Source organism: Pseudomonas mucoides (assembly GCF_015461845.1).
GTDB lineage: Bacteria > Pseudomonadota > Gammaproteobacteria > Pseudomonadales > Pseudomonadaceae > Aquipseudomonas > Aquipseudomonas mucoides.
Genome location: NZ_JACOPW010000003.1, coordinates 1 through 57671, shown reverse-complemented (window position 1 = coordinate 57671; position 57671 = coordinate 1). Strand labels below are relative to the sequence as shown.

Sequence of the window (57671 nt, the reverse complement as noted above, 5' to 3'; positions counted from 1 at the left end):
ATGACCCGGTAATCGACGCTGTGATCGCGCCCGGCCAGTACTTCGTGATCGCAGAAAGCCTGCGCCCGGGTCAGGTCCGCGGGGTGGATGATGTTGCGCCAGAAGCCCGGAATCAGCCAGTGAGACAGGGGATAACCGAGGAGCTCTTCGGCATGGGGTGAGACGTAGCTGTAGGTGAAATCACTGATCCGTGCTTCCCAGGCGATGGCCGACAAACTCTCTACCAGCCCGCGATAGTGGTACTCGCTGCTGCGCAGTTCCTGTTCGAGGTCGACCCGGCGCGCAATTTCAGAGCTCAGTCGACGGTTGATCCGGATGACCACGGCCAGCATGACCGTCAGAAACAGCAGCCCCGGCAAGCCGTAGACCAGTAAATCCGACCAGAAGGTTCGATGATCCAGGACGTTGCCCACCCAATGTTCCTGGATGGCGCTGATTTCACTTGGGCTCATGTCCGCCAGCACTTTGTCCAGAATGCCGACCAACACCTTGTTGCCGGGAGGCACGGCCATTGCCAGTTGATAGCGGTAGGGGGTTTCGCCGCTGACATAAAGCCCTTCGAGTTTGAGCTGGCGAAGGCTCCAGACGCTGGACGCAAGATCGCCCACCACCGCGTCCACTTCATCGGTGGCCAATGCTTGCAACGCCGAGCTCACATTGGGCATCGGCACCAGATTCAGGTCGGGGTGGTGGGTGCGCAACAGCTCATGGGGCGCATAGTTTTCCACCACGGCGATCTTCAGCCCGTAAAGGTCTTCGAGTTTGTGTGGTTGTGCGCCGCCGACATGGGCCAGGATGACAATGGGGAAGTCGAGATAGGGGCGAGTAAACGACAGGTACGACTGGCGCTCCGGGGTCGACATGATGCCCGGTAAAATATCCAGTTTGCCTTGCTTGGCCTGTTCCAGCACAACTGTCCAGCTGACCGGTTCGATGGGCGTGAGATTGATGGCCAAGCGTTGGCGGATCACATTGATGTAGTCCGCCGCCAGGCCCTGATAGCGGCCCTGTTCATCGCGGAACTCAAATGGCGGCCACGACGCGTCCACGCCCAGGCGCAAATCCGGGTGTGCGGTCAGCCAGCTACGTTCGTCATCAGTCAGAGTCAGCGCGCCAGCCGTTGCGGTCCAGGTCATCAGCGACAGCAAAAAAAGCACGGTCGGCAGTCTGGGCATAACGGTCTCGTTATGGCTCGGGGGAATGCTTCGAGTGTAGACGGGCTAGGCGGCAGGGGGGAGGTGCGAGGGATTTAATCTGCATAAAGCAAAACCCCCGGCCTGGGCCGGGGGTTCTGTTATTACTCGTCGAGGAAGGAGCGCAAATGCTCGCTTCTCGTCGGGTGGCGCAGCTTGCGCAGTGCCTTGGCTTCGATCTGACGAATCCGTTCACGGGTCACGTCGAACTGTTTACCAACCTCCTCAAGGGTGTGGTCGGTATTCATGTCGATACCGAAGCGCATGCGCAGAACCTTGGCTTCACGGGCAGTGAGGCCGGACAGGACTTCGCGAGTCGCTTCTTTAAGGCTCTCAACGGTGGCGACATCGATTGGCGACTGCATGGTCGAGTCTTCGATGAAGTCACCCAGATGGGAGTCTTCGTCATCACCGATCGGGGTTTCCATGGAGATCGGCTCTTTAGCGATCTTCAATACCTTGCGGATCTTGTCCTCAGGCATTTCCATGCGTTCGCCCAGCTCTTCCGGGGTCGGTTCGCGACCCATTTCCTGCAACATCTGCCGGGAAATACGGTTGAGCTTGTTGATCGTCTCGATCATATGCACCGGAATACGGATGGTGCGGGCCTGGTCGGCGATCGAGCGAGTGATCGCCTGACGGATCCACCAGGTGGCATAAGTCGAGAATTTGTAGCCGCGGCGGTATTCGAACTTGTCTACCGCTTTCATCAAACCGATGTTGCCTTCCTGGATCAGATCGAGGAATTGCAGACCACGGTTGGTGTACTTCTTGGCGATGGAGATCACCAGACGCAAGTTCGCTTCAACCATCTCTTTCTTCGCGCGGCGGGCCTTGGCCTCACCGATCGACATGCGACGGTTGATGTCCTTGATCTCGGCGATCGTCAAACCGGTTTCGGTTTCCAGCGCGGTCAGCTTCTGCTGGCAACGAATGATGTCCGGCTGCAGGCGACCAATGGCTTCAGCGTATTTGCTTTTGCCTTTGGCCAGTGCATCGGTCCAGCTTTCGTCAACTTCATTGCCCGGGAACTGGCGCAGGAAGTCGGCACGCGGCATGCGGGCATCACGAACGCAAAGTTGCATGATCGCGCGCTCTTGCTGACGCAGGCGATCCAGGGCACTGCGAACACGCTCCACCAGGCCTTCGAATTGCTTCGGAACCAGTTTGATCGGCATGAACAGCTCAGCCAGGATCAACAGCTCGGCGATTGCCAGCTTATTGCCACGACCGTGCTTTTTCAGCGCCTTGCGGGTGATTTCCATCTGATCGGAGACAGCGCCAAAACGCTGGGCTGCGATGACCGGATCCGGACCGCTTTCGGCTTCTTCTTCGTCATCCGTTGCTTCGGCGTCATCGTCGTCGGTGTCGTCGTCCGCTTTCACGGCTTTCGGATCGATCGGCGGTGGCACTTCTGCAGCAGGCGGCGCAATGCCGTCGTCCGGGTCGATATAACCGCTCAGGACGTCGGACAGGCGGCCACCTTCGGTGGTGACGCGAGTGTACTCGGAGAGAATATGATCAACCGTGCCAGGGAAGTGCGCAATTGCGCCCATCACTTCACGGATGCCCTCTTCAATACGTTTGGCGATTTCGATTTCGCCTTCACGTGTGAGGAGCTCTACCGTACCCATTTCACGCATGTACATGCGCACTGGGTCGGTGGTGCGACCAATGTCGGTCTCGACCGCTGCCAACGCTGCTGCTGCCTCTTCGGCCGCGGCTTCGTCAGTATCGGCGTCGGCCAGCATAAGGGAATCCTTATCTGGCGCAACCTCGAATACGTTGATCCCCATGTCATTGATCATGCGGATGATGTCTTCCACCTGTTCCGGATCTGAAATATCCTCCGGCAGGTGGTCGTTGACCTCCGCGTAAGTCAGGTAACCCTGCTCACGACCAAGTGTGATCAACTCTTTGATACGAGACTGCTGTTGCGCTTTTCCGGACATAACACCCTATCCACTGAAGGTCTTGGCGGGCAAAAAACAAGCCGAGGATTATACCTGAGCTATGACCTCACGCGCCAGTTGAGGTCGGGTTTGATACAGCCATATTGCGTTTTAATAGGTCGCGCATCTGATTTGCGATCTGATTTGCTTCCTCCGGGGTCAATCCCGGCTGTCTGGCTTTCCTGATAAGTACTTCCAGGCTATCCGTGTGTTGAGCGGCCGATAACCTAGTAATGGTGTCTAAAAACTGTTGTTCAAGGTTATCGCCTGCAATCAGCCATTCCTTTTCTGCCAATGCTTTGAGTAATCGTCCCTGTTCGGTCCCGTGCCAGCGTGCCATTAGCTGAATTGAGTTTAGCTTAGGATTTTTTTGCACCGCCTCGATCAAGGCCACGAGCAGTTGTGCGTAGGTATTGCTCTCATTGGCAAAATGGTTGGCGGTTTCTACCCGGCCAGCCAGGTCCGGATGATGAATGAGGGTGCGCAGCGCGATCAGCGTGGGCGCTTCGACAGCAATCGGTGTGCGCGGGGTGCTCGGTTGGTCACGATCTGCGCGCTTGCCGTTCTTGTCCCACGGTTTCTTGTCCCATTTCTTGCCGCTGGCGCCGGGTTTCTTCGGCGTCCACTCCTGCTGCGGCACATACATATCTTGTGACTGCGGCTGATGGTAGTCGCTGTAGTCCGGCATGGCGTCGTAATCCATGCCCGGATCGTATGCCGGTGGCGCATCCTGAGGGGCACTTTGCACCAGTTGGCTCACCGCTTCGCCGCTGAGGCCGGTAATTTCGGTCAGGCGCTGACGCATCAGGATGCGCAGGTTCGCGCCCGGGACTTTGTCGATCAGCGGCGCGGCAAGGGTGGCCATGTGGGCTTTGCCCTCCAGCGAGCGTGGGTCCGACTCTTCGGTCAACTGCTGGAAGAAATAATCTGCCAAAGGCTGCGCGTGCTGGTTGATTCGCGCACGGAACGCATCCGTGCCTTCGGAGCGGACCAGCGTATCCGGGTCTTCGCCTTCCGGCAGGAACAGGAAACGTGCGCGCCGCCCGTCTTGCAGGCAGGGCAGTGTCGCTTCCAGTGCGCGCCAGGCAGCATTGCGGCCGGCCTGGTCGCCGTCAAAACAGAACAGCACGTTAGGCACGACGCGAAACAGTCGCTTCAAATGCTCTTCGCTGGTGGCGGTGCCCAGGGTCGCCACGGCATTGCGCAAGCCTTGCTGGGCGAGGGCGATGACGTCCATATAACCTTCGACGACGATGATTTCGTCGAGGTTGCGGTTGTTCTTGCGCGCTTCATAAAGGCCGTAGAGTTCCTGGCCTTTATGGAATACCGGGGTTTCCGGTGAGTTCAGGTATTTCGGCTTGTCGTCGCCCAGTACCCGGCCACCGAAAGCGATGATGCGCCCGCGGCTGTCACGAATCGGGAACATCACGCGATCGCGGAAGCGGTCATAGCGTTTGCCGGTTTCGGCGTTCTCGATCAGCAGGCCGGCGTCGACCATGGCTTTTTGTTGCAGGGTATCGCTGCTCAAGTGTTTGAACAGGTTGTCCCAGCCTGGCGGAGCAAAGCCGAGGCCGAAGTCGCGAGCGATCTCTCCCGTCAGTCCACGGCCCTTCAGGTAATCCACTGCAGCTTTGCGTGATGGATGGCTTTTCAGTGCCTGACGGTAAAAATCGGCAGCGGCAGTGAGCAGCGGATACAGCGGCGAATCGGTTGGTTGTCGCGGTTTGTGCGGCCGGCCACTTTCTTCGCGGGGGATTTCCATGCCGGCGGCTTTGGCCAGTTCCTCAACGGCCTGGACGAAATCCAGGTTGTCGTGGTCCATCATGAAGCCGAGGGCGTTTCCGCCAGCGCCGCAACCGAAGCAGTAATAGAACTGTTTGTCAGGGCTGACGCTGAAAGACGGGGTTTTCTCTTTGTGGAACGGGCAGCAAGCGGTGTAGTTCTTGCCGGCCTTTTTCATTTGCAGGCGCGAGCTGACCACATCGACGATGTCGGTGCGGTTCAGAAGGTCGTCAATGAAGCTCTGGGGAATTAGCCCGGCCATGGCGTTCTCGTCATCTGCGCTGAAAGGGACCTATAACGAAGGGCGGCCGAACGTGGGTCGTTGCTTGAGGCGCGCAAAAGATGCGGCTCGACCGGTGTCGTCTGCGTAATCGCTATCGGGGAGTGTATCTGCCGAAAATCCACTGACGTTAATACCAATCAGTAATCGACTGTTTGAAAGTGTTGCGCTGAGTCCGCTGCGGCCTGTCGATGGCCTCGGATAGCTCAATAAGCGGGCACGCAAGCAGGTGCCTTGGGCTGATCGTCGTGAGAGGAATCAGTGGGTGTGCTCGTCAGTAGCCTTGGAAGGCTCGTCAGAAAAGACGTGCACCGCTGGCAAAAGAGCCAGGTCTGACGCTGTGAAGCAGATTTGTCTCGGTCGCATCTGCGGCTTCGACGGTGAAGCATCAAGCGTTTTACGCAAATGCCATTAGCCCGGCTTGGAGCCGGGCTTGGCAGAAGCTTGCTACGATCGTCTGTGTATTAGTACAGACGAACGGCGCGGCGCTGTTCGCGCTGAACTTTCTTCGCGTGACGCTTAACAGCGGCTGCTGCTTTGCGCTTACGCTCAGAAGTTGGCTTCTCGTAAAATTCGCGGCTACGAACTTCAGCCAGTACACCGGCTTTTTCGCAGGAGCGCTTGAAACGACGCAGAGCTACGTCGAAGGGTTCGTTCTCTTTTACTTTGACGGCTGGCATCCAGAGCTACCTTCATTCATTACCGGGGTCAACATCCTCGCGGCAAAAGAGCACTTGAAGACGTCGGTTTTTAAGGGTTGCGGATGTTAACCCCTCATCGCTTGGAATGCAAAGCCTCTGATCGAAAACCGCTGGTCGGGGCATCACGTGGCGACTATTATGCGCGCCTTCGAATTCAGCCTAAATAAGGCGCAAACCCATGCTAGTACTGGGATTAGAAACCTCCTGCGACGAAACCGGTGTCGCATTATATGACAGTGAGCGCGGGCTGTTGGCCGACGCACTGTTCAGCCAGATCGACCTGCACCGCGCCTATGGCGGCGTGGTGCCGGAGCTGGCCTCGCGCGACCACGTCAAACGCATGCTGCCCTTGATTCGTCAGGTGTTGGCCGAAGCTGACTGCGTGCCGACCGAGATCGACGCCATCGCTTACACCGCGGGTCCTGGCCTGGTCGGTGCGTTGCTGGTGGGCGCGTCCTGTGCCCAGGCGCTGGCCTTTGCCTGGGGTATTCCGGCCTTGGGCGTGCATCACATGGAAGGCCACTTGCTGGCGCCGATGCTGGAGACGCAACCGCCAGAATTCCCGTTCGTCGCTTTGTTGGTGTCCGGTGGCCATACGCAGCTGGTTCAGGTCGACGGAATCGGCCAGTACACGCTGTTGGGCGAGACACTGGACGATGCCGCCGGTGAGGCTTTCGACAAGACCGCGAAGATGATGGGGCTCAATTACCCGGGCGGCCCGGAAATCGCGCGCCTTGCCGAGCAAGGCGTTGCGGGGCGGTTCACGTTTCCGCGTCCGATGTGCGATCGCCCGGGCCTGGCGTTCAGCTTCAGCGGCTTGAAAACCTTCGCGTTGAACACCTGGCAGCAAAGCGTCAGTGCCGGGGACGACAGTGAGCAAGCCCGTTGCGACATCTCTCTGGCGTTCCAGCAGGCCGTGGTGGAGACTTTGACCATCAAGTGCAAGCGAGCCCTTAAACAAGCGGGCATGAAGCGCCTGGTCATCGCAGGGGGCGTCAGCGCGAACAAGGCGCTGCGCACCTCGCTGGAAAAAATGCTCGGCGACATGAAGGGCGATGTGTTTTACGCCCGTCCGGAGTTCTGCACCGACAATGGCGCAATGATCGCGTTTGCCGGATGCCAGCGCTTGCAGGCCGGCCAGCATGAAAGCCTGGCCATTAGCGTTCAGGCTCGTTGGCCGATGGAGCAATTGTCGGCGCTGTGATGAGCCGCGCTCGAGTCCGGTATTTAAAAATGCCGTTCGCGCCCGGCAAACAGGTCGCGTAGATTGCCGCGATGACGCCAGACAATCAGCCCGGTGAGCACGCTCATGGGCAGCAAGGCCGCCGGTTCCTGCCAGGCAAGCAACGGCAGGGTCAGCGGTGTGGCAATCAGTGCAGCGAGTGAGCTGGTGCGGGTCAGGTAGAACGTCAGCAGCCAGGCGCAGACCGCCAGCAGTGCCGCAGGCGGGTAAAGCCCCAGCAGCATGCCGGCAGCGGTGGCGACACCTTTGCCGCCGCGAAAGCGGAAGTACACTGGAAACAGATGGCCGATGACGGCGCAGATGCCAATCCAGGCCTGTTCTTGCAGCGAAAGGCCCGCAAGGCCGGCGATCAGCACGGGCAGCAAGCCTTTGCAGAGGTCGCCAAGCAAGGTCAGGACGGCAAGTTTTTTGCCGGCCAGGCGCAACATGTTGGTGGCGCCGGCATTGCCCGAGCCACTCATTCGCGGATCGGGATTCCCGGTCAGGCGGCTGAGCAAAATGGCGAAGGACAGAGAGCCGAGCAGGTAGGCGAGGATCGCCAGTAACCAAAACATGCTAACTATTCCGGGCGAGGACGCCCTGATTCTAACGGCGCATTGCGCCCTTGTCGTGCAGCGGAGAAAAGTGCTTGGACAGAGTGTTTATCGAGGGCCTGGAAGTCGACACCGTAATTGGTGCCTACGACTGGGAGCGAGGCATCCGACAGTGCCTGCGTCTTGATCTGAGCTTCGCCTGGGACAATCGCCCAGCCGCCGCCGGTGATGACCTGACCCTGGCGCTCGATTACGCGAGCGTTTCGTCGCGCATCCAGGCGTTTGCCGAGCAGGCGCAGTATCAACTGGTCGAGACCTTCGCCGAGCGTCTGGTCGAAGTGCTGATGAGTGAATTCAAGATCACCTGGGTGCGTCTCAAGCTGACCAAGCCTGGCGCTGTCCCGGCTGCCAAGGGCGGTGTGGGCGTGGAGATCGAGCGCGGATGTCGCTGACTCAGGTGTACCTCGGGCTCGGTAGCAATATCGAGCGTGAAACCCATTTGCAGGCGGGGCTGGACGCCTTGGCGGCGTTTTTGGTGGATATCCGCTGCTCGGCTGTCTTCGAAAGCCAGCCAGTGGGCATCAAGAGCGGGCCGTTTTTCAATTTCGTGGTGTCGGCGTATACCGATCTGCCGCTGATGGAGCTGGACCGCCGATTGAAGTTCATCGAGGCGGACAATGGTCGTTATGCGCCGGACCGCAAGGGTTTGCCGCTGGACATCGACGTCCTGTTGTTTGGTGATCTGGTGGGCAATTTCGATGGATTGATCCTGCCGCGGGCAGAGATTCTGAAGAACGCTTTTGTGTTGTGGCCGTTATCGCTGATTGCGCCGGATCGTGTGCATCCGGGCGTAGGCAAAAGCTTTGCGACCTTGTGGAGTGAAGCGCACATTGATCAGGTGTTGGCGCCGGTGGCTTTTGAATGGCGCGGCGAGCCGTTGACCCCTTCGAATTTGTTGTGAGGCGGATAACGCCGTCGCGAGCAAGCTCGGCTCCTACAGGGGTCACCTAAATCCTGTGGGAGCAGGGCTTGCCCGCGATGCTTTCAGGTAGACGCCTCCTCCTTGTAGGCTTTCAACGCTTTAAGCCGTTCACGCTTGATCGCCTCACCCAGCTCCGGCCCCTTGAATCCTTTCTCCAGCAGCGGCTGAACCGCCACACTCCGAGCTGCCGTCGCCGCCCCGCGCAAATAATCCGCCTGTGGATAACTTCTCAGCTCCAGCCCTTTGCGCCCGCGCGCGTCCATCTCGCACGCGCTGATGAACTCTTCGAACCGCTGCGGCCGGCGGTAAACGTCAAGGCTTTGCAGCAACTCCAGCAAGGTCGAAGGTTTCAGCTCCAGGGCGCGATGGCCGTGGGTGTGATATTGGCCGACCAGTAATGCCAGTTCCTGACAGTCTTTCGGCGCCTTGAAGCGTTCGTTGACCGTTTTGATCAGCTTCAGGCCTGTGTGTTCATGAGCAATATGGCGTGGCCATTCTTCCTCGGGGGTCAGCCCTTTACCGAGGTCGTGCAGCAGGCAGGCCCAACGCACGGTCAGCGGTTGTTTGTGTAGTGCCGATTGCTCAAGCACGCTCAACGTGTGCACGCCGGTGTCGATTTCCGGGTGGTGAGCTTTGGGCTGTGGAACGCCAAACAGCGCGTCGACTTCAGGCATCAACACTTTCAATGCACCGCATTCGCGTAGCACTTCAATGAACACCTGCGGCTGATCTTCCATCAATGCCCGGGAGATTTCTTTCCAGCTGCGTTCCGCAGTCAGGGCTTCCAGTTCACCGGATTCGCTGAGTTCGCGCATCAACCCAAGTGTCTCGGGAGCAACCGTGAAACCCAGCGCCGCATAACGCGCGGCAAAGCGAGCAACACGCAGGACACGGAGTGGATCTTCGGCGAACGCGGGGGAAACGTGACGGAGCAGGCGCGCTTCAAGATCACGCTGGCCATGGTAAGGGTCGGTCAGGTTTTGCTGATCGTCTTCGGCCATCGCATTGATCGTCAGGTCCCGGCGAATCAGGTCTTCTTCGAGGGTGACTTCGGGGCTGGCGTGGAAGGTAAAGCCGCCATAACCGCGTCCGCTTTTACGTTCGGTGCGGGCGAGGGCGTATTCCTCGCCGCTTTTCGGATGAAGAAACACCGGAAAGTCCGCACCCACCGGCCGAAAGCCATTGGCGAGCATTTCTTCGGCCGTGGCGCCCACCACCACCCAATCGATATCGGTGACAGGTTTGCCGAGCAGGCGATCACGTACTGCGCCACCGACTTTATAAATCTGCATAAAAAACCTCCGTTAGCTCGACAGAATAACCGTTGCGTCGAACTTGCGGAGGTTCAAACAGGCTCAAAGATGAATGACGGCCAAGTCCAGTCGGCCGTAATCCCCTTCGCTGTGCTCGCTTCTGGGGGGTACATGGTGGGTTTTCATCACCTGATCCCCTTGCAGCGTTTCCAGGTGAATATCGAAGCCCCACAACCGGTGCAGGTGCTTGAGCACCTCCTCGGTGGATTCGCCCAGCGGCTTGCGGTCGTGTTGCTGGTGACGCAGGGTCAGGGAGCGATCTCCACGCCGGTCGATGCTGTAAATCTGCACGTTGGGCTCGCGATTGCCCAGGTTGTACTGCGCCGCCAGGGTTTCACGGATGATGCGGTAGCCTTCTTCATCGTGGATCGCGGGTACGAGCAGGTCATCCTTTTGGTCGTCATCGAGAATGCTGAACAACTTCAGGTCGCGGATCACTTTCGGTGACAGGTACTGCAGGATAAAACTCTCATCCTTGAAGCTGCTCATGGCGAACTTGATGGTCGACAGCCAGTCGGTGCCGGCAATTTCCGGGAACCAGTGGCGATCTTCGTCGGTGGGGTTCTCGCACATGCGCCGGATATCCCGGTACATGGCGAACCCCAGGGTGTAAGGGTTTATTCCGTTGTAGTAAGGGCTGTCAAAACCGGGTTGAAACACCACGCTGGTGTGGGATGTCAGGAACTCCATCATGAACCCGTCGGTGACCAGGCCTTCGTCGTACAGGTCGTTCATCAACGTGTAGTGCCAGAACGTGGCCCAGCCTTCGTTCATCACCTGGGTCTGACGCTGTGGATAAAAATATTGCGCGATCTTGCGCACGATCCGCACGATTTCCCGCTGCCACGGTTCCAGTAGCGGCGCGTGTTTTTCGATGAAGTACAGGATGTTTTCCTGAGGTTCAGCGGGGAAGCGTGCATTGTCCTTGTCGCTGTACTTGTCCGCGCCTTTGGGAATGGTGCGCCACAGGTCGTTGATCTGTTTCTGCAGATGCTCTTCCCGATCCTTTTGCCGACGCCGTTCTTCTTCCGCGGAAATCGGATAAGGGCGTTTGTAGCGGTCGACGCCGTAGTTCATCAACGCGTGGCAGGAGTCGAGCAAGTCCTCCACGGCGTCGATGCCGTGGCGTTCCTCGCACTGCATGATGTACTGCTTGGCGAACACCAGGTAATCGATGATCGAACTGGCGTCAGTCCAGGTGCGGAACAGGTAATTGCCTTTGAAAAAGCTGTTGTGCCCATAGCAGGCATGCGCCACGACCAATGCCTGCATACAGATGGTGTTTTCTTCCATCAGGTAAGCAATACACGGATCGGAGTTGATCACGATCTCGTAGGCCAGCCCCATCTGCCCACGGCTGTAGGATTTTTCGGTGCTGAGGAAGTGCTTGCCGTAGGACCAATGGTGATAGCCCAACGGCATCCCGACAGAAGCGTAGGCGTCCATCATCTGTTCAGCGGTGATCACTTCGATCTGGTTAGGGTAAGTATCGAGGGCATACCGAGCCGCCAGGCGACTGATTTCCTTGTCGTAGGCCTGGATCAGCTCGAACGTCCATTCGGAGCCGGTGGAAATGGGTTGGCGCTTCTGCTCTTTGGCGGTCATGTCACTAACCTGCGCTGGAAGAGTTCACGGAAGACCGGGTAGATATCCCCGGCCGAGACCAGTTGCTGCTGGGCAAAAGTGTCAGAGAAGGCTTCGGCGATGCGTTCGTACTCGAACCACAGGGCCTGATGTTCGCGCGGGGTGATCTCAACGTAAGTGTAGTACTGCACGAACGGCATGATCTGGTTGATCAGAATGTCGCGGCAGATCGGTGAATCGTCGTTCCAGTTATCGCCGTCGGACGCCTGGGCGGCGTAGATATTCCATTCATTGCTCGGATAGCGCTCGGCCATGATCTCCTGCATCAGCTTCAAGGCACTGGAGACGATGGTGCCGCCGGTTTCGCGTGAATAGAAGAACTCTTCTTCATCCACTTCCCGGGCGCTGGTGTGGTGGCGGATGAACACGACGTCGATCTTGTCGTAGTTACGCTTGAGAAACAGGTACAGCAGGATGAAAAAGCGCTTGGCGATGTCCTTCGTCGCCTGGGTCATGGAGCCGGACACGTCCATCAGGCAGAACATCACGGCCTTCGAGCTGGGGTTGGGCTGCTTGATCAACAGGTTGTACTTGAGGTCGAACGTATCAAGAAACGGCACGCGATGAATCCGTGCGCTGAGTTTTTCTATTTCGGCTTCTATTTTCTGGATATCGCCGAAATTGTCCGGTTCTTCCTGCTTGAGTCGCAGCAGTTCCTCTTTGGCTTCACGCAGCTTGGCGCGGCTGCTGCCGGACAGGGCAATGCGCCGTGCATGGGCCGAGCGCAAGGTGCGAATGATGTTGATGCGCGATGGGTTGCCTTCGTTGCTGATCCCTGCGCGTACCGTTTTGAAGGTGTCGGTACCGGTCAGGTTGCGTTTGACCAGGTTCGGCAGCTCGAGGTCCTCGAACATGAATTCGAGGAATTCCTCCTGGGTGATCTGGAAGACAAACTCGTCCATCCCTTCGCCCGAGTTGCCTGCCTTGCCGGGGCCTCTGCCACCGCCCCCTCCGGGCGGGCGGGCAATGTGCTCGCCGCTGGTGAATTCCTTGTTGCCGGGGTGCACGACGGTTTGCTTGCCGCCACGGCCATGGTGAAGCACCGGCTCGTCGATATCGCGGCCGGGAATGCTGATCTGTTCGCCGTGTTCCATATCGGTAATGGAGCGCCGGCTGACCGCCTCTTCGACAGCCTTTTTGATGTGATCACGGTAACGTCGCAGAAACCGCTGACGGTTCACCGTGCTCTTGTTCTTGCCATTGAGACGTCGGTCGATCACATAGCTCATAGGGCCCTCCGGGCGGCTTCAAGTTGTGAGCTACAAGCTGCAAGTAGAAGCTGCCCGGATATCAGGGCTTACGCGCTTTTTCTTGCCGCTTGTAGCTTATGGCTTGCCGCTGCGTCATTGCGATTTCCGGACCCGTAGGTACCATTCGGAAAGAAGCCGTACCTGTTTGTCGGTGTAGCCGCGCTCGACCATCCGTGTGACGAAGTCGTTGTGCTTCTGCTGGTCCTCTTTGCTGGCCTTGGCGTTGAAGCTGATGACCGGCAGCAGGTCCTCGGTGTTCGAGAACATTTTCTTCTCGATAACCACCCGCAGTTTTTCGTAACTGAGCCAGGTCGGGTTCTTGCCGTTGTTGTTGGCCCGGGCGCGCAGGACGAAGTTGACGATTTCGTTGCGGAAATCCTTCGGATTGCTGATGCCGGCCGGTTTTTCGATTTTCTCCAGTTCTTCGTTCAGGGCCACTCGGTTGAGGATTTCGCCGGTTTCCGGGTCGCGGTATTCCTGGTCCTGGATCCAGAAGTCGGCGTACAGCACGTAGCGATCGAAGATGTTCTGGCCGTATTCGCTGTACGATTCGAGGTAGGCGGTCTGGATCTCCTTGCCGATGAACTCGATGTAGCGCGGTGCCAGGTATTCCTTGAGGAAGCGCAGGTAGCGTTCGCGGGTTTCGGCCTGGAACTGTTCCTGTTCGATCTGTTGTTCCAGCACGTACAGCAAGTGCACCGGGTTGGCGGCGATTTCGTGCGGATCGAAGTTGAAGACCTTCGACAGGATCTTGAACGCGAATCGGGTCGAGAGACCGTTCATGCCTTCGTCGACACCGGCGTTGTCGCGGTATTCCTGGATCGACTTGGCCTTCGGATCAGTGTCCTTGAGGTTTTCACCGTCATACACGCGCATTTTCGAGTAGATGTTCGAGTTTTCCGGCTCCTTGAGGCGAGAGAGCACGGTGAACTGGGCGAGCATCTTCAAGGTATCGGGCGCGCAATGGGCCTTGGCCAGGGAACTGTTGAACAGCAGTTTGTCGTAGATCTTCACTTCGTCGCTGACCCGCAGGCAATACGGTACTTTGACGATGTAGATCCGGTCGATGAACGCTTCGTTGTTCTTGTTGTTGCGGAAGGTGTGCCATTCCGATTCGTTGGAGTGGGCCAGCAGGATCCCGGTAAACGGAATCGCGCCGAGGCCTTCGGTACTGTTGTAGTTGCCTTCCTGGGTAGCCGTCAGCAATGGGTGCAGCACCTTGATCGGCGCCTTGAACATTTCGACGAATTCCATCAGGCCCTGGTTGGCCCGGCACAGTGCGCCCGAGTAGCTATAAGCGTCGGCGTCGTTCTGTGGGTATTCCTCCAGTTTGCGGATATCGACCTTGCCCACCAGTGCCGAGATGTCCTGGTTGTTCTCGTCTCCCGGCTCGGTTTTGGCCACGGCGATCTGATTGAGAATCGACGGATAGAGTTTCACTACGCGGAACTGGCTGATATCGCCGCCGAACTCGGCCAGGCGCTTGGTGGCCCATGGCGACATGATGGTGTTGAGGTAGCGCCGCGGAATGCCGAAGTCTTCTTCGAGGATCGCGCCATCTTCAGTGGCGTTGAACAGACCGAGGGGCGACTCGAATACCGGTGAGCCCTTGATCGCGTAGAAGGGCACTTTCTCGATCAGTTGTTTCAGCTTCTCGGCCAGGGACGATTTACCGCCACCGACGGGGCCGAGCAGATAGAGGATTTGTTTCTTCTCTTCCAGGCCCTGAGCCGCATGGCGGAAATACGACACGATCTGGTCGATGCATTCTTCCATCCCGTGGAAGTCTTCAAAGGCCGGATAGCGGCGGATCACCTTGTTGGAAAAGATTCGCGACAGTCTCGAGTTGGTCGAGGTGTCGAGCAGCTCCGGTTCTCCGATGGCCAGCAATAGACGCTCGGCTGCGGAGGCGTAGGCGCTGCGGTCCTGTTTGCACAGCTCAAGATACTCTTGCAGCGAGAGTTCTTCCTGGCGTGTGGACTCGAAGCGTTGTTGGAAGTGGCTAAAGATACTCATGACGTCACCTCGCTCGATACGTGGAGCCGACGCCGGATCACTCAGTCGATGCTGGCAGCAACCGAACAGGCGGTCGCTGTTTACCCCCCAGAACTCTAACGGAGCTGACTACTCCGAAAGCTACTCCCGATGACCCGCGCGCCGGTGTACCGGCTCTCCCCTGTTTTGGATGGCCTGCGCTTAAGGATAGTTGCTAATTCGGGAGGTAAAGGCGAGATACGCAATTAGTTGTGGCACACCGTTCGTCTGCCACCGCGCGAGCCCACGGGGGGCGGGGGCTCGCAGGTTACAAAAAAATTATTCGGAGGTACCTTGCGCGGTTTCCGCAGGATACGTCGTACGCCACAGCTCAAAACCGCCGTCCATGCTGTAGACGTCGGAGAAGCCCTGGCTGATGAGGTAGGCGGCGGCACCCTGGCTGGAATTGCCGTGGTAGCAGACCACTACGGTCGGCGCGTCCAGGTCTGCACCCTGAATAAAGGCATGCAGGGAATGATTGTCCAGATGCTTCGAGCCGCTGATGTGCAGCGCGGCATAGGTTTGCGGATCGCGGACGTCGACCACCACTGCGCCTTGTTCGCGCAGGGCTTGTGCCTGTTCCGGGGGGATACGTTTGAATTCGCTCATGGCGGGCTCCTGTGGCTCGGCTGATAGCGCAGCCTAGCGCGGGGCGCTGGCTGGGGTTTGTTCGGTAAGGGGGGGAGTGACGGCGGGTTCACTGTGGCCCTGATCGTTGCATTGGCACTGCAGGCGTTCGAAGGTGTCGACGTTCATCAGGGTCATGGCTCCACCCCAGACACAACCGGTGTCGAGCGCGAAGATCCCCGGTTCGTCACAGTTGCCTTCGAGGGCCGCCCAGTGGCCGAAGATGATCTTCAGGCCCTTGGTCTTGCGTTCCTTGTACGTGAACCATGGCTTGTAGCCTGGTAGCGCTGTGCCGACGCCTTCCTTGCTCTTGAGGTCGAGTTTGCCCTCGCTGGTGCAGAAACGCATGCGGGTGAAATAGTTGGTGATGACGCGCAGGCGGGTCACGCCCTTGAGGTCGCTATCCCATTTCACCGGTTCGTTGCCGTACATGCCGTCGAGGTACGGGGCGATGCGGTTGTCGTCGCGCAGGGCCTCTTCAACTTCGGCGGCGCACTTCAAGGCTTTGCGCAATGACCACTGCGGTGGAATGCCGGCGTGCACCAGTGCGATATCGCGCTGTTCGTCGTAGTGCATGAGCTTTTGCTGGCGCAGCCACTCCAGCAGCTCCGCGCAATCTGGCGCTTCGAGGATCTCGCGCAGGGTGTCGGCTTTCTTCAGGCGTTCAATGTTGTACCCGGCGGCCAGCAGGTGCAGGTCATGGTTGCCCAGTACGCACACCAGCGATTCACGAATGCCATAGAGAAAGCGCAAGGTTGCCAGCGACTGCGGGCCGCGGTTGACCAGGTCGCCCACCAGCCAGAGACGATCCTTGGCCGGATCGAAAGCGACTTGCTCAAGCAGGCATTGCAGGGGCTCGAGGCAGCCCTGCAAGTCACCAACGACGTACGTTGCCATTAGTGCAAGGCTCCGGGCACCGCCAGGCGGAATGGAGCGATGACGGCGTCGAAATGCTTACCGTCGTCGGCAATCATCTGATAGGTGCCTTGCATGGTGCCGACCTTGGTGGTCATGACCGTGCCGCTGCTGTAGGTGTGGTTTTCGCCGACCAGGATCAGCGGCTGCAAGCCTACGACGCCCGCACCCTTGACCTCCTCGACATGCCCGTCACCGTCGGTGATGACCCAGTGCCGCGACAACAGTGTGGCCGGTAGCTTGCCGTTGTTGTGCACGGTAATGGTGTACGCAAAAGCAAAGCGGTTTTGCTCGGGTTGCGATTGTTCTGCCAGATAGCGGGTGACGACGCTGACGTCGACCTGATAAAGAGGATCGGACATGCAAGAGGCCTTAAAAACGAAGCGGGACGCGGGGCGTAGCTGATGGAGTTCAGTCTAGGCCAAGTACCGGGTAGTAAACCAGACATCGCGTCTGGCGTCCTACCCGATAACGCTCGTCACCTGTCAGTCGGCGGCGGGCGGGTTCAGGGCTTGCTCGCTGAGCTTGTCGGCCAGGCGCACGAAGGCGGCCAGGTCGAGTTGCTCGGGACGCAGGCTGCCATCGACGCCGGCGGCTTCGATCTCGGCATTGCTCAGCAGTAACTTGAGGGTGTTGCGCAGGGTCTTGCGGCGCTGGTTGAAGGCTTCGCGAACGACGCGCTCCAGCAATTTGTGGTCTTTGGCCGGATGCGGCAGTACCGCGTGAGGCACCAGGCGCACGATGGCCGAATCAACCTTGGGCGGCGGGTTGAACGCGCCCGGGCCGACGTTGAACAGATGTTCGACCCGGCAGTGGTACTGAACCATGATCGACAGGCGGCCCCAGTCACCGCCGCCAGGACCCGCCGCCATGCGCTCGACCACTTCTTTTTGCAGCATGAAGTGCATGTCGCGGATCAGGCTGGCGTTATGCAGCAGGTGAAAAATCAGCGGTGTAGAGATGTTGTACGGCAGGTTACCGACCACGCGCAGGCTGCCCGGCGCAGCATTCAGGCTGGTGAAGTCGAACTTCAGCGCATCACCCTGATGCAGGCTGAAGTTGCTTCGACTGGCGAACTGCTGATTGAGGATCGGGACCAGGTCCTTGTCCAGCTCCACCACGTCCAGTTGTGCGCCGCTGTTGAGCAGGCCTTGAGTCAGGGCACCCTGGCCCGGGCCGATTTCCAGTACGCGGTCTTCGGCCTTGGCATGGATGGAGCGCAGGATTCGGTCGATAACACCTGCATCGTGCAGGAAGTTCTGGCCAAAGCGTTTGCGCGCCTTGTGTTGGTAATGCTCGGTCATAAACGGGTCTCGGCCATCTGGTAGGCGGTTTCCAGGGCGACTTGCAGGCTGCCGGTGTCGATTTTTCCGCTGCCGGCCAGGTCCAGGGCGGTGCCGTGGTCGACCGAGGTGCGGATGATCGGCAAGCCGAGGGTCACATTGACTGCCGCGCCGAAGCCTTTGTATTTCAGCACGGGCAGGCCCTGGTCGTGGTACATCGCCAGCACTGCGTCGCAGTGCTCCAGATATTTGGGGGTAAACAGAGTGTCGGCGGGCAGGGGGCCACGAAGGTCCATGCCTTCACCGCGCAGGCGCTCTAATGTAGGTTCGATGATGTCGATTTCTTCATGGCCCAGGTGTCCGCCTTCACCGGCGTGCGGGTTAAGCCCGCAGACCAGGATGCGTGGCTGGGCGATGCCGAATTTTTCTTGCAGGTCGGCGTACAGAATTCGTGTGACCCGCTCCAGGCGCTCCGGTGTGATCGCATCGGCAATCTCGCGAAGGGGCAGGTGCGTGGTGACCAGTGCTACCCGCAGTCCACGCGTGGCCAGCATCATCACCACTTGGGCTGTATGGGTCAGGTCAGCGAGGAATTCCGTGTGGCCGGAAAAGGCGATCCCGGATTCGTTGATCACACCCTTGTGCACGGGGGCGGTGATCATTCCGGCGAAGTGCCCGTCCAGGCAGCCCTGGCCGGCACGGGTCAGGGTTTCCAGGACGAAAGCGGCATTGGCCTTGTCCAGCTGGCCGGCGATGACCGGCGCATTGAGCGGTGTGTCCCAGACGTACAAACTGTTCGCAGGCGCAGGCACATCCGGCCAGCTGTCCGGCGTTACCGGCAGCAGATCGACAACCACACCCAGCTGCGCGGCCCGCTCAAGGAGCAGGTCGCGGCTGGTAATGGCAATCAGGGGATGTGGCTGGGCGTGCGAGGCGAGCAGCAGGCACAGGTCGGGACCTATGCCGGCCGGTTCGCCGGGTGTCAGCGCGAAACGCTTGGGTTTCACTGCGCTGCCTGGCTTGCACCAGGGAGTTTGATTTCTACGTACGCTTCGTCACGGATCTGACGCAGCCAGGTTTGCAGCTCTTCGTCGTATTTGCGGTTACGCAGTACGGTCATCGCCTGTTGCTCGCGAGCCTGGGCGGTGCTGTCGGTGGCGCGGCGGCCCAGCACTTCCAGAACATGCCAGCCGTATTGGGTTCTGAATGGCTTGGACAGCTGACCTTGCGGGGTCTTGGCCATCACTTCGCGGAACTCGGGCACCAGTGCGTTCGGGTCGATCCAGTTCAGGTCGCCGCCGTTGAGGGCAGAACCCGGATCTTCGGAGTAGCTTTTCGCCAGTTCGCTGAAGTCTTCACCGGCTTCGATACGGGAGTAGAGCGACTCGGCCAGGGCCTTGGTTTTCGCTTCGTCGCGAATCGGGCTTGGTTTGACCAGGATGTGGCGCACGTGCACCTCATCTCGCGTCTGGGTTGCACCGCCACGCTTGTCGAGAATCTTCAGGATGATGAAGCCACCCGGTGTGCGCATTGGCTGGGTAACTTCGCCCACCGACATGGTGCTCAACATGCGATCAAATGGAGGTGGCAATTGAGCGGCTTTACGCCAGCCCATGTCGCCGCCTTCCAGTGCAGTTTCGCTGGCAGACTTGGCGATGGCCAACTGACCGAAGTCAGCGCCTTGCTTGAGTTGCTGGTAAATCGCGTCAGCCTGTTTGGCAGCATTCTGAATCGCGTCGGAGTTGGCACTTTCCGGCGTAGGAATCAGGATGTTGGCCAGACGGAACTCCTCAGACAATTGCATCTTGCCAAGGTCGGAGGCGAGGAAGTTCTTCACTTCCTGTTCAGACACCTGGATGCGCTCGGCCACACGGCGTTGACGCACACGGCTGATGACCATTTCACGGCGAATCTGTTCACGGGCGTCGTCGTAAGACAGACCGTCGTGAGCCAGCGCGGCACGGAATTGATCGACCGACATGTTGTTACGCTGGGCAATGGTGCCCACCGCCTGGTTCAGTTCTTCATCGGTAATGCGGATGCCCGAACGTTCGCCGATCTGCAATTGCAGGTTTTCGACGATCAGACGCTCAAGCACCTGCTGCTCCAGCACGCTGGCTGGCGGCACGGCGGAGCCACGCTTGGCAATGGTTGCCTGAACTTCATGAACGCGTTGGTCCAGTTGGCTCTGCATGACCACGTCGTTGTCGACGATAGCCACCACTTTATCGATGGACTGTACGGCGGCATTAGCCGCGGTACCCAGGAACAGCGCGCCCAGCAGCAGCGGGCGCAGACAATCAGAAAGCTTGGTCTTCACGTTCACGATAACCTTGGATGCCTTTGTCGAGGAAGCTCTCTACTTTGGCGCCGGTGAGGCCGCCGAGACCTTTCAGAACGATTTGTAGGAAGACGCCATGGTCGCCTTTTTCGTTTTCCGGAGCTTGTTGGCTGAACTCGTCGTAATCAACGAAGTAACGGTTGATCACGCGCAGCTTCCAGCAGCAGTTGTCGTACTCGAAACCACCGAAGGCTTCCAGGGTCCGGTCGCGGTTGTAGTCATACTGCCAGCGGCTGATGAGGTTCCATTGCGGTACGATCGGCCAGATCACGGAGAAGTCGTGCTGCTGGATTTTGTAGTAATCCTTCACGTAGTTAGGCGTGCCAGGGGTGCCGTAGTCGCCGCCAAACTGCCATTGACCGGTGTTCTGGTTGTAGATCACCTGATCGTTACGATAGCGATAGCCGGCGTTGATGACCTTGTTCGGGTTGTCTTCAGGCTGGTAGTGGAACATCGCGCTACCCGAGCGAGGGCTGCGGCTGTCCGGGTCCCAGTTGTAGTCGGCTGTGGTGCGCCAGTCGCGGTTCCAGCGGTATTCGTATTCCAGTGCATATGGTGAAACATTGGCTTGTGCATCGGCGCGGGTTTTTGGATTGATACCCGGCAACTGGACTTCGCGGTCCTTGAAGTACATGGCCTGACCAATGCTGATGCGTTGGCGTTCGAAGCCGTCGTCTTCGATCCAGCGGTTAGTGATGCCCAGCGACAGTTTGTTCTCATCGCCGACACGGTCGGTGCCAGAGAAGCGGTTGTCACGGAACAGCGACGCATAGTTGAAGGTGTATTCGCTGGTATCGAATACCGGAATATCTTCCTGGTTCTCCTCGGGGACGTAGAGATAGAACAGGCGCGGTTCAAGGGTCTGGCGATAATTTTTGCCGAACCATTGGGTATTACGATCGAAGTACAGGCCGCTATCGATGCTGGCAATCGGCACGCCCATATTTTGGTTGCTGCCGAAGTTGCCATTGAAATTTTTGGTCCCGGCGGCAGCTGCGGCTTGATCCTGAGCGACGATTTGACCTTTGCCAATACTGTCCAGATCCAGTTGGTACTGGGTGTATTGATACTTGAGCGACGGTTTCAGGAAGCCATAAGTCCAGTTCAGCGGCAGGCTGACAACCGGCGCCAGGTTGAGGCGATCACCGGTGGCACGGGCCAGGCCTTGAATATTAGTGTCCAGGCGCGGGGACACATTGCCGTCCTGGTCAGTGTACGTGCCGTTTTTCAAGTCCCGATCAAACCGCACGACTTCGGTCTTATACGAAAAATCCAGCCCGCCCGGGTGATACGGCAGAGAGCCATTGAAGTTGATCTGCGGCAAGCGGTCGTATGGCGTAATGTTCGACACGGACGCCAGCTGATAAGCGTAAGCGCTCAACGATGCCGTGTAGTTATCGCCGCGATACACCGCTGCGCCCGACTGGTTAACGTAATCAGTGTGTTTCACACCAATCTGGTCTGTCTGCAGATCCTGGAAGTAGTAAGGGTCACTGATCTTGGTGTAATCGACCTGCGTGTAAACGCGAGAATCCAGACCGCCCTTGTGCTGCCAGTTATACATGTAGCGTTCTTTCTGGAAGTCGGTCTGCTTGTCGCGCTCATCGCTTTCGTCGTTGAGGTACGCCCCACCGAACTGACCTTCGCTGGACTTGGTCAGGTAGCGGAATTCGCCTTCCATCAACAAGCCATGCTTTTCCATGTAACGCGGGTACAACGTGGCATCGTAGTTCGGTGCCAGGTTGAAGTAATACGGGGTGACCAGCATGAAGCCGGTATCGCTGCCGGTGCCGATGGTCGGCGGCAGGAAGCCCGACTGGCGACGGTCGTCGATCGGGAAGTAGATGTACGGCGTGTACAGGACAGGAATGTCCTTGACCCGCAGTGTCACGTTGGTCGCGGTGCCGAAGCCGGTCGCCGGGTTCAGGGTGATGTTGTTACCCTTGAGCTGCCAGGCGTTGCTGTTCGGTTCGCACGTGGTGTACGTACCATCCTTGAGGCGGATGATCGCGTTTTCGGCACGCTTGGCGTACAGCGCGTTACCGCGGATACGGGATTTGTGCATCACGTATTCGGCGTTGTCGACCTTGGCTTCACCGGTGTCGAGCTGCACGTCGGCGTGGTCGCCGACGATCAGTGCGCCGTTGTCGCGGATGCGTACGTCGCCAGTGAGTTCGGCGCGGCTTTCGGCCTGATACAGGCTGGCCTCGTCGGACTCGACCTGCATGCTGCCCTGACGCAATACGACGTCACCGGCCAGTGTGCCGATCTGATCTTCGGTGTTGTAGCGCGAGGCCTTGGCGCCGATAAAGGTCGGTGCGTCACTTTTATTCGTCTTGTCATTCATGCCAGGACGAATCGGTTCGATATAGGAACCAGAGCAATAAGGACCGGTTTCGGCCAGTTGCGCGGCAGTGAGGTTCTCGCGTGGAACCCAGTCGAGGTGACTGTAGTCTGCACTACGCGACTTCATGCCGCGGCCCTTGGACTCGGTAACGAGTACAGGCTTGGCTTCGGTGCTTTCGCTGGAACCGCTCTCGGCTGCCGCTTCGCCAGTGGCGGAGACGGCGCTGCCCTCATGGACAGGGCGCGGTGGCAATGCCGCCGCGGGCGATTTTGGCGCACAGTTCCAGGCACCCGAAGCAGAGACTGAGCAGTCATACTGTTCCGCGGCGACCACGAATGAAGTGGCTAGGGGTTGCAGGGCCAGCAGACTGCCGGTAACCAACAACGGAAATTTTTTACGAAACGCGGGGGATTTCAATGCCATCTTATTAGTCCGGGCTTCCTGCGTGCCATCTGCCCGCGGTGTGGGCCGCACGCCTCTCGATGGTCTGAAAAAGATGCTGGATAATAAAGCATGACCCGCTTGACGGCTAGCGCCGTCGGAGACCCTTGCAATGCCTGACCAAGATGTACGTTTGCAACACCTGAAAGTTTGGCTCGATGAGCAGTTGGCGATTCTCTTTGCAGAACAGGGCTGGGGCGCCGTACCCCCGGCCACGTTGACCGCGGCCAGTAGCGACGCGAGTTTTCGGCGCTATTTCCGCTGGGAAGGCGAGGGCAAAAGTTTCATTGTGATGGACGCGCCACCGCCCCAGGAAAACTGCAAACCCTTCGTGGATATCGCTTTTTTGCTGGCGAAATCCGGAATAAATGTGCCGAAAATTTATGCCGAAGACCTCGATCGCGGTTTTCTTTTGCTCAATGACCTGGGCAACAAGACTTATCTCGACGTGATCGACAGCGAAAATGCCGACGATTTGTTCAACGATGCCCTGCAAGCACTGCTGGCTTTTCAGCAGTTGCCGATGGTTGCGCCATTGCCGAGTTATGACGTCGCACTGTTGCGTCGCGAGCTGGAACTGTTCCCGGACTGGTACGTGAAACACGCGTTGGGCATCGAGTTCGACGCGGCGCAGAAAATGCTTTGGCAAAACGTCACCGATCTGTTGATCGACAGCGCCCTGGCCCAGCCCAAAGTCTTGGTGCATCGCGACTACATGCCACGCAACCTGATGCTCAGCGAACCGAATCCGGGCGTACTGGATTTCCAGGACGCGGTGTACGGTCCTGTGACCTACGACGTGACCTGCCTGTTCAAGGACGCCTTCCTCAGCTGGCCTGAAGAGCGTGTGCGTGGCTGGCTCGAAACTTACTGGCAGCAAGCCGGCGCCCTCGATATTCCGGTTCAGCCGGACTTCGAAGAGTTCCTGCGAGCCAGCGACCTGATGGGCGTGCAGCGTCATCTGAAAGTCATCGGCATCTTCGCCCGCATCTGCCATCGCGACGGCAAGCCGCGCTACCTCGCCGACGTGCCGCGCTTCTTTGCCTATATAGATGCCGTGATCGCCCGCCGTCCTGAACTGGCCGAGCTGGATGTGTTGCTGCTGAGTCTGCGTGCCGGAGCGAATGCATGAAGGCAATGATTCTGGCGGCCGGCAAGGGCGAGCGCATGCGCCCGTTGACCCTGACCACCCCCAAACCGCTGGTTCGCGCCGGCGGCGTGCCATTAATCGAGTACCACCTGCGCGCCCTCGCGGCGGCCGGGTTCACCGAGATCGTGATCAACCACGCCTGGCTCGGTCAGCAGATCGAAGATTATCTGGGCGACGGTTCGCGCTATGGCGTCAGCATTCAGTACTCGCCGGAAGGCGAGCCCCTGGAAACCGGCGGCGGGATTTTCCGCGCATTGCCGTTGCTGGGGGACGAGGCCTTTGTGGTGGTCAATGGTGACATCTGGACCGACTACGACTTCAGCGTGCTGCATCAGCCCATCAACGGGCTGGCTCACCTGGTGCTGGCGGATAACCCGGCCCATCACCCGACGGGCGATTTCACGTTGCTCGACGGGCATGTGCACGACGGTCGCCCGGAGACAACGACCCTGACGTACAGCGGCATCGCAGTGCTGCATCCGCACCTGTTCGACGGCTGTTCGGACGGAGCCTTCAAGCTTGCACCGCTGTTGCGCAAGGCCATGGCCGATGGGCAAGTGACGGGTGAACGCCTGAAAGGTCAATGGGTGGATGTCGGTACGCACCAACGCCTGGCCGACGTTGAAACCCTGATAGAAGCGAGCCGCTGAGATGCTGTGGCCAGGGACTCTGATCGGAGCCGGAGCAGGCTTTGCCATCGCCAGCATTCCGGGGGCCATGCTCGGCGCCTTGTTGGGGCAGGCGCTGGATCGGCGCTTGCACCTGCAAAGCGTTGGGCACTTGCTTGAAAAGCTCGGCGGTCGTCCGATGCTGCGCAATGACGAGCTGCTATTCGTGTTGTTGGGGCGCTTGGCCAAGAGTGACGGGCGAGTAGTGGATGGCCATATTCAGCAGGCCCGCCAGGAAATGCGTGCTCTGGAGATGACAGATTCGGCGCAGCGTCGTGCCATTGCCGCGTTCAATCGCGGCAAGTCCGGCAATGACCGGTTACGCGGCTATCTGCGACGCTTGAGTGCTCAGCCGCATGCGGCGGAAGGTGTATTGCGCGCCTGTTGGCGGATGGTCTGGGCCGATGGTCGTGCCGGCAGTCATGAGCGCGAGCTGATCGCCCAGTGGGGTAAGTGGCTGGGCTGGACGCCGCATCAGGTTCAGGCGCTGGCCGCCGATTATGAGCAGCACAAGCGGCCGCAAGTCAGCAGCGCGATCACCTATCAGGATGCGTTGCGGCTGTTGGGGGTGTCTGCAACCAGCGAGCCGGCGCAGATCAAACGCGCTTATCGACGCCTTCTGAGTCGACATCACCCGGACAAGATCGCCGGCAGCGGGGCGACGGCGTTGCAGGTACGTGAGGCAACGGACAAGACGCGTGAATTGCATGCGGCTTATACGTTGATTCGTGAGCGGCGGGATTTTCGGTAGCAGGAAAGAGATCTGTCGCCCGTTATGCCCTCATCGCGGGCAAGCCACACTCCCACAGGTTTTATGTCGATAGCAAAAGTTGCGTGCGACTCAAATCCTGTGGGAGTGTGGCTTGCCCGCGATGAGGGCGCTGCGGTCTATCAGTCCGCCACGTTCTGCGGATTCAACCAACCGCGCACCCGGCGCACCAATTGCTCCTGCTCAGCCTTGGCATTCCCCGGTAACGCCTTGAGTGCCACCTGACTGAACGCCGACGACTTCAACCGTTTGCTGGCCTGCAGGCGTTCCAGCGCCGCTTTGCGATCCAGCGGCTTATCCACATAGAAAAGGTCCGCAGTCGGCAGCTTTAAAGTCGGCGTCAGTTCGGCCAGTTCAGGCTTTGCTGTCACCGGTGTCTGGGCCGCGACCATCACAAACTTTTCCACTTGCGAGGGCTGTCTCTCGCTCAGATAACGCGCTGCCCAGTAAGCGCCCGTGCCATGGCCCAGCACGACAATGCTGCGAGCACTTTGCTGTTCGGCATAAGCGATGGCGGCGTCGATGCGCGCGAAGATGCGCTCGGCGTCGGCCTTGGCCTGATCTTCGGTTGTTTCGGCGACGGCCTTGTCAGCCACTTCCGCTTCACCACCGGCTGCCTGCTCGATAGGCGCCGCGGTGGTGGAGTCCTTGCTGGCGGTCTCCGGCGCTTTGGGCGCCGGCGCGACTTCGACGATGCGTGGCGCAATGGCGTCGCTTTGCAGGTCCGGCAAGGTGATACTCAGGCTGCTCCATTTGGCGTCCGGCAATTGACGGCGCAAAGGACCGATTGCTTGAGGCCAGTCAACAGTTTCACCAGCGCCCGGGATGATAATCACCGTGCCCTTTGGCTCGGGGGTGTTGGCCGGCTTCCACAGGGCGAGAAAAGTATCGGTGCCGGCTTGCAGCTGTTGCTGTTCCTGAGCGGGGACTTTTCGCTCAAGTGCTGTCGCTTCTTCCTGACTACGCTCAGGCAGTGGCTGGCGTTCGACCGGTTTTTCTTCTGCGGGTTTTTCTGCCGTGGCAGGGGCCGGGTCGGCGGCCTCGACAGAAAAGGCACAAGGCAAGATCAGCGACAGGCACAATGCTGGCAGTGCCAGGCGGTAGACAGGGGGCATCGGATATTCCAGGCCAGAAGTGATTCCGGCAGCCTAATGGGTTAGTCAGTGTTTGTCAGTGTGTGAGATTTCGATGATGCGTTTACGCTGCCTGTGGGTTATCGGCTGCTTGTGGTTTCCCTTGATGGGGTGGGCGGCTTCCGCGCCGCCGGGGCATGCCGCGGCCTTGTCACCCGAGCAACAACAATGGCTCGCAGCCCATGACGAATTGCGCGTCGGCGTGGTGTTGCAGGCGCCTTATGCTCAATACGATCGCCGCTTGCAGCGTTTGTCCGGGGTCAACGTCGAGCTGATGAAATGGTTGGCCAGTGCGCTCAAGGTCGAGCTCAGCTGGAGAAATTTCCCGGACGTCGCGCAACTGGAAGACGCCGCGCGCGAGGGGGAAATCGACATCGCCGTGGGCCTGACGCAAACCCCGGCCGGTTTGCGCCTGTGGCAATTTACCGACCCGTACATGCGGGTTCCGCAACTGGTGGTCAGTGATGAAAAAGGCACCGGCGTCGTGGAACTGGAGAAGCTCGACAGCCAGACCCGCGTCGCGGTGCGCATGCCCAGCGCGACCGCCGATTATCTGCGCAGCAACTATCCCCATCTGAACCTGCAAGGCGTGCCCATCGAGCGTCAGGCGCTGCAACTGTTGCTCAGTCAACAGGCGGGTTACGCCGTGGTCGACGAGGCGCAACTGGGGCGTTTGTCCGCCGAACCGGAGTTCGCCGGCCTGGTCGTGGTGGGCGACATCGGCCTGCCACAATTGCTGCGCGTGGCTACTCGCCGGGATTGGCCGGAACTGGCGAGTATCGTCGGAAGCGCGCTACGGGCAATTCCGGCCAAGGACCTGGAACAACTGCACAACCAATGGCTACAACCCAAGTACCCGCGACTCACCGAGTCCCCCGGTTTCTGGCAAAACCTATGCCTGCTGTTTGCCGTCATGCTGTTGAGCAGCATGGCCATCGTGTTTTGGCAGCGGCGGCAACAGCACAGTCTGGAGGCGCGTCTGTTGGCTGCGCGTGAAGACATTGCGTTGCGCGAGGCCAGCGAAGAGGCGTTGCGCCTGACGCAGTTTTCCATCGATCAGAGCACCGTCGGTATTCTCTGGGTCAACTGGGACAGCCATGTGCGCTACGCCAACCGTGCCGCCGAAAACATGCTCGGCTACGCTCCGGGCGGGATCATCGACCGGCCGCTGATTGACTTCGAACCCGGCCTGCACATGGACCGCTGGTTGAATCTGTGGAAGCGCGCACGGGCCAGTGACGAAGGGCCGCAAAGCTTCGAAACCCACTGCGTGCGGGCCGATGGCAGTATTTTGCCGACGGATGTCTCGTTGAGCTTCATGCGCTTTCGTGATGGCGAATACCTGGTGGTCTACCTCAACGACGTTACCGAACGCCGCCGCGCGCTGGCCGCTTTGCAGGAAAGCGAGGCGCGTTTGCAGGGGATCGCGGCCAACGTTCCGGGACTGGTCTTTCGCCTGGAGCGCGCACCGGTGACGGGGCAGATCGACTTTGCCTACATCAGTGAAGGCAGTGAAACCCTGGTGGGGTACTCACCGGCCACCCTGGCCCATCGCGACAAAGGCCTGCGCAGTCTGGTGCACCCGGACGACAAGGCCAGCTATCACCAGACGCAGGACCATGCGCTGGACACTGACAGTGACTGGTCGTGGCAAGGACGGATCCTGACCCGTTCGGGCGAACAACGCTGGGCCGAGATCAAGGCCATCACCCGTAAGCTCGAAGATGGCGCCTACGTCTGGGACGGGATCGTCTGGGACATCAGCGAGAGCAAGCGTATTGAGCTGGAACTGGCCAGCTCCCGCGAACAGTTGCGTGAATTGTCGGCTCACCTGGAAAGTGTGCGCGAAGAAGAAAAGGCGCGCATCGCCAGGGAGGTTCATGACGAGCTGGGCCAGATGCTGACCGTGCTCAAACTGGAAACGTCGATGTGCGAACTGGCCTACGCGCAACTCGACCCGGGCCTGCACGAACGCTTGAACAGCATGAAGCGCTTGATCGCTCAGTTGTTCCAGTTGGTGCGCGACGTGGCCACGGCGCTGCGACCACCGATTCTCGATGCCGGCATCGCTTCCGCCATCGAGTGGCAGGCCCGGCGTTTCGAGGCGCGCACGCAGATTCCGTGTCTGGTGCAGGTGCCGGAGAATCTGCCGGTGCTCAGCGACGCCAAGGCGATTGGCTTGTTCCGGATCCTTCAGGAAGCCCTGACCAATGTCATGCGCCATGCCCAGGCGCATACTGTTGAACTGTCGCTGGCGCTGGAAGGCGACGAGTTGTGCCTGACCGTCAGTGATGATGGCGTAGGATTTGTTGCCGCGACGGGCAGGCCGACCTCCTTCGGGGTGGTGGGCATGCGTGAGCGGGTGTTGATCATGGGTGGGCGGTTGTCGCTTGAGAGTGAACCGGGGGAGGGTACGACCCTGAGTGTGCGGGTGCCGCTGGATGCAGTCTGATGGTTTTTGTGGTGTTTTAGCTTGCTCGCGATACATCTTGGCTCTGAAATAAAAAGAATGGAGAAGAACGTGATCCGTGTACTGGTAGCCGAAGACCACACCATCGTCCGTGAAGGCATCAAGCAGTTGATCGGCCTGGCCAAGGATTTGCTGGTGGTGGGGGAGGCGAGCAATGGTGAACAGTTGCTCGAAACCTTGCGGCATGTGCCGTGCGAGGTGGTATTGCTCGACATCTCCATGCCAGGCGTGAATGGCCTGGAGGCGATTCCGCGGATTCGTGCGCTGAACAATCCGCCCGCCATCCTCGTGTTGTCGATGCACGACGAAGCGCAAATGGCCGCGCGGGCGTTGAAGGTCGGTGCTGCGGGTTACGCGACCAAAGACAGTGATCCGGCGCTGCTGTTGACCGCGATCCGTAAAGTGGCGGCGGGCGGGCGCTACATCGACCCGGACCTCGCCGACCGCATGGTGTTCGAAGTCGGCCTGACCGATTCGCGGCCGTTGCATTCATTGCTGTCGGAACGCGAGTTTTCGGTGTTCGAACGCCTGGCCCAGGGCGTCAATGTCAATGACATCGCCCAGCAACTGGCCCTGAGCAGCAAAACCATCAGCACCCACAAGGCGCGGTTGATGCAGAAGCTCAACATTACGTCCCTGGCGGAACTGGTGAAGTACGCGATGGAGCACAAACTCCTCTAAAAGCCCTGTTACCCGTTGTAGGAGCACAGCTTGCTGGCGATGGCGTCCTTGAGATCGCCATCGCCAGCAAGCTGTGCTCCTACAACGGGTGAAGCGTCGTCATATCCATTTGCGACATGCCTGGAGCCCCGCCTCTTCCTGTTCTTGCGGCTTGTAGCTGAAAGCTTGCAGCTGCGTTTGTCAAAACGCGCCATCCTTGTAGGGCGATCCCTACCCCAAACCTTCCATACGGCTGAGGCGATTCTCTCCTGCGCCCCGATTTGCGTGGTCGGCAGGGTCCACTAGGCTTAGTCCCACAGCAGTCATCAATAACAAAGGTGTGGGTATGAGCCAGGTCGATTCAAGCGCAGGGGCCAGTGACATTCTGGTCAGCTTTCGTGGAGTGCAGAAAAGCTACGACGGCGAGAACCTGATCGTCAAAGACCTCAACCTGGACATTCGCAAAGGCGAATTCCTCACCTTGCTCGGGCCGTCCGGTTCCGGCAAGACCACCAGCCTGATGATGCTCGCCGGTTTCGAAACACCGACCGCAGGCGAAATCCTGCTGGCCGGGCGTTCCATCAACAACGTGCCGCCACACAAGCGTGACATCGGCATGGTGTTCCAGAACTACGCGTTGTTCCCGCACATGACCGTCGCCGAGAACCTCGCGTTCCCGCTGACCGTGCGTGGCCTGAACAAAAGCGACGTCAGCGACAAGGTCAAAAAAGTCCTGAGCATGGTCCAGCTCGACGCCTTTGCTCAGCGTTATCCGGCACAACTGTCCGGCGGTCAGCAACAGCGTGTAGCGCTGGCCCGTGCCTTGGTGTTCGAACCGCAGCTGGTGTTGATGGACGAACCCCTTGGTGCACTCGACAAACAACTGCGCGAACACATGCAGATGGAGATCAAACACCTGCATCAGCGCCTCGGCGTGACCGTGGTTTACGTGACCCACGACCAGGGCGAAGCCCTGACCATGTCCGACCGGGTAGCGGTGTTCCACCAGGGCGAGATCCAGCAGATCGCACCGCCGCGCACCCTTTACGAAGAACCGAAAAACACCTTCGTCGCCAACTTCATCGGCGAGAACAACCGCCTTAACGGCCGCCTGCACAGTCAGACCGGTGATCGCTGCATCGTTGAACTGAGTCGCGGCGAAAAAGTTGAAGCGCTGGCGGTCAACGTCGGCAAGACCGGTGAGCCGGTCACGCTGTCGATTCGTCCCGAGCGCATCAGCCTCAACGGTTCAAGCGAGTCATGCGTCAACCGCTTCTCAGGGAGGGTGGCGGAATTCATCTATCTGGGCGATCACGTCCGGGTTCGCCTGGAAGTCTGCGGCAAGACCGACTTCTTCGTGAAACAACCGATTGCCGAGCTCGATCCCGCGCTGGCTGTCGGCGACGTGGTACCGCTTGGCTGGCAGGTCGAACACGTTCGCGCGCTCGACCCACTTCTAGAGGCGCACTAACGCCCCCGCAATACCAACACCAACCCTGCACGTGGAGAGAACAATAAATGTTGAGATCCCTGAAATTCACCGCCCTGGTCATGGGCATGATCGGTGCGGCACACGCGATGGCGGCGGGTCCGGACCTGACTGTGGTGTCCTTTGGCGGGGCGAACAAGGCGGCGCAGGTCAAAGCCTTCTACGCACCGTGGGAAGCGGCAGGCAACGGCAAGATCGTGGCGGGCGAGTACAACGGCGAAATGGCCAAGGTCAAAGCCATGGTCGACACCAAGAGCGTGTCCTGGGACCTGGTAGAAGTTGAATCGCCAGAACTGTCCCGTGGTTGCGACGAAGACATGTTCGAGCAGCTGGATCCGAAGCTGTTCGGCAAAACCGAAGACTACGTCAAAGGTGCTATCCAGCCGTGCGGCGTGGGTTTCTTCGTGTGGTCGACCGTGCTGGCCTACAACGCCGACAAACTGGCTTCTGCGCCAACCAGCTGGGTGGATTTCTGGGACACCAAGAAATTCCCGGGCAAGCGTGGCCTGCGTAAAGGCGCCAAGTACACCCTGGAATTCGCTCTGATGGCCGACGGCGTTGCGCCCAAAGACGTCTACAAAGTACTGGCCGGCAAGGATGGTCAGGACCGCGCATTCAAGAAGCTCGATGAGCTGAAGCCAAACATCCAGTGGTGGGAAGCCGGTGCACAACCGCCGCAGTACCTCGCTTCCGGTGACGTGGTCATGAGCTCGGCCTACAACGGCCGGATCGCTGCCGTGCAGAAAGAAAGCAACCTGAAAGTCGTGTGGAACGGCGGCATCTATGACTTCGACGCATGGGCGATTCCAAAAGGCCTGGACAAGACACGCGCTGAAGTGGCGAAGAAATTCATCGCTTTCTCGGTGATGCCGCAGCAGCAGAAGACCTACTCGGAAAACATCGCTTACGGCCCGGCCAACACCCAAGCCGTACCGTTGCTGTCCAAGGATGTCCTGAAAGACATGCCGACCACCCCGGAAAACATCGCCAACCAGGTGCAGATCGACGTCAGCTTCTGGGCTGACAACGGCGAGCAACTGGAACAGCGCTTCAATTCCTGGGCTGCGAAGTAAGCGAGTCGCACAGGACGACGGTTCGCCGGATGATCGTTCCCACGCTCTGCGTGGGAATGCCGCCCGGGACGCTCCGCGTCCCTGTGACGCAGAGCGTCACTGGATGCGTTCCCATGCAGAGCGTGGGAACGATCAGTACTAAAAGTTCGAGGCGGTGTTTACCGCCTCTGTAACGATCAAAGATTTCCGGAGTACGCCATGGCCACCGCCATTCCCCTGAACGCGGGCACTGACCCCACCTTGAAGCAGCGACTCCGGCACGCCGAGCGGGTCAACCGCTGGAAAGCCCAGGCCTTGATCGCGCCGCTGGTGCTGTTTCTGTTGCTGGTGTTCCTGGTGCCGATCGTGGCGCTGCTCTACAAAAGCGTGGGCAACCCGGAAGTGGTCGGCGGTATGCCACGCACCGTGTCCGCCATCGCCAGTTGGGACGGCCGAGGCCTGCCCGCTGAACCGGTTTACAAAGCGGCCAGCGAAGACCTCGCCGAAGCCCGCAAGAATCAAACCCTGGGCGATTTGTCCAAGCGCCTGAACATGGAACTGGCCGGCTACCGCAGCCTGCTGACCAAAACCGCCCGCGCCTTGCCGTTTGCCACCGAGCCGGCCTCTTATAAAGAAGCACTGGAAGGTCTCGACGAACGCTGGGGCGACCCGGCCTACTGGCAAGCGGTGCGCCGCAACGCCAGCAGCATCACGCCTTTCTACCTGTTGGCGGCGGTCGATCATCGTATCGATGACCTCGGTGAAATCGCCCCGGCCACACCTGACCAGGCGATCTATCTCGACATCTTCGCCCGGACCTTCTGGATGGGCCTGATCATTACGGTGATCTGCCTGCTGCTCGCGTATCCATTGGCTTACCTGCTGGCGAACCTGCCATCGCGTCAAAGCAACCTGTTGATGATTCTGGTCCTGTTGCCGTTCTGGACCTCGATCCTGGTGCGCGTCGCCGCGTGGATCGTGTTGCTGCAATCGGGCGGGCTGATCAACAGCGGCCTGATGGCCATGGGCATCATCGATAAACCGCTGGAACTGGTGTTCAACCGCACCGGGGTCTACATCTCCATGGTGCACATTCTGCTGCCGTTCATGATCCTGCCGATCTACAGCGTCATGAAAGGCATCTCGCCGACGTACATGCGCGCAGCGATTTCCCTCGGCTGCCACCCGTTCGCCAGCTTTTGGCGGGTGTACTTCCCGCAGACCTATGCCGGTGTCGGCGCCGGTTGCCTGTTGGTGTTCATCCTCGCCATCGGCTACTACATCACCCCGGCGTTGCTGGGCAGCCCGAACGATCAGATGGTCAGCTACTTCGTCGCCTTCTACACCAACACCAGCATCAACTGGGGCATGGCGACCGCACTCGGTGGGCTGCTGTTGCTGGCGACCGTGGTGCTTTATCTGATTTACAGCTGGCTGGTGGGCGCCAGTCGCCTGCGCCTGAGCTAAGGGGAGAACGAAATGCTGAGTCCTTATATGTCGCCCGTTGAGCGGGTGTGGTTCTACAGCTTGCGGATTCTCTGCGGCTTGATCCTGTTGTTTCTGATTCTGCCGGTGCTGGTGATCATTCCGCTGTCGTTCAACTCCGGCAGTTTCCTCGTGTACCCGCTGCAAGGTTTCTCGCTGCACTGGTACCAGGACTTCTTTGCCTCGGCCGAATGGATGCGTGCATTGAAGAACAGCATCATTGTTGCCCCGGCGGCGACGGTGCTGGCGATGGTCTTCGGGACGCTGGCGGCGATTGGCCTGACCCGCGGTGATTTTCCCGGCAAGGCGCTGGTCATGGCGCTGGTGATTTCGCCGATGGTGGTGCCGGTGGTGATTATCGGTGTGGCGAGTTACCTGTTCTTTGCCCCGCTGGGGTTGGGCAACAGCTTCTTCTCGCTGATCGTGGTGCACGCGGTGCTGGGTGTGCCGTTTGTGATCATCACGGTGTCGGCGACCTTGCAGGGGTTCAACCATAATCTGGTGCGCGCCGCGGCAAGCCTGGGTGCTTCGCCACTGACCGCGTTTCGCCGGGTGACGTTGCCGCTGATTGCGCCGGGCGTGATTTCGGGGGCGCTGTTTGCCTTCGCGACGTCGTTCGATGAAGTGGTGGTGACGTTGTTCCTCGCCGGCCCCGAGCAAGCGACCTTGCCACGGCAGATGTTCAGCGGGATCCGCGAAAACCTCAGCCCGACCATCGCCGCCGCAGCGACATTGCTGATCGCCTTCTCGGTGATCCTGTTGCTGACCCTGGAATGGCTGCGCGGTCGCAGCGAAAAACTGCGCACCGCCCAGGTCTAACGCCACACACCATCCCCTGTGGGAGCGAGCTTGCTCGCGATAGCGGACTATCAGTCGACATCAATGTTGAATGTTAGTCAGTCATCGCGAGCAAGCTCGCTCCCACATTGGTTTTGTGCGGTGTTCGAGATCGTTGGTCATTCACGACCCGAATAGCAGACAAACCCCAATCCCCAGCTACTATTGTGCCCAGCTCCCCTATCTATAAGAGGCTGCGCACGATGAGTCTTTCCTCTTTCAAAATCGCTCACAAACTGATCACCGGCGCAGGTGCCATCGAGCAGCTCGCCGCTGAACTGACCCGTCTGGATGTCGACAATCCGCTGATCGTCACCGATGCCGCGCTGGTCAAGTCCGGCACGGTCGAATTGGCGCTGGCGCAGCTGGGGGGCCGGTCCTACGAGATATTCGACCGGGTGCTGCCAGACCCGGAAATTGCCATCGTCGAAGACTGCATGCGGGTGTACCGCGACGGCGGGCATGACGGCTTGATCGGTCTGGGCGGCGGCAGTGCCATCGACATCGCCAAGAGCGTGGCGGCGTATGCCGGTTACCACGGCGCGCTGGAAGATCTGTTCGGCATCGATCAGGTGCCGCGCAAGGGGCCGCCGCTGATCGCGATCCCGACTACTGCCGGCACCGGTTCGGAAGTCACCAACGTGGCGATTCTTTCCGACAAGGTCGCGCAGCTGAAAAAAGGCATCGTCAGCGACTATCTATTGCCAGACGTGGCGCTGGTCAGTCCGCAAATGACCCTGACCTGTCCGCGCAGTGTCACCGCCGCCAGTGGCGTCGACGCGCTGGTGCACGCCATCGAATCCTACCTGTCCGTCAACGCCTCGCCGATTACCGACGCCCTGGCCATCGGCGCCATCAAGCTGATCGCCAAGGCGTTGCCCAAGGCCTATGCCAATCCGTCCAACCTGCAAGCGCGCGAAGACATGGCCACCGCCAGCCTGATGGCGGGCATGGCGTTCGGCAATGCCGGGGTCGGCGCGGTGCATGCGTTGGCGTATCCACTGGGCGGACGTTTCAACATTGCACATGGTGTCAGCAACGCCTTGTTGCTGCCCTATGTCATGACCTGGAACAAGATGGCCTGCGTCGAGCGCATGCAGGATATTGCCGAGGCCATGGGGGTGAAGACCGCTCATTTGAGCGCCAACGAAGCGGCGGACAAAGCCGTGGAGGCGATGACGGCTCTGTGCACTGCGGTAGAAATCCCGTTGGGCCTGCGCAGTTTCGGTGTTCCCGAAGATGCGATCCCGGCCATGGCCGCAGAAGCGGCGGGGATCGAGCGCCTGATGCGCAATAATCCTCGCAAATTGAGCGCCGTCGATATCGAGAAGATCTACCGGGCGGCGTACTAGAGCGCTGCCAGCGCAAATTGATCGAAGGCAGCCCCAATCATCGCGGTCACAGTGCGCGCGCCAAACTATGAGGTATACAATGCGCGCCATCGTGATTCTGCTCAAAAAAGGTGCGTCATGCAGCCCTTCGTCATTGCTCCGTCGATTCTCTCCGCCGACTTCGCCCGCCTGGGTGAAGAAGTGGACAACGTCCTGGCCGCCGGTGCCGACTTCGTGCACTTCGATGTCATGGACAACCACTATGTGCCGAACCTGACCATCGGCCCGATGGTGTGCGCGGCGCTGCGCAAGTACGGCGTGACCGCGCCGATCGACGCGCACCTGATGGTCAGCCCGGTGGACCGCATCGTCGGTGACTTCATCGAAGCCGGCGCGACCTACATCACCTTCCACCCGGAGGCCTCACAGCACGTCGACCGTTCCCTGCAACTGATCCGCGAGGGCGGTTGCAAATCGGGCCTGGTGTTCAACCCGGCAACCCCGCTGAGTGTGCTCGAATACGTGATGGACAAGGTCGACATGATCTTGCTGATGAGCGTCAACCCAGGCTTCGGCGGGCAGAAATTTATCCCCGGCACCCTCGACAAGCTGCGCCAGGCGCGCGCCTTGATCGACGCCTCGGGGCGTGACATCCGCCTGGAAATCGACGGTGGCGTCAATGTGAACAACATTCGTGAAATCGCTGCGGCGGGCGCGGACACCTTTGTCGCAGGGTCGGCGATTTTCAACGCGCCGAACTATCAGGAAGTGATCGAGAAGATGCGTGCCGAACTGGCGCTGGCTCGCCCATGAGTGGTTTTGAGCAGTTGTTCCCGGGGCGTCTGCCGCGGCTGGTGATGTTCGATCTGGATGGCACGTTGATCGATTCGGTCCCGGACCTCGCAGCGGCTGTGGATCACATGCTGCTCAAGCTGGGCCGCAAACCCGCCGGCCTCGAGTCGGTACGGGAATGGGTCGGTAACGGCGCGCCGGTATTGGTGCGTCGTGCGCTGGCGGGTGACATCGAGCACTCGACGGTTGATGACGTCGAGGCTGAACACGCGCTGGAGATTTTCATGCAGGCCTATGGCGCGAGCCATGAGCTGACCGTGGTTTACCCCGGTGTGCGTGACACCCTCAAGTGGCTGAATAAACAAGGCGTGGAAATGGCGCTGATCACCAACAAGCCGGAACGCTTCGTCGCGCCGCTGCTGGATCAGATGAAAATCGGCCGCTACTTCAAATGGATCATCGGCGGCGATACCTTGCCGCAGAAGAAACCTGACCCGGCCGCGCTGTTTTTCGTGATGAAAATGGCCAACATTCCGGCCTCGCAGTCCTTGTTCGTCGGCGATTCGCGCAGCGATGTGCTGGCGGCGAAAGCGGCAGGGGTCAAGTGTGTGGCGCTCAGTTATGGCTACAACCATGGCCGGCCGATTGCCGAAGAATCGCCGGCGCTGGTGATCGACGATCTGCGCAAGCTAATTCCCGGTTGCCTGGATCCGGCCGCTGAGATAACGTTGCCCGACGCTGTTCAACCCCCTGCTGGAAACGCCATCGTGGTGGTCACTCGCAAACTCTGGATGAAAGTCATCAAGGCCCTGGCCCGCTGGCGTTGGCGCGCCTGACTTGTTCCTGGCCGGCCTACCGGCGCGTTTGCATACCTGACTGTTAGACCCTCAAGCCACGAGGCTACCCCATGATCCGCGAAGAATTCCTGCGTTTGGCCGCTGCCGGCTACAACCGCATCCCGCTTGCCTGCGAAACCCTGGCTGACTTCGACACGCCGCTGTCGATCTACCTGAAACTGGCCGACGAGCCGAACTCCTACCTGCTGGAATCGGTTCAGGGCGGGGAGAAGTGGGGCCGTTACTCGATCATCGGCCTGCCATGCCGCACCGTGCTGCGCGTGCATGACCATCACGTCAGCGTGACCGTCGACGGCATCGAGACCGAAAGCCACGACGTGGAAGACCCGCTGGCGTTCGTCGAAACCTTCAAGGCCCGCTACAACGTGCCGACCATCGCCGGTCTGCCGCGCTTCAACGGCGGCCTGGTGGGGTACTTCGGTTATGACTGCGTGCGGTATGTGGAGAAGCGTCTGGGCAAATGCCCGAACCCGGATCCACTGGGCGTGCCGGACATTCTGCTGATGGTCTCCGACGCGGTGGTGGTGTTCGACAACCTCGCCGGCAAGATGCACGCGATTGTGCTGGCCGACCCGGCGCAAGACGGTGCATTCGAGCATGGCCTGGAACGTCTGGAAGAACTGCTGGAAAAACTTCGCCAGCCGATCACGCCGCGCCGTGGCCTGGATTTCAGCAAACAGCAGTCGGCTGATCCGGTGTTCCGTTCGAGTTTCACCCAGGACGATTACGAAAAAGCCGTCGACACCATCAAGGAATACATCCTGGCCGGCGACTGCATGCAGGTCGTGCCGTCCCAGCGCATGTCGATCGACTTCAAGGCTGCACCGATCGATCTGTACCGGGCGCTGCGTTGCTTCAACCCGACGCCTTATATGTACTTCTTCAACTTCGGCGACTTCCATGTCGTCGGCAGTTCGCCGGAAGTGCTGGTGCGGGTCGAAGACAACCTGATCACCGTGCGCCCGATTGCCGGCACCCGTCCACGCGGGGCCAACGAAGAAGCCGACCTGGCGCTGGAAAAAGACCTGCTGTCCGACGACAAGGAGATCGCCGAGCACTTGATGCTGATCGACCTGGGCCGTAACGACACCGGTCGGGTCTCGGAAATCGGTTCGGTGAAACTCACCGAGAAAATGGTCATCGAGCGTTATTCCAACGTGATGCACATCGTGTCCAACGTCACCGGGCAGTTGAAGGCCGGGCTGACGGCGATGGACGCGCTGCGGGCGATCCTGCCGGCGGGCACGTTGTCCGGTGCGCCGAAGATTCGTGCGATGGAAATCATCGACGAACTGGAACCGGTAAAACGTGGCGTCTACGGCGGCGCGGTCGGTTACTTTGCCTGGAACGGCAACATGGACACCGCGATTGCGATTCGCACGGCGGTAATCAAGAACGGCGAACTGCACGTGCAGGCCGGTGGCGGCATCGTGGCCGACTCGGTACCGGCGCTGGAGTGGGAAGAAACCCTGAACAAACGCCGCGCGATGTTCCGCGCCGTGGCCCTGGCCGAACAAACCCCGGACACCTGAGTCCACGCAATACCTCCCTGTAGGAGTGAGCCTGCTCGCGATGAGGCCAGCACAGCCAACATAGATGTCGCCTGGCCTATCGCCGTCGCGAGCAGGCTCATTCCTACAAGGGGGCGTGCGAACACCCAAAAAAAACGCGGCGCCTGTGAAGGCGCCGCGTTTTCTATGGCCGATCGAGTTAGAAGTCCAACGCAACCCCTAAATTAATCCCTTGCTGGGTAAAGTCGTCATCCTTGCGAATGTTATAGCTGGCGCGCAGTGCCAGTTCCTTGGTGAGGTTGTGGCTCACCCCCAGGTTCACCCGGTTCAGGTTGGTTTGCGGGGTGTAGCCTTCCAGCGTGAACTGGTTGTTTGGCAGGGTGTTGAGGTTGATCGCCACGTCCTGGGTATCGTCGTTGTACTCACGCTCGTGAGCCATTTCACCGAATACCTGGGTTTGTGGGGTGATCTGGTATTTGCCCTGCAAACCGATGCCGAGGCGGCGGGAAATACTGTCCTGGTCGCCATAGGTCAGCGCTGTGGAATCATTGCCGTCCTCTGAATAACCATCGACTTTGACCTTGGAGAAGTCGGCGCTGACAAACGGCGACAGGTGCCAAGGGCTGCTGGCCTGTTGGGCGATGTCATAGCCGATGCGGGCGCTGAAGGCTTCGACGAAGCCACTGGTGTCGCCTTTCTCGCTGCGCTCGTTGGCGCCCAGCTGGAATTTACGCTTGAGGCTGTCGTAGTCCAGATGCCCGGCGGTCAACGCCATGTCAGCCCATATACGATTTTGTTGGTATTGGGCGAATGCGGTGCCCAGGTAAGTGTTGAGCTTGTAGTCGGAGTCGTTCGTCCCGGCTTCGAGTTTCTGGTTATAGAAACCGGCCGCTACGCCCACGCGCCAGGCATCGTCGAGGCGATAGCTGCCGCCGATGTTCAGGTTGTAACCATTGCCGTCGGCGCTGACGACGCTGTCCTGACCATCAAAGTCCTGATGCTGGCCACCGCCGGAAACAATGGCGCGCCATTGGCCGACGCCTTGCCAGTTTTCCCAATCGGCCAGCCATTGGTTGCGCAGTTCATCCTGGTGTGCGCGCAAGGTGCCTTGGGCCATTTGCGGCAGCAGCGTCAGCTCCCACGGCGCCGACAACAGCGAATACGCGTAATCGGCAATCAGGCGTTGCCCGGCTTCGGTCGGGTGCACCGAGTCGTTGTAGATCAGCTTGGTCGGGTCGGGGGTGGCGCTGTTGATGCCGTAACGGGTGTTCTCGGTGCAGCCGCTACCGCTGAAGCAGGTCGCGGTCAGGTTCTGGTCCGTCGCCAAGCCGAACTGCGCCGGATTGGCGAACGCCTCATTGAGCAACACCGGAATGTTCAGCGGGATCACTTCGGCATTGATGTTCTGCAGTCTGCTCACCAGCTCCGTGTTGAACTGGGCGCTGAGCTGTGAGGTGAACGCTTGCAGCGGGCTGCCGTTGATTGCCGGCGTCAGGCCGATGTCGGGCAGCAGCCAGACCATGATGTATTTGGCACCGGCGGTTTGCAGCGTCTGCACGCTGTTGGCCAGTCGATCGGCGGCGGCGCTGGCCTGGGGCAGGCTGGTCACGCGCCCTTGCAGGAAGTCGTTGCCGCCACCCGACAGGTAATACAGCGCGTTCGGGTCAGCCCGGAAGTTGTTCGATGGCAAGTATCCGGCACGGGTGCGATCGCCGGTGGCGGACGTGCTGGTGATCGAATCGAGAATCTGATCGGTGCGATAACCGCCGACGGCCCAGTTGTTGCCATCGGGCTGGCCATTGCTGGCGCGCACCGCCGAAGACGATGAAGCGGTCTGGTCCGCGGTGTACCCCAGTTTGCCACCGAGAATCTGCGTGGAGTTGAGCGAGCGGACTTCGCCGCTGCCATCCAGATAAACCGGTCCCGTCCGGTTGGTATACCGCTGAGTCGCTCCGGCAGGCCCGCCGGTGTCGGCAAAGGTGCCGGCATCGTTGAGGCTGTCGCCGAAGACGACGAAATGGGTGTACGGATTCGGTGCGGCGTACGCTTGAGCGCAGGCCATGGCGAGCAAGCATCCTGCGAGCGGTACAAACAACGTCTGTTTGATCATGAGCAAGTCCGTTTATTTATTGTTTTAGGAGAACGAAACGACAGTACCAAAAACGTCCGGCCTTTTGCCATCCGTCGCGAAGCCTTTGAGAGTTTCGCGAGCAGCAGCCCCGGCCATATTGCACGCTCTGCCCAGCTAAGTTACTGTGCCGAGACGTATGAATGAGACCTTCCCCGTGTTGATCATCAGTAAACTCCTGGATCAAGTCATCAAGGCACACGCCCGCTGGCGTTGGCGCGCCTGAATTCTTTTGCCGGTTCCGCCGGACCTGTACCGCTTTGCCTTCTTTACCCGTTTGAAATGCCGCTTTGCTGGCGCTACCCCGGCACCTGACAAAGCGCAGCGCTCTGCGGGTCAATCATTCGAAGGCTGTCTTTAAAGTCAGTGAATTCAAGAGGTTCAAAAACGCCATGTTGCTGATGATCGATAACTACGACTCCTTTACCTACAACGTTGTGCAGTACCTCGGTGAGCTCGGCTCCCAGGTCAAAGTCGTGCGCAACGATGAACTGACCATCGCTGAAATCGAAGCCCTCAACCCAGAGCGCATCGTGGTGTCCCCCGGTCCTTGCACCCCGACCGAAGCGGGGATATCGATTGAAGCGATCAAGCATTTCGCCGGCAAACTGCCGATTCTTGGCGTCTGCCTCGGCCACCAGTCCATCGGCCAGGCCTTTGGCGGTGATGTGGTGCGCGCCCGTCAAGTGATGCACGGTAAGACTAGCCCGGTATTCCACGAGGACAAGGGCGTATTTGAAGGCCTGAATCGTCCATTGACGGTCACCCGCTACCATTCGCTGATCGTCAAGCGTGAAACCTTGCCCGACTGCCTGGAGCTGACCGCCTGGACCCAGCTTGAAGACGGCTCGGTCGACGAGATCATGGGCCTGCGCCACAAAACCCTGAACATCGAAGGCGTGCAGTTCCACCCTGAGTCGATCCTGACCGAGCAGGGCCACGAACTGTTCGCTAACTTCCTCAAACAAACCGGCGGCACGCGCTAAGGACCTTTCATGAATATCAAGACAGCCCTGGGCCGTATCGTCGATCACCTCGACCTCAGCACCGATGAAATGCGCGATGTGATGCGCGAAATCATGACCGGCCAATGCACAGATGCGCAGATCGGCGCATTCATGATGGCCATGCGCATGAAGAGCGAGAGCATCGACGAAATCGTCGGCGCCGTGTCGGTCATGCGCGAGCTGGCGGACAAGGTCGAACTCAAGACCCTCGACAGCGTCGTCGACGTGGTCGGCACCGGCGGTGACGGTGCCAACATTTTCAACGTGTCGACCGCTTCTGCTTTCGTGGTTGCGGCGGCCGGTTGCACCGTGGCCAAGCACGGTAACCGTGCGGTCTCGGGCAAAAGCGGCAGCGCCGATCTGCTGGAAGCGGCGGGGATCTACCTGAACCTGACTCCGGTTCAAGTCGCGCGTTGCATTGACAACGTCGGCATCGGTTTCATGTTCGCCCAGACTCACCACAGCGCCATGAAGTACGCCGCCGGTCCGCGCAAGGATCTAGGCCTGCGTACCTTGTTCAACATGCTCGGCCCGCTTACGAATCCGGCCGGTGTGAAACATCAGGTGGTGGGCGTGTTCAACCAGGCGCTGTGCCGGCCATTGGCCGAAGTCCTGCAGCGATTGGGCAGCAAGCACGTGCTGGTGGTGCATTCGAAAGATGGCCTGGACGAATTCAGCCTGGCCGCGCCGACCTTCGTGGCGGAATTGAAGAACGACCAGATCAGCGAGTATTGGGTCGAGCCTGAAGACCTGGGCATGAAGAGCCAGAGCCTGCATGGCCTGGCCGTGGAAAGCCCGGCGGCCTCGCTGGAATTGATTCGCGATGCGTTGGGCAAACGCAAAACCGAAAGCGGTCTGAAAGCCGCCGAAATGATCATGCTCAATGCCGGTGCCGCCCTGTATGCCGCTGACCATGCCACCAGTTTGAAAGAGGGCGTTGCCCTGGCGCACGACGCGCTGCACACCGGTCTTGCTCGGGAGAAACTCGAGGAGTTGGGTGCATTTACCGCGGTATTTCGAGTGGAGAATGAGGGATGAGTGTACCGACGGTTCTGGAAAACATTCTGGCGCGCAAGGTCCAGGAAGTCGCCGAGCGTAGCGCTCGTGTGAGCCTGGCCGAGCTGGAAAGTCTGGCCAAGGCGGCCGATGCACCCCGTGGTTTCGCCCAGGCATTGTTGGCGCAGGCCAAGCGCAAGCAACCGGCGGTGATTGCCGAAATCAAGAAAGCTTCGCCGAGCAAGGGCGTGATCCGCGAGAACTTCGTTCCTGCCGACATCGCCGAAAGCTACGAGAAGGGCGGCGCGACGTGTTTGTCGGTGCTGACCGATATCGATTACTTCCAGGGCGCCGATGCGTATCTGCAACAAGCCCGGGCGGCGTGCAAACTGCCGGTGATCCGCAAGGATTTCATGATCGATCCTTATCAGATCGTCGAAGCCCGTGCGCTGGGCGCCGATTGCGTGTTGTTGATCGTCTCCGCACTGGATGACGTGAAAATGGCCGAGCTGGCTGCCGTGGCAAAAGGTGTCGGCCTCGATGTGCTGGTAGAAGTTCACGACGGCGACGAGCTGGAGCGGGCCTTGAAAACCCTCGACACTCCGCTGGTCGGCATCAACAACCGCAACCTGCACACGTTCGATGTCAGCCTGGAAACCACCCTCGACCTGTTGCCGCGCATCCCTCGTGATCGCCTGGTGATTACCGAAAGCGGCATCCTCAACCGTGCGGATGTCGAATTGATGGAAATCAGCGACGTGTATGCGTTCCTGGTCGGCGAAGCGTTCATGCGTGCCGAAAGCCCGGGGACCGAGTTGCAGCGACTGTTCTTTCCGGAGCGCGGTACTGCGGTGAGTGGTTCTACACTCGACTGATTACACGCAGACCGAGTCGACCCTATCGCGAGCAAGCTCGGCTCCTGCAGGAGAACCCATGTAGGAGCCGAGCTTGCTCGCGATGGCGGCATAAATAGCACCTCAGACTTCAAGTCCAACGGAATGCCTTATGACCTCAATCGTCTCTTTGACTGTCGAAGCCGGCCTGCAAGCCGAACAAGACTTGCTGGCAGCGGTCTGCACCGGAGATTCGGAATTAGGCCTGCTGTTCTGGCAACCCAATGACCGCGCCCTGGTCATGCCCCGACGCCTGAACCGCTTATCCGGTTTCGAAGCTGCGTGCGAAGTCTCGGCCGCTGCCGGTTGGCCCGTGCTCTTGCGTGAAACCGGCGGTGAGCCCGTGCCGCAATCGGCATCCACCCTCAACATCGCATTGGTCTACGCACCGCCACGCAGCGAAGGCGACCAAAACCGCATCGAAACCGCCTATCACCGACTCTGCGATCCTATCTGCCAGTTGTTGGATGAGCTGGGCGGCGTGTCGTCCCTCGGCGAAATCGAAGGCGCGTTCTGCGATGGCCGTTTCAACGTCAACCTTGATGGCCGCAAGATGGTCGGCACAGCTCAGCGTTGGCGCCAGAGCAAGGGCGGCACGCGTCCGGTCGGATTGGTGCATGGTGCGTTGTTGCTGGATAACGAGCGGGAATCGATGGTTGCGGCGGTCAATCGTTTCAATGAAGCCTGCGGCCTGGAACAGCGGGTTCGCGCCGAAAGCCACATCGCCCTGCATGAGAAGTTCGCCGCGCCCGATGCACTCGGGCGGCTCGACGCGCTTTATCGCCAATTGCTGGCAGACCTGTTCAAGGCTTAGCGCGTACCGAAGACCACCATGGTCTTGCCTTTGACGTCCACCAGGTTGCGTTCCTCCAGATCCTTGAGCACGCGGCCGACCATTTCACGCGAGCAACCGACAATCCTTCCGATTTCCTGGCGGGTCACTTTGATCTGCATGCCGTCCGGGTGAGTCATCGCATCCGGCTGCTTGCACAGTTCCAGCAGGCAACGAGCGACGCGTCCGGTCACATCGAAGAACGCCAGGTCGCCGACCTTGCGCGTGGTATTGCGCAGACGTTGTGCGATTTGTCCGCTGAGGACGTAAAGAATGTCTGGGTCTTGCTGGGACAGCTCGCGGAATTTCGCGTAGCTGATTTCCGCGACTTCGCATTCGATCTTCGCGCGCACCCAGGCGCTGCGTGCCTGTTCCAGGCCAGCCTGTTCGAACAGCCCCAACTCACCGAAAAAGTCCCCGGCGTTCAGGTAGGCGATGATCATTTCACGACCATCGTCGTCCTCGATCAGGATCGTGACCGAGCCTTTGATGATGAAAAACAGGGTTTCCGAGCGATCACCCGCGCAAATGATGTTGCTCTTGGCCGCATAGCGACGGCGTTGGCAATGCATCAACAGCTTGTCGAGGTTTTTGATTTTGGGTATTGGGGTAATAGCAACCATGGTTGTATCCCGAAAAGACGTCACGGTGTGTGTTTGGTTTTCTTATGAGCTGCTGACTAGGGTCGAGGCAAAGCTGGCTATGCGCCAGCGAATTGGCGTCAGCTTAACAGACACTTCCTGCAATATTTGAGAATTTACCTACGGCTTGGACACCTGCGTCCTAGGAAGGTGAAACGCTGTCAATCAGGGGCCCTGTGCTAAGCTGGCGTCCCTTTTTTAGACAGTGGAGTCTTGGCGATGAAGGCACGCATCCAATGGGCTGGCGAAGCCATGTTCCTCGGTGAATCCGGCAGCGGTCATGTCGTGGTCATGGACGGTCCGCCCGATGCTGGCGGTCGCAACCTGGGTGTCCGGCCGATGGAAATGCTCCTGCTGGGTGTCGGCGGTTGCAGCAATTTCGACGTGGTCAGCATCCTCAAGAAGTCCCGTCAGGCCGTTGAAAGCTGCGAAGCCTTCCTTGAAGCCGAGCGTGCGACCGAGGACCCGAAGGTCTTCACCAAGATTCACATGCACTTCGTGGTCAAGGGCCGCGGGCTGAAAGAAGCCCAGGTCAAGCGCGCCATTGAGCTGTCGGCGGAGAAGTATTGCTCGGCCTCGATCATGTTGGGCGCCGCTGGCGTGGCGATTACCCACGACTACGAGATCATCGAACTCGGTTGAGCCGACATTCAACTATCATAAAAGCGGTGCAGACTCTGGCGAACCCAAGCTGACGTCTGCATAATGCGCCACTTTTTTCAGGGTAGTGGTCCGTCAACCGACAGGCCGCGCCCCCGAACTGACAACCAAAATCGCCATCGCGAAGAGGTGTTAACCGTCCTACGCAGGTGCGTTGTTCGCATTTGACGGGCATGCTTGATCACGCGGCCAGGCCGCAATACATAGAGAGTTTTTAACGGTGAAAAGCAAACTCAAGCTCCACGGGTTCAATAACCTGACAAAGACCTTGAGCTTCAACATCTATGACATCTGCTACGCGGAAACCCCGCAAGACCAACAGGCTTACGTTGAGTACATCAATAAAGAGTACAACGCGAAACGCCTGACGCAGATCCTCACGGAAGTTGTCGATATCATTGGTGCCAACATCCTGAACATTGCCAGTCAGGACTACGAACCACAGGGCGCCAGCGTCACGATTCTGATCTCTGAAGAGCCGGTAACCCCGACCGACAGCCAGATCGAAGAGTCCCCGGGCCCGCTGCCTGAAATTATCCTGGCCCACCTCGACAAGAGCCACATCACGGTGCACACCTACCCGGAAATCCATCCGGTGGACGGTATTGCGACTTTCCGTGTGGACATTGACGTGTCGACCTGTGGTGTCATCTCACCGTTGAAAGCACTCAACTTCCTGATTCACCAGTTCGATTCGGACATCGTGACCGTGGATTATCGTGTGCGCGGTTTCACCCGTGACGTTGAAGGCAAAAAGCACTTCATCGACCACGAGATCAATTCGATCCAGAACTACCTGTCCGACGACACCCGCGACGCGTACCAGATGACTGACGTGAACGTGTACCAGGAAAACCTGTTTCACACCAAAATGCTGTTGAAGAACTTCGAACTGGATAACTACCTGTTCGGTGACGCCACCAGCAACCTGTCCTCTGAGCAACGTGCCCAGGTGACTGAGCGTGTGAAGCACGAAATGCTCGAAATCTTCTACGCACGCAATATGGCGTAAGATTCTCGAACACAAAAAAGGCGACTCCCTCACGGCAGTCGCCTTTTTTATGGCTGAAACGAAGAACCCTGTAGGAGCGAGCCTGCTCGCGATAGGGCCCTCCGGGGCAGTGCATCTATCAGATCCGATAAGTACTCTTGGTCATCACCTTGGCCAACAAACTCATCCCGAACTTCACTGGTGCCGGAAAACGGAACCCGCCCGCATCCAGCGCACTCTCAGCGTGATGTTCTTCATCAATACGCATCTGCTCAAGAATCGCCCGGGATTTTTCGTCCTCCGCCGGCAATTGCTCCAGGTGTTCATTCAAATGCTTGCACACTTGATGTTCAGTAGCGGCAACAAAACCGAGGCTGACTTTGTCGCTGATCAACCCGGCTACTGCGCCAATCCCGAAGGACATGCCGTAGAACAGCGGGTTAAGAATGCTGGTATGGCTGCCCAACTGATGAATGCGTTGCTCGCACCAGACCAGATGGTCGATTTCTTCTTCGGCAGCATGTTCCATGGCGGCGCGCACATGCGGGAGCTTGGCGGTCAGGGCTTGCCCTTGATACAACGCCTGGGCGCAGACTTCACCGGTATGGTTGATGCGCATCAGGCCGGCAACGTGCCGGGTGTCCTCATCGCTCAATTTTGCATCGGGCTGGACGATGGCCGGCGACGGGCGGTAAGGCTGGCCACTGAAGGGCAGCAGGGTGCGCATGGCGGCATCGGCTTGCAGCAGAAGACGGTCAATCGGCGAGTAGTGACGTTGGGTAGTCATGCTGACCTCCGGGAAAAATCTCGGCGGCCAGTTTAACCCAATCGGCCGGGGAAGGTTTGAGCTGGGTCATGCGGGAGTGGCTGGCCACTCCCCTGGAGCAGCCGGCAATCAGCCCGGCGGCCAGTGCATCTGACGCTGACCCAGCACGTGCATATGAATGTGATAGACAGTCTGCCCACCTTCTTCATTGCAGTTCATGACAACGCGGAAACCTTTTTCGCAACCCAGTTCCAGCGCCAGACGCTGTGCGGTGAACAGAATATGCCCGGCCAGCGCCTTGTCGTCCTCGGTGAGTTCGTTAAGGGTGCGCACCGGTTTCTTTGGGATCACCAAAAAATGCACAGGTGCCTGTGGGGCGATATCGTGGAAGGCCAGTACCTGGTCGTCCTCGTAAATGATCTTGGCCGGGATTTCCCGGTTGATGATCTTGGTGAACAGAGTATCCACAGCTGTTTTCTCCGTTGTTTTTGGCTGGCCTGAGTGTACCCATGGTTTTACCGAAGGACCATTCAGCGTGGGCAGTAAACCTTGTTGACCATGCCGGCGATAGTCCGATTCAGCCAGCGCGAGCCGAGCCGTGGCAGGAAGGCGCGCCAGCGGTTGCGTCGGCCGGGGATGATGATGGCGCGATTTTTCTCCAGGGCGCGTACGGTATAGAGCGCCACTTCTTCAGGACTCATGAGCATTTTGCTGTTGGTCAGTTTGCCAGTGTCCAATTGCGCGGTACGGAAGAAACCGGTGCGCGTCGGGCCGGGGCACAGCACCGAGACCTTGACCGCGCATTTCTTCAGTTCGACGCGCAAGCCTTCGGAAAAATGCAGCACGTACGCCTTGCTCGCGTAGTAGGTACTCATCCACGGGCCGGGAAGGAACGCAGCGACCGAGGCGACATTGAGGATCTGCCCGCCACCCTGCAAGGCCATGGAATTTCCGATGGCGTGGCAGAGGCGGGTGAGCGCCAGAATGTTCACTTCGATCAGGTCCTGCTCGGTCATCCAGTCTTGAGCGAGAAAGGGACCGCAGGTGCCCATGCCGGCGCAGTTGACCAGCAGATCAATCTGCCGGTCACCTTCCTCCAGTTCCAGCAGAAAGCCCGACAGGCGTAGTGGCTCGCCAAGGTCACAGGCACGGAACAGCACTTCCACGCCAAAACGTTGAGTCAGTTCAATCGCAATACTTTCCAGCTGATCACGCTGTCGGGCCACCAGAATCAGGCTGCGGCCACGGCGGGCCAGCGCTTCGGCCATCGCCAGGCCGATACCGCTGGAAGCGCCAGTGATCAGAGCGTAACGGGTCATGCAGTTCTCCATCGCAACAGCTCCGCGCCGCGACGCAGGTGTCACGGGCGGGGAGCGCTGTTTATTCTTTCGCAGAGTCTACAGGGGCCGGGGCTTCTTCGGCTTCATCGTCTGCAGAATCCGGTGCGGGTTCGGCTGCTTCGGCCGGTTCGACTTCAACGTCTTCGGTGGTCACCGAGCCGCTGTCGTAGCTGCTTGTCGTGGTGCTTTCGTATTCTTCCTGAATCGCACTGTAACCGCCGGCCAGAGCTCCCACGATGACGATGGCGATAAACACAACCCACAACGAAGAAAGCACTTTGACCGCCGTGGTATTGGGCGGAGGTGGCGGGCCGTAGCGGTTGGCGATGTTGGTGCCTGGGGCGACCATAATCACCAGCGGGAAGAAACTGCCTACGAACGGGACGAGGTTCAACAGCCATAGCCAGCCGGACCAGCCGATGTCGTGCAAGCGTTGAACACTGAACTGGATACTGACGACCGCCACTGCAACGAACAGAATGAACGCGACCAGGCCGCCGATGATCAAGCCTGCCGTCGAATCGGCACTGATAATCGCGAACGCCAGGATGGCCAGGACCGAACCGACGGCGAGCAAGACAAGGGTCAGGGCCATCGTCCACGCCAGATAACGCAAGCGTCCGATGCGACCTTCGACACTGAACGGCTTAAGTGTGGCGAACGCCGGCAGGCTTTCGCCGACGCTGGCCTGAGGCGGAGCGTAGGGGGAGGCTGGTTCGGCGAAGACAGGCTGGGGCCTGGCGGGAGCGTGTTCGTGCGCGTCGGCCAGGTTCAGCTCGATAGATGACTCGCTTTCGATCCGTGCATTGATGCCGGTTTTCGTCAGCGCCTGCAGGTAAATTTGTGCGTCGACGTGCGACAGATCCTGCTTGAGCGTGACGGTCTTGCCGGTGAACAGCCGTTCAACCGCAGCGACTTCGCTTTTGTACAGCGCGGCGAGATTCTGCTTGGCGGTCGTGAGGTCGACGCCTGGCAGCAGAGCGCCGTCGAATACGATCTTGAAACGGTTTTCGCTCATTGCGAGGCATCCTTGTCGCGAGTGTTTGAGTTAGAAGTGTTGCAGCTACAGAGTGTAAGGCCAGCCGGGTTGGGCTGGCCAAAACTTTCCTCTCAGCGCGGCCAGCGTTTTGGCAGCTGTGCCGCCAGATCCAGTGCCTTGCGGTATTCCGCGTCCAGCCGTGCGACCAATTGATCGACACTCGGCAAATCATCGATTTCCCCAACGCCCTGACCCGCAGACCACACGGTTTTCCAGGCTTTGGCTTCGTCGCTGACCGGTTTCAGTTTGGAACCGAAGTTGACCTCACCCTTGTTTTGCAAGGCCGCCATGTCGAAACCGGCGGCTTCCAGGCTTTGGCGCATGAAACTCGCCGGTATGCCGGACACCGCAGGAGTATGGACGATGTCCGCCGCCCTGGAAGTCAGCAACATTTCTTTGTATGCGTCAGGCGCATGACTTTCAGTGGTGCCGATAAATCGCGTACCGAAGTAGGCCAAATCCGCACCGAGCAATTGTGCCGCGAGAATCTCGTGGCCATGGTTCAGGCAGCCGGCCAGCAACAGCGTCTTGTCGAAGAACTGACGAATTTCGGCAATCAGCGAGAACGGACTCCAGGTGCCAGCGTGGCCACCGGCGCCCGCAGCCACGGCGATCAACCCGTCCACACCAGCCTCGGCGGCTTTTTCCGCGTGGCGGCGAGTCGTCACGTCGTGGAACACCAGGCCACCATAGCTGTGCACGGCGTCGACCACTTCTTTCACCGCGCCGAGACTGGTAATCACAATCGGCACTTTGTGCTCGATGCAGATCGCCAGGTCCGCTTGCAGGCGTGGGTTGCTGTTGTGGACGATCAGGTTGACCGCATAAGGGGCCGGGTTCTCCAGTATCGCCAGGCCTGCCTCGATCTCTTCCAGCCAGGCTTTGAACCCGCTGCTCTCACGCTGGTTGAGCGCGGGGAAACTGCCCACCACGCCATTACGGCAGCAGGCGAGCACCAATTGCGGATTGGAAATCAGGAACATCGGCGCAGCCACGACCGGCAGACGCAAACGTTGTTCGAGCAGAGCGGGCAGCGACATTGGAAGTACCCCGGAAAGTGGTGCGTATTAAAGTTAGAACGGCCGAACGACGACCAGAATGACGATAGCCAGCAATATCAGAACCGGGACTTCATTGAACCAGCGATAAAAGACATGGCTGCGGGTGTTTTCGCCACGGGCAAAGCGCTTCACCTGCGCACCGCACATGTGGTGGTAGCCGATCAGGATCACCACCAGGGTCAGTTTGGCGTGAATCCATGCGCCTTGACTGAAGATGCTCGGATTGAGGGCGATCAGCGCAATGCCGAAGATCAGGGTGGCGATCATCGCCGGGCCCATGATGCCTCGGTACAGCTTGCGCTCCATGACGCTGAAGCGTTCCTTGCTGACCGTGTCCTCACTCTGTGCGTGATAGACGAACAGGCGCGGCAGGTAGAACAGGCCGGCAAACCAGCAGACCATGCTGACGATATGAAACGCTTTGAGCCACAAATAGAGCATTTTTAGTTATTCCCAGGTTCACGGTAGCCCGGATAGTAGAGGCTTGAGCGGCCGCACGTCACCTTGCCGGTTGTCGCAGGACGATACGCACCCTATTATCGACGGCTTTCCAGTGGGTTCGTTGAGGGCAGGTTTATGGTCAAGGTCGGTATCGTCGGCGGCACGGGTTACACCGGTGTCGAACTGCTGCGTCTGTTGGCACAGCATCCGCAAGCTGAAGTGGTAGTGATCACTTCCCGATCCGAGGCTGGCCTGGCCGTGGCCGACATGTACCCGAACCTGCGAGGCCATTACGACGGCCTGGCGTTCAGCGTTCCGGACATCAAGACATTGGGTGCTTGCGACGTGGTGTTCTTTGCCACACCACACGGCGTTGCCCATGCGTTGGCGGGCGAACTGCTGGCAGCCGGGACCAAGGTCATCGACCTGTCAGCGGACTTTCGTCTGCAGGACTCTGTTGAGTGGGCCAAGTGGTACGGCCAGCCGCACGGTGCTCCGGAACTGCTGGAAGAGGCGGTTTACGGTTTGCCGGAAGTCAATCGTGAACAGATCAAGGAGGCTCGCCTGATCGCGGTGCCAGGTTGCTACCCGACCGCTACGCAATTGGGTTTCCTGCCACTGCTCGAAGCGGGCCTGGCGGATACCACGCGCTTGATCGCTGACTGCAAATCCGGTGTCAGCGGAGCGGGTCGTGGCGCCTCTGTAGGATCGCTGTACTCCGAAACGTCGGAAAGCATGAAGGCTTATTCGGTGAAAGGTCACCGTCACTTGCCGGAAATCCGCCAAGGGCTGCGTCGTGCAGCAGGCAAGGACGTCGGCCTGACCTTCGTTCCGCACCTGACGCCAATGATTCGCGGCATTCACTCGACGCTTTACGCAACCGTCGTGGATCGCTCGGTCGATCTGCAAGCGTTGTTTGAAAAGCGCTACGCCAATGAACCGTTCGTCGATGTAATGCCAGCCGGCAGCCACCCGGAAACCCGCAGCGTGCGCGGGGCCAATGTCTGCCGTATTGCCGTGCATCGTCCGCAAGATGGCGACCTGGTCGTCGTGCTGTCTGTGATCGACAACCTGGTCAAAGGCGCGTCGGGTCAGGCGGTGCAGAACATGAACATTCTGTTCGGCCTGGACGAGCGCTTCGGCTTATCCCACGCCGGCATGCTGCCGTAAGGCGCAATCGCGGAGAGCAAAAAGGCCCATTGAATGGGCCTTTTTGCATTCTGGTCGGACAGTTTGCTTGATTGATATACCGTAACAATAGTTGACCGATTTTCTAGGAGAAGCGGATAATGCGCGTCATCACGCATTATGGCGGCGTAACGCCGGGAGATAGTCAGCATGAGCGTCGAATCCTTCACCCCCACGGCTTTGCAATTCACCCACGGTGCCGCGCACAAGGTGAAGAGCCTGGTCGATGAAGAGGGGAATGATCGCTTGAAGCTGCGCGTATTCGTTACGGGCGGCGGTTGTTCAGGTTTTCAGTACGGCTTCACCTTCGATGAAGAAGTGGCCGATGACGACACCATCGTCGAGCGCGAGGGCGTGAGCCTGGTCGTGGACCCGATGAGCTTCCAGTACCTGGCAGGCGCCGAGGTGGATTATCAGGAAGGTCTGGAAGGTTCGCGTTTCGTGATCAAGAACCCGAACGCCAGCACTACCTGTGGCTGCGGTTCTTCATTCTCGATCTGATCGCACCTTCAGCACACTGTAAAACGCCGCAGGACCTTATGGGTTATGCGGCGTTTTGCTGTCTGGGGTTTATGCGGGGTAGATCGCACCGAGTACGCGCTGGCCGCGGGCGCCGGTGACGCTTGGGCGGTTGGCGGCGATGCCTTCGAGGCAGCAATGGGCCAGCCAGGCGAAAGCCATGGCTTCAACCCAGTCGGGGTCTACACCGTGAGTGGCGGTGCTGCTGACTTGCGCATTCGGCAGCAAGCCGGCCAAGCGCTTCATCAGCGTCGTATTGTGCGCGCCGCCGCCGCAGACCAGCAGTTCTTGAGTGTTCGACTGGGCGTGTTGCAGTGACTCAGCGATGGTCAGCGCGGTGAGTTCGAGCAGCGTGGCTTGCACGTCTTCGGCGGCGAAGGTCGGTAGCTTCGACAAATGCTGTGTCAGCCAGGGCAGGTTGAACACTTCGCGGCCAGTACTTTTTGGGCCTTTGGTCACGAAGAAGGGATCGCTGAGCAATTCATTGAGCAGATCCGGTTCGACGTTGCCGCTGGCGGCCCATTGGCCGTCACGATCGAAGTTGTCGCCGCGCTGCTGGTGAATCCAGGCATCCAGCAGCACATTGCCCGGACCGCAGTCGAAACCCGCAACCGGTTTACCGGGTTCAATCAGGCTAAGGTTGCTGAATCCGCCCACATTCAACACCGCGCGATGACCTGCGCTTTCATCAAACAAGGCTTCGTGGAAGGCGGGAACCAGCGGAGCACCTTGCCCGCCTGCGGCCACATCGCGGCTGCGGAAGTCACTGACTACGGTGATGCCGGTCAACTCGGTCAGCAGGGCGGGGTTGCCGATCTGCACGGTAAAGCCGCGCGCCGGTTCGTGGCGAATGGTCTGGCCGTGGCTGCCAATCGCGCGAATGTCTTCGGGCTTCAGGTTTTGTTGATCGAGCAGGGAGTGAATGCCCTGGGCCGCCAGTCTTACCCAGTTTTGTTGGGCGATGGCGGAGCGGGCAATCTCGTCCGGGCCGCTGGCGCACAAGCCAAGCAGCTCGGTGCGCAGGGACTCCGGCATGGGAATGTAGTGCGTGGCGATCAGTTTGATCGCCGGGGAGAGCTCAACCAGCGCGATGTCCAGGCCATCGAGACTGGTTCCGGACATCACACCAATATAGACCGTCATGGCTTAGCGCTTGCTCGAAGCCAGCAGGGTGGCCTTCTCTTGATCCATGCGCGCCATCAGCGGCTGGCTCTGCGCGAGGAAGCGCGAGCGCTCAGCCTTGGCGATCGGATCGGCCATTGGCAACTTCTGGCCCAGTGGATCGACGTGAACGCCGTTGACCTGGAACTCATAGTGCAAGTGCGGGCCGGTGGAGAGCCCGGTGGTGCCGATGAAGCCGATGACCTGGCCCTGTTTAACCGTGCCTCCAGTCTTCACGCCTTTGGCGAAGCCTTGCATGTGGCCATACAGCGTGGTGTAGGTGGCGCCGTGCTGGATGATCACGGTGTTGCCATAGCCGCCGCGGCGACCGGCCAACAATACTTTACCGTCGCCGGCAGCCTTGATTGGCGTGCCCCGTGGTGCTGCATAGTCAACGCCTTTGTGGGCGCGAATTTTGTTCAGGATCGGGTGCTTGCGGCCCATGGAGAATTTCGAACTGATGCGGGCGAAATCAACCGGGGTACGGATGAACGCTTTGCGCATGCTGTTGCCGTCAGCCGTGTAGTAGCTGCTGTTGCCTTGTTTGTTGATGTAACGCACAGCGGTGTAGGTCTTGCCGCGGTTGGTGAAACGTGCGGAAAGGATCGGGCCGTTGCCGACAGGCTTGCCGTTGACGACTTTTTGCTCGTAGATCACATCGAACTCGTCACCCTGGCGAATATCCTGGGCGAAGTCGACGTCGTAGCCAAACACGCTGGCCATGTCCATGGTCAGGCTGTGGGACAGTCCGGCGCGAGCGGCGGATTGCGACAACGAGCTGTTGATGACGCCATGAACGTAGGCGGAACGCACGGTGGGCTTGGCAGTGATGCGGTTGAACACATAACCCTTGTCATTCTTGGTCAGGGTAATGCTTTCGACGTCGCTGATCTTACTGTGCAGGTTGGTCAACTGGCCTTTAGGGTCCAGTTCGAATTCGAGCTTCTGCCCATGTTTAAGCTGGCTGAACTGCTTGGCTTGCTTGTCGCTGGCGAGGATTTCATGCACCGCAGCGGCCGGGAGGCCAACTTTCTCAAACAGTGTGGAGAGCGTATCGCCTTTGGAGACGATCACTTCCCTATGGTTTGGAGCCTTCTTTTCTTCGACCACAGGCGCGGCCTGAGCGGTTTCCTGCGGTTCTTCGGCGGCGTTTTCGATCTGCGCGAAAGGGGAGGCTACGGGTTCATTTGTGGCTTGAGCAGCCTCTGCAGCGTCTTGTTCTTGTGACAGTTGATCAGCAGGGGTTTCCAGTTCAAGACTCAGGGTGGTCTTTTTGGCTTCAACATCGCTGGAAGGGAATACCAGAAGCGCCAGGCTCAGCAGAGCGGCGATGCCACTTGCTGCGAGCAGGTGGGTCTTCGGGTAAAGCGGTGGCGCTTTAGACGATTCTTTGGTCATAAGTGATTTTTGACTTTGAAAAAAGATGAATTGGAAAAGATGAATGACATGATGAAGATGAAATAACTGTATAAAATATAACCAAATCATCTCTGAAGCAAGTCCGCGGACACTCTGCCGGCGGATTGGCGTCATTGCGCCGGCCAAACTTTGTATTTGACGCGTGATCTTGTATGGTTGGTCCCCTTTGAATTCGAGCCTTGCGGGTCTGTTATGAAGTCGGTTGAAGAGCAGCTAGCGCTGATTAAACGTGGTGCGGAAGAACTGTTGGTCGAGTCCGAGCTGATCGAGAAGCTCAAACGTGGCCAACCGCTACGTATTAAGGCTGGCTTCGATCCGACTGCGCCGGATTTGCACCTGGGTCACACCGTGCTTATTAATAAGCTGCGCCAGTTCCAGGAACTGGGGCATCAGGTGATCTTCCTTATCGGTGACTTCACCGGAATGATTGGTGATCCGAGCGGGAAGAGTGCGACTCGTCCGCCGCTTACCCGTGAGCAGGTCCTCGAGAATGCCGAGACCTACAAGACCCAGGTCTTCAAGATTCTTGATCCGGCTAAAACCGAAGTTGCGTTCAACTCCACCTGGATGGATCAGATGGGGCCGGCCGACTTCATTCGCCTGACTTCGCAGTACACGGTCGCGCGCATGCTCGAGCGCGACGATTTCGACAAGCGCTATACAACCAATCAGCCCATCGCGATTCATGAGTTCCTCTATCCGCTGGTTCAGGGTTATGACTCGGTCGCGCTGCGTGCAGATGTCGAGTTGGGCGGTACCGATCAGAAGTTCAACCTGTTGATGGGGCGCGAGCTTCAGCGCGGGTACGGTCAAGAGCCGCAGTGCATTCTGACTATGCCGTTGCTCGAAGGCCTGGATGGCGTGAAGAAGATGTCCAAGTCTCTGGGCAATTACGTCGGTATCCAGGAAGCGCCGGGTGTCATGTACAGCAAGCTGGTTTCCATTCCGGATGCACTGATGTGGCGTTACTTCGAATTGCTCAGCTTCCGCTCCATGGAAGAGATCAATGTATTCCGTGCCGATGTCGAGGCTGGTGCGAACCCGCGCGACATCAAGATCAAGCTGGCTGAAGAGATCGTTGCGCGTTTCCATGGAGAGGAGGCTGCGGCCAATGCTCACCGTGGAGCAGGCAATCGTATGAAGGAAGGTGAGCTGCCGGATGATCTGCCTGAGATCGAATTGACTGCTGCTGAAGATATGCCGATTGCGGCTGTTCTTAATAAGGCAGGTTTGGTGAAGAATTCGGCGGTGGCGCGTGACCTGTTGAATGCTGGCGGTGTACGTATAGATGGTGAGGTGGTTGATCGCACCTTTATATACGTACTGGGCGCGACGCACGTTTGTCAGGCCGGTAAGAAGTCATTTGCGCGTATTACGCTGAAATCCGAGTAAAGCTGCAAATCATTGCTTGACGGCAGATTCTGGATGTCTATAATTCGCCCCACTTCCGGCGCAGTCGAAACGGAAAACTCCTTGGTAAACAAAGAGTTACGCAGTTTTCGGCAGCAAGCGGCTTCAGGTCAT

At 59.1% G+C, this 57671-nt stretch carries 52 protein-coding genes (1 of these 52 running past the window's edge); 25 read left to right on the top strand and 27 right to left on the bottom strand.

Going from position 1 to position 57671, the window contains the following annotated elements:
* The 4 genes from H8F22_RS15180 to rpsU form a co-directional block, all read right to left on the bottom strand.
* Window positions 1–1175 carry the beginning of a bifunctional diguanylate cyclase/phosphodiesterase gene (locus H8F22_RS15180; protein ID WP_059182070.1) on the bottom strand. 2572 nt of this gene lie to the left of the window's left edge, so only the first 1175 of its 3747 coding nucleotides appear in the window; its start codon is at window positions 1173–1175; the stop codon falls past the left edge of the window.
* Window positions 1176–1297: 122 nt separating this feature from the next.
* Window positions 1298–3145, bottom strand: a complete 1848-nt coding sequence (gene rpoD / locus H8F22_RS15175) for an RNA polymerase sigma factor RpoD (protein ID WP_027926717.1) — start codon at window positions 3143–3145, stop codon at window positions 1298–1300.
* A gap of 67 nt (window positions 3146–3212) precedes the next feature.
* Complete coding sequence (gene dnaG, locus H8F22_RS15170; RefSeq protein ID WP_027926718.1) at window positions 3213–5189, bottom strand: DNA primase; 1977 nt, start codon at window positions 5187–5189, stop codon at window positions 3213–3215.
* 482 nt (window positions 5190–5671) lie between these two features.
* Window positions 5672–5887, bottom strand: coding sequence for a 30S ribosomal protein S21 (rpsU, locus tag H8F22_RS15165; protein ID WP_002551877.1), 216 nt, complete (start codon window positions 5885–5887; stop codon window positions 5672–5674).
* 199 nt (window positions 5888–6086) lie between these two features.
* On the opposite strand from rpsU, the gene tsaD reads away from it, so the two are divergent.
* On the top strand, window positions 6087–7112 hold the full coding sequence (gene tsaD, locus H8F22_RS15160) for a tRNA (adenosine(37)-N6)-threonylcarbamoyltransferase complex transferase subunit TsaD (protein ID WP_027926719.1): 1026 nt from the start codon (window positions 6087–6089) through the stop codon (window positions 7110–7112).
* Between the two features lie 23 nt (window positions 7113–7135).
* Here tsaD and plsY read toward each other — a convergent pair whose 3' ends face one another.
* A complete protein-coding gene (gene plsY, locus H8F22_RS15155; RefSeq protein ID WP_027926720.1) occupies window positions 7136–7705 on the bottom strand; it encodes a glycerol-3-phosphate 1-O-acyltransferase PlsY in 570 nt (189 codons plus the stop codon).
* Window positions 7706–7779: 74 nt separating this feature from the next.
* Here plsY and folB point away from each other — a divergent pair, with 74 nt between their 5' ends.
* Together folB and folK are read left to right on the top strand one after the other, a co-directional pair.
* On the top strand, window positions 7780–8136 hold the full coding sequence (folB, locus tag H8F22_RS15150; RefSeq protein ID WP_027926721.1) for a dihydroneopterin aldolase: 357 nt from the start codon (window positions 7780–7782) through the stop codon (window positions 8134–8136).
* On the top strand, window positions 8127–8645 hold the full coding sequence (gene folK / locus H8F22_RS15145; protein WP_194940405.1) for a 2-amino-4-hydroxy-6-hydroxymethyldihydropteridine diphosphokinase: 519 nt from the start codon (window positions 8127–8129) through the stop codon (window positions 8643–8645). Before folB ends, folK begins: the two co-directional genes overlap by 10 nt.
* A gap of 83 nt (window positions 8646–8728) precedes the next feature.
* Here folK and H8F22_RS15140 read toward each other — a convergent pair whose 3' ends face one another.
* The 11 genes from H8F22_RS15140 to H8F22_RS15090 form a co-directional block, all read right to left on the bottom strand.
* Window positions 8729–9958, bottom strand: coding sequence for a multifunctional CCA addition/repair protein (locus tag H8F22_RS15140; RefSeq protein ID WP_194940404.1), 1230 nt, complete (start codon window positions 9956–9958; stop codon window positions 8729–8731).
* A gap of 63 nt (window positions 9959–10021) precedes the next feature.
* Window positions 10022–11584, bottom strand: coding sequence for a SpoVR family protein (locus H8F22_RS15135; RefSeq protein ID WP_027926724.1), 1563 nt, complete (start codon window positions 11582–11584; stop codon window positions 10022–10024).
* Window positions 11581–12852, bottom strand: coding sequence for a YeaH/YhbH family protein (locus tag H8F22_RS15130; RefSeq protein ID WP_007947798.1), 1272 nt, complete (start codon window positions 12850–12852; stop codon window positions 11581–11583). Before H8F22_RS15130 ends, H8F22_RS15135 begins: the two co-directional genes overlap by 4 nt.
* Window positions 12853–12966: 114 nt before the next feature.
* Window positions 12967–14889: a PrkA family serine protein kinase gene (locus H8F22_RS15125; protein WP_010467160.1), complete on the bottom strand. Its 1923-nt coding sequence runs from the start codon at window positions 14887–14889 to the stop codon at window positions 12967–12969.
* A 297-nt stretch (window positions 14890–15186) separates the two neighbouring features.
* Window positions 15187–15516, bottom strand: coding sequence for a thiosulfate sulfurtransferase GlpE (gene glpE, locus H8F22_RS15120; protein WP_027926725.1), 330 nt, complete (start codon window positions 15514–15516; stop codon window positions 15187–15189).
* Window positions 15517–15549: 33 nt separating this feature from the next.
* On the bottom strand, window positions 15550–16431 hold the full coding sequence (locus tag H8F22_RS15115; protein ID WP_027926726.1) for a symmetrical bis(5'-nucleosyl)-tetraphosphatase: 882 nt from the start codon (window positions 16429–16431) through the stop codon (window positions 15550–15552).
* The gene (apaG, locus tag H8F22_RS15110) at window positions 16431–16811 is read right to left on the bottom strand and encodes a Co2+/Mg2+ efflux protein ApaG (RefSeq protein ID WP_194940403.1); all 381 of its coding nucleotides are present in this window, start codon (window positions 16809–16811) and stop codon (window positions 16431–16433) included. Before apaG ends, H8F22_RS15115 begins: the two co-directional genes overlap by 1 nt.
* Window positions 16812–16934: 123 nt before the next feature.
* Complete coding sequence (rsmA, locus tag H8F22_RS15105; RefSeq protein WP_027926728.1) at window positions 16935–17753, bottom strand: 16S rRNA (adenine(1518)-N(6)/adenine(1519)-N(6))-dimethyltransferase RsmA; 819 nt, start codon at window positions 17751–17753, stop codon at window positions 16935–16937.
* Window positions 17750–18739 carry a 4-hydroxythreonine-4-phosphate dehydrogenase PdxA gene (gene pdxA / locus H8F22_RS15100; protein WP_027926729.1) on the bottom strand — a complete coding sequence of 330 codons (990 nt, stop codon included), beginning with the start codon at window positions 18737–18739 and terminating at the stop codon, window positions 17750–17752. The genes rsmA and pdxA overlap by 4 nt, the downstream gene beginning before the upstream one ends.
* A complete protein-coding gene (gene surA / locus H8F22_RS15095) occupies window positions 18736–20058 on the bottom strand; it encodes a peptidylprolyl isomerase SurA (protein WP_027926730.1) in 1323 nt (440 codons plus the stop codon). Before surA ends, pdxA begins: the two co-directional genes overlap by 4 nt.
* Complete coding sequence (locus H8F22_RS15090; RefSeq protein ID WP_027926731.1) at window positions 20033–22843, bottom strand: LPS-assembly protein LptD; 2811 nt, start codon at window positions 22841–22843, stop codon at window positions 20033–20035. The genes surA and H8F22_RS15090 overlap by 26 nt, the downstream gene beginning before the upstream one ends.
* A gap of 130 nt (window positions 22844–22973) precedes the next feature.
* On the opposite strand from H8F22_RS15090, the gene H8F22_RS15085 reads away from it, so the two are divergent.
* The 3 genes from H8F22_RS15085 to H8F22_RS15075 are packed head-to-tail and all read left to right on the top strand — an operon-like array spanning window position 22974 to window position 25430.
* Window positions 22974–23993, top strand: a complete 1020-nt coding sequence (locus H8F22_RS15085; RefSeq protein ID WP_194940402.1) for an aminoglycoside phosphotransferase family protein — start codon at window positions 22974–22976, stop codon at window positions 23991–23993.
* Window positions 23990–24661, top strand: coding sequence for an N-acetylmuramate alpha-1-phosphate uridylyltransferase MurU (gene murU / locus H8F22_RS15080; RefSeq protein WP_027926733.1), 672 nt, complete (start codon window positions 23990–23992; stop codon window positions 24659–24661). Before H8F22_RS15085 ends, murU begins: the two co-directional genes overlap by 4 nt.
* Before the next feature lies 1 nt (window position 24662).
* On the top strand, window positions 24663–25430 hold the full coding sequence (locus H8F22_RS15075; RefSeq protein ID WP_027926734.1) for a TerB family tellurite resistance protein: 768 nt from the start codon (window positions 24663–24665) through the stop codon (window positions 25428–25430).
* Between the two features lie 140 nt (window positions 25431–25570).
* On the opposite strand, the gene H8F22_RS15070 is transcribed toward H8F22_RS15075, so the two are convergent.
* Window positions 25571–26563: an alpha/beta hydrolase family protein gene (locus tag H8F22_RS15070; protein ID WP_194940401.1), complete on the bottom strand. Its 993-nt coding sequence runs from the start codon at window positions 26561–26563 to the stop codon at window positions 25571–25573.
* A 73-nt stretch (window positions 26564–26636) separates the two neighbouring features.
* Here H8F22_RS15070 and H8F22_RS15065 point away from each other — a divergent pair, with 73 nt between their 5' ends.
* From H8F22_RS15065 to trpE, 10 genes are all read left to right on the top strand, one after another.
* Window positions 26637–29033, top strand: a complete 2397-nt coding sequence (locus H8F22_RS15065) for a PAS domain-containing sensor histidine kinase (protein WP_194940400.1) — start codon at window positions 26637–26639, stop codon at window positions 29031–29033.
* 69 nt (window positions 29034–29102) lie between these two features.
* Window positions 29103–29732, top strand: coding sequence for a response regulator (locus tag H8F22_RS15060; RefSeq protein WP_027926737.1), 630 nt, complete (start codon window positions 29103–29105; stop codon window positions 29730–29732).
* 325 nt (window positions 29733–30057) lie between these two features.
* The gene (locus H8F22_RS15055; RefSeq protein ID WP_027926738.1) at window positions 30058–31182 is read left to right on the top strand and encodes an ABC transporter ATP-binding protein; all 1125 of its coding nucleotides are present in this window, start codon (window positions 30058–30060) and stop codon (window positions 31180–31182) included.
* Between the two features lie 47 nt (window positions 31183–31229).
* Window positions 31230–32273, top strand: a complete 1044-nt coding sequence (locus H8F22_RS15050; RefSeq protein ID WP_059182078.1) for an ABC transporter substrate-binding protein — start codon at window positions 31230–31232, stop codon at window positions 32271–32273.
* A 198-nt stretch (window positions 32274–32471) separates the two neighbouring features.
* Window positions 32472–33719: an ABC transporter permease gene (locus tag H8F22_RS15045; protein WP_027926740.1), complete on the top strand. Its 1248-nt coding sequence runs from the start codon at window positions 32472–32474 to the stop codon at window positions 33717–33719.
* Window positions 33720–33731: 12 nt separating this feature from the next.
* On the top strand, window positions 33732–34556 hold the full coding sequence (locus tag H8F22_RS15040) for an ABC transporter permease (RefSeq protein ID WP_027926741.1): 825 nt from the start codon (window positions 33732–33734) through the stop codon (window positions 34554–34556).
* Window positions 34557–34777: 221 nt separating this feature from the next.
* Window positions 34778–35926 carry an iron-containing alcohol dehydrogenase gene (locus tag H8F22_RS15035; RefSeq protein ID WP_059182079.1) on the top strand — a complete coding sequence of 383 codons (1149 nt, stop codon included), beginning with the start codon at window positions 34778–34780 and terminating at the stop codon, window positions 35924–35926.
* Window positions 35927–36043: 117 nt separating this feature from the next.
* On the top strand, window positions 36044–36718 hold the full coding sequence (gene rpe, locus H8F22_RS15030; RefSeq protein ID WP_027926743.1) for a ribulose-phosphate 3-epimerase: 675 nt from the start codon (window positions 36044–36046) through the stop codon (window positions 36716–36718).
* Window positions 36715–37533, top strand: a complete 819-nt coding sequence (locus H8F22_RS15025; RefSeq protein ID WP_027926744.1) for a phosphoglycolate phosphatase — start codon at window positions 36715–36717, stop codon at window positions 37531–37533. Before rpe ends, H8F22_RS15025 begins: the two co-directional genes overlap by 4 nt.
* A gap of 71 nt (window positions 37534–37604) precedes the next feature.
* On the top strand, window positions 37605–39086 hold the full coding sequence (gene trpE, locus H8F22_RS15020; RefSeq protein WP_027926745.1) for an anthranilate synthase component I: 1482 nt from the start codon (window positions 37605–37607) through the stop codon (window positions 39084–39086).
* Window positions 39087–39264: 178 nt separating this feature from the next.
* Here trpE and estP read toward each other — a convergent pair whose 3' ends face one another.
* Complete coding sequence (gene estP / locus H8F22_RS15015; RefSeq protein ID WP_027926746.1) at window positions 39265–41175, bottom strand: esterase EstP; 1911 nt, start codon at window positions 41173–41175, stop codon at window positions 39265–39267.
* A 410-nt stretch (window positions 41176–41585) separates the two neighbouring features.
* Here estP and H8F22_RS15010 point away from each other — a divergent pair, with 410 nt between their 5' ends.
* The 4 genes from H8F22_RS15010 (at window position 41586) to H8F22_RS14995 (ending at window position 44903) form a co-directional block, all read left to right on the top strand.
* Window positions 41586–42179 carry an aminodeoxychorismate/anthranilate synthase component II gene (locus H8F22_RS15010; protein WP_007906885.1) on the top strand — a complete coding sequence of 198 codons (594 nt, stop codon included), beginning with the start codon at window positions 41586–41588 and terminating at the stop codon, window positions 42177–42179.
* A 9-nt stretch (window positions 42180–42188) separates the two neighbouring features.
* On the top strand, window positions 42189–43238 hold the full coding sequence (trpD, locus tag H8F22_RS15005; RefSeq protein ID WP_027926747.1) for an anthranilate phosphoribosyltransferase: 1050 nt from the start codon (window positions 42189–42191) through the stop codon (window positions 43236–43238).
* A complete protein-coding gene (trpC, locus tag H8F22_RS15000) occupies window positions 43235–44071 on the top strand; it encodes an indole-3-glycerol phosphate synthase TrpC (protein ID WP_027926748.1) in 837 nt (278 codons plus the stop codon). Before trpD ends, trpC begins: the two co-directional genes overlap by 4 nt.
* Window positions 44072–44201: 130 nt before the next feature.
* Complete coding sequence (locus H8F22_RS14995; protein WP_027926749.1) at window positions 44202–44903, top strand: lipoate--protein ligase family protein; 702 nt, start codon at window positions 44202–44204, stop codon at window positions 44901–44903.
* Here the strand turns inward: H8F22_RS14995 and crp are convergent.
* Window positions 44900–45544, bottom strand: a complete 645-nt coding sequence (gene crp / locus H8F22_RS14990; RefSeq protein WP_027926750.1) for a cAMP-activated global transcriptional regulator CRP — start codon at window positions 45542–45544, stop codon at window positions 44900–44902. The two genes, H8F22_RS14995 and crp, sit on opposite strands and share 4 nt — an antisense overlap.
* Window positions 45545–45781: 237 nt before the next feature.
* On the opposite strand from crp, the gene H8F22_RS14985 reads away from it, so the two are divergent.
* Both H8F22_RS14985 and speD read left to right on the top strand, forming a co-directional pair.
* Entirely contained in the window at window positions 45782–46204 is a 423-nt protein-coding gene (locus H8F22_RS14985; protein WP_007941657.1) for an OsmC family protein, read from the top strand.
* A gap of 238 nt (window positions 46205–46442) precedes the next feature.
* A complete protein-coding gene (gene speD / locus H8F22_RS14980) occupies window positions 46443–47234 on the top strand; it encodes an adenosylmethionine decarboxylase (protein ID WP_027926751.1) in 792 nt (263 codons plus the stop codon).
* A gap of 118 nt (window positions 47235–47352) precedes the next feature.
* On the opposite strand, the gene coq7 is transcribed toward speD, so the two are convergent.
* From coq7 to hemJ, 6 genes are all read right to left on the bottom strand, one after another.
* Complete coding sequence (coq7, locus tag H8F22_RS14975; protein ID WP_027926752.1) at window positions 47353–48000, bottom strand: 2-polyprenyl-3-methyl-6-methoxy-1,4-benzoquinone monooxygenase; 648 nt, start codon at window positions 47998–48000, stop codon at window positions 47353–47355.
* Between the two features lie 108 nt (window positions 48001–48108).
* Window positions 48109–48447, bottom strand: a complete 339-nt coding sequence (locus H8F22_RS14970) for a histidine triad nucleotide-binding protein (protein ID WP_027926753.1) — start codon at window positions 48445–48447, stop codon at window positions 48109–48111.
* Between the two features lie 62 nt (window positions 48448–48509).
* Entirely contained in the window at window positions 48510–49298 is a 789-nt protein-coding gene (locus H8F22_RS14965; RefSeq protein WP_027926754.1) for an SDR family NAD(P)-dependent oxidoreductase, read from the bottom strand.
* Between the two features lie 61 nt (window positions 49299–49359).
* A complete protein-coding gene (locus H8F22_RS14960) occupies window positions 49360–50337 on the bottom strand; it encodes a DUF805 domain-containing protein (RefSeq protein WP_194940399.1) in 978 nt (325 codons plus the stop codon).
* Between the two features lie 92 nt (window positions 50338–50429).
* Window positions 50430–51398, bottom strand: a complete 969-nt coding sequence (locus H8F22_RS14955; RefSeq protein ID WP_027926756.1) for an NAD(P)H-dependent flavin oxidoreductase — start codon at window positions 51396–51398, stop codon at window positions 50430–50432.
* Window positions 51399–51431: 33 nt separating this feature from the next.
* On the bottom strand, window positions 51432–51860 hold the full coding sequence (hemJ, locus tag H8F22_RS14950) for a protoporphyrinogen oxidase HemJ (protein WP_027926757.1): 429 nt from the start codon (window positions 51858–51860) through the stop codon (window positions 51432–51434).
* Between the two features lie 135 nt (window positions 51861–51995).
* Here hemJ and argC point away from each other — a divergent pair, with 135 nt between their 5' ends.
* Both argC and erpA read left to right on the top strand, forming a co-directional pair.
* Window positions 51996–53030: an N-acetyl-gamma-glutamyl-phosphate reductase gene (gene argC / locus H8F22_RS14945; RefSeq protein ID WP_027926758.1), complete on the top strand. Its 1035-nt coding sequence runs from the start codon at window positions 51996–51998 to the stop codon at window positions 53028–53030.
* A 168-nt stretch (window positions 53031–53198) separates the two neighbouring features.
* The gene (gene erpA, locus H8F22_RS14940; protein WP_007947969.1) at window positions 53199–53549 is read left to right on the top strand and encodes an iron-sulfur cluster insertion protein ErpA; all 351 of its coding nucleotides are present in this window, start codon (window positions 53199–53201) and stop codon (window positions 53547–53549) included.
* Between the two features lie 69 nt (window positions 53550–53618).
* Here erpA and H8F22_RS14935 read toward each other — a convergent pair whose 3' ends face one another.
* The gene (locus H8F22_RS14935; RefSeq protein WP_194940398.1) at window positions 53619–54710 is read right to left on the bottom strand and encodes an anhydro-N-acetylmuramic acid kinase; all 1092 of its coding nucleotides are present in this window, start codon (window positions 54708–54710) and stop codon (window positions 53619–53621) included.
* Window positions 54711–54713: 3 nt separating this feature from the next.
* Window positions 54714–56126, bottom strand: a complete 1413-nt coding sequence (locus tag H8F22_RS14930) for a peptidoglycan DD-metalloendopeptidase family protein (protein WP_027926760.1) — start codon at window positions 56124–56126, stop codon at window positions 54714–54716.
* Window positions 56127–56339: 213 nt separating this feature from the next.
* On the opposite strand from H8F22_RS14930, the gene tyrS reads away from it, so the two are divergent.
* A complete protein-coding gene (gene tyrS / locus H8F22_RS14925) occupies window positions 56340–57539 on the top strand; it encodes a tyrosine--tRNA ligase (protein WP_027926761.1) in 1200 nt (399 codons plus the stop codon).
* Window positions 57540–57671: the final 132 nt, after the last annotated feature.

Bases quoted from the DNA above. Each gene is read 5' to 3' on its own strand.
- rpoD (WP_027926717.1), bottom strand. From the start codon at position 3,145: ATGTCCGGAAAAGCGCAACAGCAGTCTCGTATCAAAGAGTTGATCACA.
- dnaG (WP_027926718.1), bottom strand. From the start codon at position 5,189: ATGGCCGGGCTAATTCCCCAGAGCTTCATTGACGACCTTCTGAACCGC.
- rpsU (WP_002551877.1), bottom strand. From the start codon at position 5,887: ATGCCAGCCGTCAAAGTAAAAGAGAACGAACCCTTCGACGTAGCTCTG.
- tsaD (WP_027926719.1), top strand. From the start codon at position 6,087: ATGCTAGTACTGGGATTAGAAACCTCCTGCGACGAAACCGGTGTCGCA.
- plsY (WP_027926720.1), bottom strand. From the start codon at position 7,705: ATGTTTTGGTTACTGGCGATCCTCGCCTACCTGCTCGGCTCTCTGTCC.
- folK (WP_194940405.1), top strand. From the start codon at position 8,127: ATGTCGCTGACTCAGGTGTACCTCGGGCTCGGTAGCAATATCGAGCGT.
- H8F22_RS15140 (WP_194940404.1), bottom strand. From the start codon at position 9,958: ATGCAGATTTATAAAGTCGGTGGCGCAGTACGTGATCGCCTGCTCGGC.
- H8F22_RS15135 (WP_027926724.1), bottom strand. From the start codon at position 11,584: ATGACCGCCAAAGAGCAGAAGCGCCAACCCATTTCCACCGGCTCCGAA.
- H8F22_RS15130 (WP_007947798.1), bottom strand. From the start codon at position 12,852: ATGAGCTATGTGATCGACCGACGTCTCAATGGCAAGAACAAGAGCACG.
- H8F22_RS15125 (WP_010467160.1), bottom strand. From the start codon at position 14,889: ATGAGTATCTTTAGCCACTTCCAACAACGCTTCGAGTCCACACGCCAG.
- glpE (WP_027926725.1), bottom strand. From the start codon at position 15,516: ATGAGCGAATTCAAACGTATCCCCCCGGAACAGGCACAAGCCCTGCGC.
- H8F22_RS15115 (WP_027926726.1), bottom strand. From the start codon at position 16,431: ATGGCAACGTACGTCGTTGGTGACTTGCAGGGCTGCCTCGAGCCCCTG.
- apaG (WP_194940403.1), bottom strand. From the start codon at position 16,811: ATGTCCGATCCTCTTTATCAGGTCGACGTCAGCGTCGTCACCCGCTAT.
- rsmA (WP_027926728.1), bottom strand. From the start codon at position 17,753: ATGACCGAGCATTACCAACACAAGGCGCGCAAACGCTTTGGCCAGAAC.
- H8F22_RS15090 (WP_027926731.1), bottom strand. From the start codon at position 22,843: ATGGCATTGAAATCCCCCGCGTTTCGTAAAAAATTTCCGTTGTTGGTT.
- H8F22_RS15085 (WP_194940402.1), top strand. From the start codon at position 22,974: ATGCCTGACCAAGATGTACGTTTGCAACACCTGAAAGTTTGGCTCGAT.
- murU (WP_027926733.1), top strand. From the start codon at position 23,990: ATGAAGGCAATGATTCTGGCGGCCGGCAAGGGCGAGCGCATGCGCCCG.
- H8F22_RS15075 (WP_027926734.1), top strand. From the start codon at position 24,663: ATGCTGTGGCCAGGGACTCTGATCGGAGCCGGAGCAGGCTTTGCCATC.
- H8F22_RS15070 (WP_194940401.1), bottom strand. From the start codon at position 26,563: ATGCCCCCTGTCTACCGCCTGGCACTGCCAGCATTGTGCCTGTCGCTG.
- H8F22_RS15065 (WP_194940400.1), top strand. From the start codon at position 26,637: ATGATGCGTTTACGCTGCCTGTGGGTTATCGGCTGCTTGTGGTTTCCC.
- H8F22_RS15055 (WP_027926738.1), top strand. From the start codon at position 30,058: ATGAGCCAGGTCGATTCAAGCGCAGGGGCCAGTGACATTCTGGTCAGC.
- H8F22_RS15050 (WP_059182078.1), top strand. From the start codon at position 31,230: ATGTTGAGATCCCTGAAATTCACCGCCCTGGTCATGGGCATGATCGGT.
- H8F22_RS15045 (WP_027926740.1), top strand. From the start codon at position 32,472: ATGGCCACCGCCATTCCCCTGAACGCGGGCACTGACCCCACCTTGAAG.
- H8F22_RS15040 (WP_027926741.1), top strand. From the start codon at position 33,732: ATGCTGAGTCCTTATATGTCGCCCGTTGAGCGGGTGTGGTTCTACAGC.
- H8F22_RS15035 (WP_059182079.1), top strand. From the start codon at position 34,778: ATGAGTCTTTCCTCTTTCAAAATCGCTCACAAACTGATCACCGGCGCA.
- rpe (WP_027926743.1), top strand. From the start codon at position 36,044: ATGCAGCCCTTCGTCATTGCTCCGTCGATTCTCTCCGCCGACTTCGCC.
- H8F22_RS15025 (WP_027926744.1), top strand. From the start codon at position 36,715: ATGAGTGGTTTTGAGCAGTTGTTCCCGGGGCGTCTGCCGCGGCTGGTG.
- trpE (WP_027926745.1), top strand. From the start codon at position 37,605: ATGATCCGCGAAGAATTCCTGCGTTTGGCCGCTGCCGGCTACAACCGC.
- estP (WP_027926746.1), bottom strand. From the start codon at position 41,175: ATGATCAAACAGACGTTGTTTGTACCGCTCGCAGGATGCTTGCTCGCC.
- H8F22_RS15010 (WP_007906885.1), top strand. From the start codon at position 41,586: ATGTTGCTGATGATCGATAACTACGACTCCTTTACCTACAACGTTGTG.
- trpD (WP_027926747.1), top strand. From the start codon at position 42,189: ATGAATATCAAGACAGCCCTGGGCCGTATCGTCGATCACCTCGACCTC.
- trpC (WP_027926748.1), top strand. From the start codon at position 43,235: ATGAGTGTACCGACGGTTCTGGAAAACATTCTGGCGCGCAAGGTCCAG.
- H8F22_RS14995 (WP_027926749.1), top strand. From the start codon at position 44,202: ATGACCTCAATCGTCTCTTTGACTGTCGAAGCCGGCCTGCAAGCCGAA.
- crp (WP_027926750.1), bottom strand. From the start codon at position 45,544: ATGGTTGCTATTACCCCAATACCCAAAATCAAAAACCTCGACAAGCTG.
- H8F22_RS14985 (WP_007941657.1), top strand. From the start codon at position 45,782: ATGAAGGCACGCATCCAATGGGCTGGCGAAGCCATGTTCCTCGGTGAA.
- coq7 (WP_027926752.1), bottom strand. From the start codon at position 48,000: ATGACTACCCAACGTCACTACTCGCCGATTGACCGTCTTCTGCTGCAA.
- H8F22_RS14965 (WP_027926754.1), bottom strand. From the start codon at position 49,298: ATGACCCGTTACGCTCTGATCACTGGCGCTTCCAGCGGTATCGGCCTG.
- H8F22_RS14960 (WP_194940399.1), bottom strand. From the start codon at position 50,337: ATGAGCGAAAACCGTTTCAAGATCGTATTCGACGGCGCTCTGCTGCCA.
- H8F22_RS14955 (WP_027926756.1), bottom strand. From the start codon at position 51,398: ATGTCGCTGCCCGCTCTGCTCGAACAACGTTTGCGTCTGCCGGTCGTG.
- hemJ (WP_027926757.1), bottom strand. From the start codon at position 51,860: ATGCTCTATTTGTGGCTCAAAGCGTTTCATATCGTCAGCATGGTCTGC.
- argC (WP_027926758.1), top strand. From the start codon at position 51,996: ATGGTCAAGGTCGGTATCGTCGGCGGCACGGGTTACACCGGTGTCGAA.
- erpA (WP_007947969.1), top strand. From the start codon at position 53,199: ATGAGCGTCGAATCCTTCACCCCCACGGCTTTGCAATTCACCCACGGT.
- H8F22_RS14935 (WP_194940398.1), bottom strand. From the start codon at position 54,710: ATGACGGTCTATATTGGTGTGATGTCCGGAACCAGTCTCGATGGCCTG.
- H8F22_RS14930 (WP_027926760.1), bottom strand. From the start codon at position 56,126: ATGACCAAAGAATCGTCTAAAGCGCCACCGCTTTACCCGAAGACCCAC.
- tyrS (WP_027926761.1), top strand. From the start codon at position 56,340: ATGAAGTCGGTTGAAGAGCAGCTAGCGCTGATTAAACGTGGTGCGGAA.